General features: G+C 72.7%; 55 protein-coding genes, 1 tRNA gene and 2 riboswitches (1 of these 58 running past the window's edge). Of the genes, 13 read left to right on the top strand and 43 right to left on the bottom strand.

The features are described 5' to 3' along the window. Positions 1-517 carry the 3' portion of a LysR family transcriptional regulator gene (locus AC2YHB_RS19385; protein ID WP_179648989.1) on the top strand. The gene continues 371 nt to the left of window position 1, outside the view, so only the last 517 of its 888 coding nucleotides appear in the window; its start codon lies beyond the left edge, outside the window; it ends in the stop codon at positions 515-517. Between the two features lie 12 nt (positions 518-529). Here AC2YHB_RS19385 and AC2YHB_RS19380 read toward each other — a convergent pair whose 3' ends face one another. The 5 genes from AC2YHB_RS19380 to AC2YHB_RS19360 form a co-directional block, all read right to left on the bottom strand. Beyond that, on the bottom strand, positions 530-1,900 hold the full coding sequence (locus tag AC2YHB_RS19380; RefSeq protein ID WP_179648988.1) for an L-serine ammonia-lyase: 1,371 nt from the start codon (positions 1,898-1,900) through the stop codon (positions 530-532). A 24-nt stretch (positions 1,901-1,924) separates the two neighbouring features. Next, on the bottom strand, positions 1,925-2,296 hold the full coding sequence (gene gcvH, locus AC2YHB_RS19375; RefSeq protein ID WP_179648987.1) for a glycine cleavage system protein GcvH: 372 nt from the start codon (positions 2,294-2,296) through the stop codon (positions 1,925-1,927). Between the two features lie 20 nt (positions 2,297-2,316). Continuing rightward, positions 2,317-3,447 (bottom strand): glycine cleavage system aminomethyltransferase GcvT, encoded by a 1,131-nt coding sequence (gene gcvT / locus AC2YHB_RS19370; RefSeq protein WP_179648986.1) that lies wholly within the window; start codon positions 3,445-3,447, stop codon positions 2,317-2,319. Positions 3,448-3,492: 45 nt separating this feature from the next. Beyond that, a riboswitch (glycine riboswitch) is annotated at positions 3,493-3,585 on the bottom strand. Then, positions 3,586-3,692, bottom strand: a riboswitch (glycine riboswitch). It lies immediately after the preceding riboswitch. 88 nt (positions 3,693-3,780) lie between these two features. Continuing rightward, positions 3,781-4,548 (bottom strand): SDR family NAD(P)-dependent oxidoreductase, encoded by a 768-nt coding sequence (locus AC2YHB_RS19365; protein WP_179648985.1) that lies wholly within the window; start codon positions 4,546-4,548, stop codon positions 3,781-3,783. A 45-nt stretch (positions 4,549-4,593) separates the two neighbouring features. Further along, positions 4,594-5,625, bottom strand: a complete 1,032-nt coding sequence (locus AC2YHB_RS19360; protein WP_179648984.1) for an NADP-dependent oxidoreductase — start codon at positions 5,623-5,625, stop codon at positions 4,594-4,596. Positions 5,626-5,684: 59 nt separating this feature from the next. Here AC2YHB_RS19360 and AC2YHB_RS19355 point away from each other — a divergent pair, with 59 nt between their 5' ends. The 3 genes from AC2YHB_RS19355 to AC2YHB_RS19345 are packed head-to-tail and all read left to right on the top strand — an operon-like array spanning position 5,685 to position 7,313. After that, on the top strand, positions 5,685-6,665 hold the full coding sequence (locus tag AC2YHB_RS19355) for a zinc-binding dehydrogenase (protein WP_179648983.1): 981 nt from the start codon (positions 5,685-5,687) through the stop codon (positions 6,663-6,665). Beyond that, the gene (locus tag AC2YHB_RS19350; protein WP_179648982.1) at positions 6,655-7,038 is read left to right on the top strand and encodes a YidH family protein; all 384 of its coding nucleotides are present in this window, start codon (positions 6,655-6,657) and stop codon (positions 7,036-7,038) included. Before AC2YHB_RS19355 ends, AC2YHB_RS19350 begins: the two co-directional genes overlap by 11 nt. Next, a complete protein-coding gene (locus AC2YHB_RS19345; protein WP_179648981.1) occupies positions 7,035-7,313 on the top strand; it encodes a DUF202 domain-containing protein in 279 nt (92 codons plus the stop codon). The genes AC2YHB_RS19350 and AC2YHB_RS19345 overlap by 4 nt, the downstream gene beginning before the upstream one ends. A 6-nt stretch (positions 7,314-7,319) precedes the next feature. On the opposite strand, the gene AC2YHB_RS19340 is transcribed toward AC2YHB_RS19345, so the two are convergent. The 5 genes from AC2YHB_RS19340 to AC2YHB_RS19320 all read right to left on the bottom strand — a co-directional run bounded on the left by AC2YHB_RS19340 (position 7,320) and on the right by AC2YHB_RS19320 (position 13,989). Then, on the bottom strand, positions 7,320-8,678 hold the full coding sequence (locus AC2YHB_RS19340) for a DUF1254 domain-containing protein (protein WP_179648980.1): 1,359 nt from the start codon (positions 8,676-8,678) through the stop codon (positions 7,320-7,322). After that, the gene (locus AC2YHB_RS19335) at positions 8,675-9,982 is read right to left on the bottom strand and encodes a DUF1214 domain-containing protein (protein ID WP_179648979.1); all 1,308 of its coding nucleotides are present in this window, start codon (positions 9,980-9,982) and stop codon (positions 8,675-8,677) included. Before AC2YHB_RS19335 ends, AC2YHB_RS19340 begins: the two co-directional genes overlap by 4 nt. A 2-nt stretch (positions 9,983-9,984) precedes the next feature. Beyond that, a complete protein-coding gene (locus AC2YHB_RS19330) occupies positions 9,985-11,109 on the bottom strand; it encodes an ABC transporter ATP-binding protein (protein WP_257026866.1) in 1,125 nt (374 codons plus the stop codon). A 43-nt stretch (positions 11,110-11,152) separates the two neighbouring features. Next, positions 11,153-12,847, bottom strand: coding sequence for an ABC transporter permease (locus tag AC2YHB_RS19325; protein WP_179648977.1), 1,695 nt, complete (start codon positions 12,845-12,847; stop codon positions 11,153-11,155). 89 nt (positions 12,848-12,936) lie between these two features. After that, a complete protein-coding gene (locus AC2YHB_RS19320; protein ID WP_179648976.1) occupies positions 12,937-13,989 on the bottom strand; it encodes an extracellular solute-binding protein in 1,053 nt (350 codons plus the stop codon). 138 nt (positions 13,990-14,127) lie between these two features. On the opposite strand from AC2YHB_RS19320, the gene AC2YHB_RS19315 reads away from it, so the two are divergent. Both AC2YHB_RS19315 and AC2YHB_RS19310 read left to right on the top strand, forming a co-directional pair. Then, a complete protein-coding gene (locus tag AC2YHB_RS19315) occupies positions 14,128-14,604 on the top strand; it encodes a MaoC family dehydratase (RefSeq protein ID WP_179648975.1) in 477 nt (158 codons plus the stop codon). 32 nt (positions 14,605-14,636) lie between these two features. Continuing rightward, a complete protein-coding gene (locus AC2YHB_RS19310) occupies positions 14,637-15,386 on the top strand; it encodes an SDR family NAD(P)-dependent oxidoreductase (protein ID WP_179648974.1) in 750 nt (249 codons plus the stop codon). A 14-nt stretch (positions 15,387-15,400) separates the two neighbouring features. Here the strand turns inward: AC2YHB_RS19310 and AC2YHB_RS19305 are convergent, their stop codons facing one another. The 15 genes from AC2YHB_RS19305 to AC2YHB_RS19235 form a co-directional block, all read right to left on the bottom strand. Beyond that, positions 15,401-15,727 (bottom strand): EthD domain-containing protein, encoded by a 327-nt coding sequence (locus AC2YHB_RS19305; protein ID WP_179648973.1) that lies wholly within the window; start codon positions 15,725-15,727, stop codon positions 15,401-15,403. Positions 15,728-15,806: 79 nt separating this feature from the next. Beyond that, positions 15,807-16,427: a TetR/AcrR family transcriptional regulator gene (locus AC2YHB_RS19300; RefSeq protein ID WP_179648972.1), complete on the bottom strand. Its 621-nt coding sequence runs from the start codon at positions 16,425-16,427 to the stop codon at positions 15,807-15,809. 56 nt (positions 16,428-16,483) lie between these two features. Then, entirely contained in the window at positions 16,484-17,998 is a 1,515-nt protein-coding gene (locus AC2YHB_RS19295) for a class I adenylate-forming enzyme family protein (RefSeq protein ID WP_179648971.1), read from the bottom strand. Continuing rightward, complete coding sequence (locus tag AC2YHB_RS19290; protein WP_487354495.1) at positions 17,995-19,077, bottom strand: alcohol dehydrogenase catalytic domain-containing protein; 1,083 nt, start codon at positions 19,075-19,077, stop codon at positions 17,995-17,997. The genes AC2YHB_RS19295 and AC2YHB_RS19290 overlap by 4 nt, the downstream gene beginning before the upstream one ends. Next, on the bottom strand, positions 19,074-19,841 hold the full coding sequence (locus AC2YHB_RS19285) for an SDR family NAD(P)-dependent oxidoreductase (protein WP_179648970.1): 768 nt from the start codon (positions 19,839-19,841) through the stop codon (positions 19,074-19,076). Before AC2YHB_RS19285 ends, AC2YHB_RS19290 begins: the two co-directional genes overlap by 4 nt. Next, positions 19,841-20,596: an SDR family NAD(P)-dependent oxidoreductase gene (locus AC2YHB_RS19280; protein ID WP_179648969.1), complete on the bottom strand. Its 756-nt coding sequence runs from the start codon at positions 20,594-20,596 to the stop codon at positions 19,841-19,843. The genes AC2YHB_RS19285 and AC2YHB_RS19280 overlap by 1 nt, the downstream gene beginning before the upstream one ends. Beyond that, entirely contained in the window at positions 20,593-21,816 is a 1,224-nt protein-coding gene (locus AC2YHB_RS19275) for an acyl-CoA dehydrogenase family protein (protein WP_179648968.1), read from the bottom strand. Before AC2YHB_RS19275 ends, AC2YHB_RS19280 begins: the two co-directional genes overlap by 4 nt. 43 nt (positions 21,817-21,859) lie before the next feature. Continuing rightward, the gene (locus AC2YHB_RS19270) at positions 21,860-22,852 is read right to left on the bottom strand and encodes a phosphotransferase family protein (RefSeq protein WP_487354494.1); all 993 of its coding nucleotides are present in this window, start codon (positions 22,850-22,852) and stop codon (positions 21,860-21,862) included. Next, positions 22,852-24,045, bottom strand: coding sequence for an acyl-CoA dehydrogenase family protein (locus AC2YHB_RS19265; RefSeq protein ID WP_487354493.1), 1,194 nt, complete (start codon positions 24,043-24,045; stop codon positions 22,852-22,854). Before AC2YHB_RS19265 ends, AC2YHB_RS19270 begins: the two co-directional genes overlap by 1 nt. Continuing rightward, on the bottom strand, positions 24,042-25,196 hold the full coding sequence (locus AC2YHB_RS19260; protein WP_487354492.1) for a thiolase family protein: 1,155 nt from the start codon (positions 25,194-25,196) through the stop codon (positions 24,042-24,044). The genes AC2YHB_RS19265 and AC2YHB_RS19260 overlap by 4 nt, the downstream gene beginning before the upstream one ends. Then, entirely contained in the window at positions 25,193-25,609 is a 417-nt protein-coding gene (locus AC2YHB_RS19255; RefSeq protein ID WP_179648964.1) for a Zn-ribbon domain-containing OB-fold protein, read from the bottom strand. Before AC2YHB_RS19255 ends, AC2YHB_RS19260 begins: the two co-directional genes overlap by 4 nt. 66 nt (positions 25,610-25,675) lie before the next feature. After that, positions 25,676-26,464, bottom strand: a complete 789-nt coding sequence (locus AC2YHB_RS19250; RefSeq protein ID WP_179648963.1) for an enoyl-CoA hydratase/isomerase family protein — start codon at positions 26,462-26,464, stop codon at positions 25,676-25,678. A 107-nt stretch (positions 26,465-26,571) separates the two neighbouring features. Continuing rightward, a complete protein-coding gene (locus AC2YHB_RS19245) occupies positions 26,572-28,563 on the bottom strand; it encodes an oxidoreductase (protein WP_308645549.1) in 1,992 nt (663 codons plus the stop codon). Continuing rightward, a complete protein-coding gene (locus tag AC2YHB_RS19240; RefSeq protein WP_179648962.1) occupies positions 28,560-29,360 on the bottom strand; it encodes an SDR family NAD(P)-dependent oxidoreductase in 801 nt (266 codons plus the stop codon). Before AC2YHB_RS19240 ends, AC2YHB_RS19245 begins: the two co-directional genes overlap by 4 nt. Then, complete coding sequence (locus AC2YHB_RS19235; RefSeq protein WP_179648961.1) at positions 29,357-30,991, bottom strand: MFS transporter; 1,635 nt, start codon at positions 30,989-30,991, stop codon at positions 29,357-29,359. Before AC2YHB_RS19235 ends, AC2YHB_RS19240 begins: the two co-directional genes overlap by 4 nt. 71 nt (positions 30,992-31,062) lie before the next feature. Between AC2YHB_RS19235 and AC2YHB_RS19230 the strand changes: the two genes are divergently transcribed. Continuing rightward, positions 31,063-32,391 carry an FAD-dependent oxidoreductase gene (locus AC2YHB_RS19230; protein ID WP_179648960.1) on the top strand — a complete coding sequence of 443 codons (1,329 nt, stop codon included), beginning with the start codon at positions 31,063-31,065 and terminating at the stop codon, positions 32,389-32,391. A gap of 46 nt (positions 32,392-32,437) precedes the next feature. Here AC2YHB_RS19230 and AC2YHB_RS19225 read toward each other — a convergent pair whose 3' ends face one another. After that, complete coding sequence (locus AC2YHB_RS19225) at positions 32,438-33,550, bottom strand: acyl-CoA dehydrogenase family protein (RefSeq protein WP_218864685.1); 1,113 nt, start codon at positions 33,548-33,550, stop codon at positions 32,438-32,440. A 103-nt stretch (positions 33,551-33,653) separates the two neighbouring features. On the opposite strand from AC2YHB_RS19225, the gene AC2YHB_RS19220 reads away from it, so the two are divergent. Together AC2YHB_RS19220 and AC2YHB_RS19215 are read left to right on the top strand one after the other, a co-directional pair. Further along, a complete protein-coding gene (locus AC2YHB_RS19220; RefSeq protein WP_179648959.1) occupies positions 33,654-34,016 on the top strand; it encodes a nuclear transport factor 2 family protein in 363 nt (120 codons plus the stop codon). A gap of 32 nt (positions 34,017-34,048) precedes the next feature. After that, entirely contained in the window at positions 34,049-34,417 is a 369-nt protein-coding gene (locus AC2YHB_RS19215; protein ID WP_179648958.1) for a hypothetical protein, read from the top strand. Positions 34,418-34,426: 9 nt separating this feature from the next. Here the strand turns inward: AC2YHB_RS19215 and AC2YHB_RS19210 are convergent, their stop codons facing one another. After that, on the bottom strand, positions 34,427-34,996 hold the full coding sequence (locus tag AC2YHB_RS19210; protein ID WP_179648957.1) for a TetR/AcrR family transcriptional regulator: 570 nt from the start codon (positions 34,994-34,996) through the stop codon (positions 34,427-34,429). Between the two features lie 124 nt (positions 34,997-35,120). Between AC2YHB_RS19210 and AC2YHB_RS19205 the strand changes: the two genes are divergently transcribed. Then, complete coding sequence (locus AC2YHB_RS19205; protein ID WP_257026865.1) at positions 35,121-35,708, top strand: hypothetical protein; 588 nt, start codon at positions 35,121-35,123, stop codon at positions 35,706-35,708. A gap of 34 nt (positions 35,709-35,742) precedes the next feature. Here AC2YHB_RS19205 and AC2YHB_RS19200 read toward each other — a convergent pair. Further along, a tRNA-Thr gene (locus AC2YHB_RS19200) sits at positions 35,743-35,815 on the bottom strand. A 68-nt stretch (positions 35,816-35,883) separates the two neighbouring features. Next, positions 35,884-36,099 (bottom strand): hypothetical protein, encoded by a 216-nt coding sequence (locus AC2YHB_RS19195; RefSeq protein ID WP_036543448.1) that lies wholly within the window; start codon positions 36,097-36,099, stop codon positions 35,884-35,886. 140 nt (positions 36,100-36,239) lie between these two features. On the opposite strand from AC2YHB_RS19195, the gene AC2YHB_RS19190 reads away from it, so the two are divergent. Beyond that, complete coding sequence (locus AC2YHB_RS19190) at positions 36,240-37,157, top strand: LysR family transcriptional regulator (protein ID WP_179648956.1); 918 nt, start codon at positions 36,240-36,242, stop codon at positions 37,155-37,157. Between the two features lie 57 nt (positions 37,158-37,214). Here the strand turns inward: AC2YHB_RS19190 and AC2YHB_RS19185 are convergent, their stop codons facing one another. The 9 genes from AC2YHB_RS19185 to AC2YHB_RS19145 form a co-directional block, all read right to left on the bottom strand. Further along, positions 37,215-38,771, bottom strand: a complete 1,557-nt coding sequence (locus tag AC2YHB_RS19185; protein ID WP_179648955.1) for an alpha/beta hydrolase — start codon at positions 38,769-38,771, stop codon at positions 37,215-37,217. 35 nt (positions 38,772-38,806) lie between these two features. Then, on the bottom strand, positions 38,807-39,964 hold the full coding sequence (locus AC2YHB_RS19180; protein ID WP_036543453.1) for a DNA polymerase III subunit delta': 1,158 nt from the start codon (positions 39,962-39,964) through the stop codon (positions 38,807-38,809). Further along, positions 39,961-40,623 (bottom strand): dTMP kinase, encoded by a 663-nt coding sequence (tmk, locus tag AC2YHB_RS19175; RefSeq protein WP_179648954.1) that lies wholly within the window; start codon positions 40,621-40,623, stop codon positions 39,961-39,963. Before tmk ends, AC2YHB_RS19180 begins: the two co-directional genes overlap by 4 nt. Then, positions 40,620-41,696 carry an SLAC1 family transporter gene (locus tag AC2YHB_RS19170; protein WP_308645547.1) on the bottom strand — a complete coding sequence of 359 codons (1,077 nt, stop codon included), beginning with the start codon at positions 41,694-41,696 and terminating at the stop codon, positions 40,620-40,622. The genes tmk and AC2YHB_RS19170 overlap by 4 nt, the downstream gene beginning before the upstream one ends. A 203-nt stretch (positions 41,697-41,899) precedes the next feature. Continuing rightward, positions 41,900-44,602 (bottom strand): type I DNA topoisomerase, encoded by a 2,703-nt coding sequence (gene topA, locus AC2YHB_RS19165; protein WP_179648952.1) that lies wholly within the window; start codon positions 44,600-44,602, stop codon positions 41,900-41,902. A gap of 284 nt (positions 44,603-44,886) precedes the next feature. Further along, positions 44,887-45,966 (bottom strand): DUF2510 domain-containing protein, encoded by a 1,080-nt coding sequence (locus AC2YHB_RS19160; protein WP_218864684.1) that lies wholly within the window; start codon positions 45,964-45,966, stop codon positions 44,887-44,889. Positions 45,967-45,997: 31 nt separating this feature from the next. After that, on the bottom strand, positions 45,998-47,491 hold the full coding sequence (locus tag AC2YHB_RS19155; protein WP_487354491.1) for a DUF7059 domain-containing protein: 1,494 nt from the start codon (positions 47,489-47,491) through the stop codon (positions 45,998-46,000). A gap of 34 nt (positions 47,492-47,525) precedes the next feature. Continuing rightward, positions 47,526-49,865 (bottom strand): sodium-translocating pyrophosphatase, encoded by a 2,340-nt coding sequence (locus AC2YHB_RS19150; protein WP_179648950.1) that lies wholly within the window; start codon positions 49,863-49,865, stop codon positions 47,526-47,528. A gap of 198 nt (positions 49,866-50,063) precedes the next feature. Further along, a complete protein-coding gene (locus AC2YHB_RS19145) occupies positions 50,064-50,405 on the bottom strand; it encodes an STAS domain-containing protein (RefSeq protein WP_277987687.1) in 342 nt (113 codons plus the stop codon). A gap of 146 nt (positions 50,406-50,551) precedes the next feature. Here AC2YHB_RS19145 and AC2YHB_RS19140 point away from each other — a divergent pair, with 146 nt between their 5' ends. Both AC2YHB_RS19140 and AC2YHB_RS19135 read left to right on the top strand, forming a co-directional pair. Further along, positions 50,552-52,936: a DEAD/DEAH box helicase gene (locus AC2YHB_RS19140; protein ID WP_373366951.1), complete on the top strand. Its 2,385-nt coding sequence runs from the start codon at positions 50,552-50,554 to the stop codon at positions 52,934-52,936. 172 nt (positions 52,937-53,108) lie between these two features. Continuing rightward, a complete protein-coding gene (locus tag AC2YHB_RS19135) occupies positions 53,109-53,435 on the top strand; it encodes a hypothetical protein (protein ID WP_179648949.1) in 327 nt (108 codons plus the stop codon). A 16-nt stretch (positions 53,436-53,451) separates the two neighbouring features. On the opposite strand, the gene AC2YHB_RS19130 is transcribed toward AC2YHB_RS19135, so the two are convergent. The 5 genes from AC2YHB_RS19130 to AC2YHB_RS19110 form a co-directional block, all read right to left on the bottom strand. Next, the gene (locus tag AC2YHB_RS19130; RefSeq protein ID WP_308645546.1) at positions 53,452-53,814 is read right to left on the bottom strand and encodes an Rv3654c family TadE-like protein; all 363 of its coding nucleotides are present in this window, start codon (positions 53,812-53,814) and stop codon (positions 53,452-53,454) included. Then, the gene (locus AC2YHB_RS19125; RefSeq protein ID WP_179648948.1) at positions 53,811-54,194 is read right to left on the bottom strand and encodes a TadE family type IV pilus minor pilin; all 384 of its coding nucleotides are present in this window, start codon (positions 54,192-54,194) and stop codon (positions 53,811-53,813) included. The genes AC2YHB_RS19130 and AC2YHB_RS19125 overlap by 4 nt, the downstream gene beginning before the upstream one ends. Beyond that, positions 54,191-54,367 (bottom strand): DUF4244 domain-containing protein, encoded by a 177-nt coding sequence (locus tag AC2YHB_RS19120; RefSeq protein ID WP_179648947.1) that lies wholly within the window; start codon positions 54,365-54,367, stop codon positions 54,191-54,193. The genes AC2YHB_RS19125 and AC2YHB_RS19120 overlap by 4 nt, the downstream gene beginning before the upstream one ends. Before the next feature lie 170 nt (positions 54,368-54,537). Then, positions 54,538-55,263 carry a type II secretion system F family protein gene (locus AC2YHB_RS19115; protein ID WP_179648946.1) on the bottom strand — a complete coding sequence of 242 codons (726 nt, stop codon included), beginning with the start codon at positions 55,261-55,263 and terminating at the stop codon, positions 54,538-54,540. A gap of 3 nt (positions 55,264-55,266) precedes the next feature. Then, positions 55,267-55,577, bottom strand: a 311-nt coding sequence (locus AC2YHB_RS19110; RefSeq protein WP_487354490.1) for a type II secretion system F family protein, incomplete at its 5' end; no start/stop codon positions are given.

Raw genomic sequence — 55,577 nt, 5'->3', positions numbered from 1 at the left:
GGCCAACGCCGCCGACGCGATCGACGGGCTCGGCGACGACCTCGACCTCGCCGTCCTCACCGTGCCGCCGCCGCGGCACCTGAGCAGCGCGCCGGTCGCCCGGCTGCCCGTGTGGGCCTACGTCCGCGCCGACCACCCGTACGCCGGCCGGTCCGCCGTACCCGTCGCCGAGCTCGCCGACGAGCGGCTGATCACGCTCGAGCCCGGTGCCCGACCGCGCACCCTGCTCGACGAGGCGCTCGCCCGCGCCGGTGCGGCGGCCTCCGAGGTGATCGCCTGCAGCAACCCCCAGGTCGCGCAGGCCCTGGCCGCCGCCGGCCGCGGCATCGCCGTCGTCTCCGACGACCCGCGCTTCGACCTCGAGCGCACCCTCGTCCTCGACGACGCGGGCGCGCCACTGACCCTCACCCTCGTCGCGGCCTGGGATCCCCGGCACCACGCGGCGACCGTGCTGGCCGGGCTGGCCGAGCGGCTGGAGGCGTTCTGCAGCGAGCGGTACCCGCCGCTGGCCGGGTAGTGCCTCGCCTCGTCAGCACTCGATGACATTGACGGCGAGACCTCCGCGCGAGGTCTCCTTGTACTTCACGTGCATGTCGCGACCGGTGTCGCGCATGGTCCTGATCGCCTTGTCCAGCGACACCTTGTGGTGGCCGGTCCCGTTGATCGCCAACCGGGCGGCGTTGATCGCCTTCACCGAGGCGATCGCGTTGCGCTCGATGCAGGGGATCTGCACCAGCCCGCCGATCGGGTCGCAGGTCAACCCGAGGTTGTGCTCGATGCCCACCTCGGCGGCGTTCTCGACCTGGGTCGGCGTCCCGCCGAGCACCTCGCACAGCGCACCGGCGGCCATCGCGCAGGCCGACCCGACCTCGCCCTGGCAGCCGACCTCGGCGCCCGAGATCGAGGCGTTCTCCTTGAACAGGATCCCGACGGCGGCGGCGGTGAGCAGGAAGCGCACCACCCCGTCGTCGTCCGCGCCCCGGACGAAGCGCACGTAGTAGTGCAGCACCGCCGGGATGATCCCCGCCGCGCCGTTGGTGGGCGCGGTGACGACGCGACCACCCGAGGCGTTCTCCTCGTTCACCGCGAGCGCGAACAGGTTGACCCAGTCGATGACGTCGAGCGGGTCGCCGCCCTCGGCCCGGGCGCAGAGGTCGGCGTGCAGGCCCGGCGCGCGGCGCGGCACCTTCAGCCCGCCGGGGAGCAGGCCCTCGGCGCTGCAGCCGGCGCGGACGCACTCCTGCATGACCGCCCAGATCTCCAGCAGCCCGGCGCGCACCTCGTCCTCGCTGCGCCACGACAGCTCGTTGGCGAGCATCACGTCGCTGACCCGCAGCCCGGTCTCCTCGCAGATGGCGAGCAGCTGGGCGCCGGTGGTGAAGGGGTACCGGACCTCCGTCCGGTCCACCACCACGCGGTCGGCACCGACCGCGTCCTCGTCGACGACGAACCCACCGCCGACCGAGTAGTAGGTCCGCTCGCGGAAGGCACCCTCGATGCCGTACGCCGTGAAGGTCATCCCGTTCGGGTGCGCGGGCAGCGAGCGGCGCCGGTGCAGCACGAGGTCCTCGGCGGCGTCGAAGCGGACGGTCCGCCTGCCGGCGAGGTCGATCGCCCCGTCGCGTCGTACGACGTCGAGCCGGCCGCGCGCGGCGGCGACGTCCACGGTCGCCGGCAGCTCCCCCTCGAGCCCGAGCACGACGGCGCCCTCCGAGCCGTGGCCGTGCCCGGTCGCCCCCAGCGACCCGAACAGCTCGGCCTTCACCCGTACGGTCGCATCGAGGAGCCTGTCGTGGACGAGGCCGTCGACGAAGGTCTTCGCGGCGCGCATCGGCCCCACCGTGTGTGACGACGACGGACCGATGCCGATGGAGTAGAGGTCGAAGGTGCTCAGGGGCACGACGCGACCTCCCGCTCGAGCACCTCAGGCCTCGAGCAGCGCGTCGTACGCGGCAGCGTCGAGCAGGTCGACGGTGGCGGTCACCTTGACGACGAGGAGCCAGCCGCGGCCGAAGGGGTCGCTGTTGACCAGGCTCGGGTCGCCGTCGACGTCCTCGTTGACCTCGACGACCTCGCCGGTCACCGGCGAGTAGAGGTCGCTGACGGACTTGGTGGACTCGAGCTCGCCGCAGGTCTGGCCCGCGGTGACGGTGTCGCCGACGGCCGGCAGGTCGACGTACACGATGTCGCCGAGAGCGTCGGCGGCGTAGGCCGTCACGCCGACACGCGCGGTGTCGCCGTCGAGGGCGACCCACTCGTGCTCGGCGGAGTACTGGAGGTTCGTGGGGTTGCTCATCGTCTTCTCCTCGAGGTGGGTCAGCGGTTGCGGGTGTAGAAGGGGAGCTCGACGACGTCGGCGTCCTCGAGGGAGCCGCGCAGCAAGACGGAGACCCGGGTGCCGGGCGCCGCGAGGTGCGGCGGCACGTAGGCCATCGCGACCGGCTTCTCCAGCGTCGGCGACGGCGCGCCGCTGGTGACCTCGCCGACCTCGGCGCCGGTGGCCGGGTCGACGACCGGGTAGCCCGCGCGCGGCGAGCGGCGGCCGGTGGAGACCAGCCCGACGAGCACGCGCTCCGGGCCCTGCTCCTTGCGCTTCGCGAGCGCCTCGTGCCCGACGAAGCCGTCCGGCTTGTCGAGGACGACGACCCGGCCCAGGTTGGCCTCGTACGGCGTCGTGTCGCGGCTCAGCTCGTGGCCGTAGAGCGGCATCCCCGCCTCCAGGCGCAGCGTGTCGCGGCAGGCGAGGCCCGCGGGGACGAGGCCGTGCGGCTCCCCCGCCTGCTGCAGCGCGGCCCAGACGGCCTCCGCGTCGGACGGCCGGCAGTAGACCTCGAAGCCGTCCTCGCCGGTGTAGCCCGTCCGCGCGAGCAGCACCTCGACTGCGCCGTCAGGGGCAGCGACCGTGCCGGCGTCGATGGCGTAGTACCTCAGCGACGGCACGTCGAGCTCGGTCAGCTCCGCGACGATCGCGGCCGACGCCGGGCCCTGGACCGCCAGCAGCGCCCACTCCTCCGACGTGTCGCGGACCTCGACGTCGTACCCGTCGGCGCCGGCGGCCACCTCGGGGGCGACGACGGCGACATTGCTGGCGTTCGCGACGACGAGGTAGTGCTCCTCGGCGAGGCGGTAGACGACGAGGTCGTCGATGATCCCGCCGTCCTCGGCGCAGATCATCGAGTAGCGGGCGCGGCCGACGCCGATCGCCGACGGACGACCGACGAGGGCGTGGTCGAGCGCGGCGCCGGCACCCGGGCCGGTCAGCTCGATCTCGCCCATGTGGGTGAGGTCGAAGAGGCCCGCCGTCGTGCGCACGGCCCGGTGCTCGGCGAGCTCCGAGCTGTAGCGGACCGGCATCTGCCAGCCGGCGAAGTCCGTGAAGTTGGCGCCCAGTGCGGTGTGGACCGCGTGCAGCGGGGTGGTGCGCGGGGTGGGGTCGTTCGTTGCCATGCGGAGGCTCCCGGGGTCGAGGGTGCACGGCACCCTGCTGGTCTGCCTCCCCGCTCTGTCATGGGTGCCTGAGAGCTTCACCGCGACGAGCGGCTTGCACCGTGGGCGCAGGACATGGGTCCTGTCTTTCCAGAGTTGCCTCGCCGCGCAGTGATGGGGCCTGAGAGTTTCTCGGGGAGAGTTGCTCCTACGGCGCCCCGTCGCGACCCATCGGGTCAGGCGGGGTCTCTCCTGCTGCGGCTTCGAACGGCCGGTGTGGAGTTGTGTGCGGCGAGGCTACAGGTCGTGGCCGCCCGGGTCCCATTCCCCTCCGGCGCGGACGGCACGCCTGCGTCAGCCGATGCTGGCGCCGCCGTCGACGTAGAGCGTCTGGCCAGTGACGTACGACGACTCGTCGGCCGACAGGAAGGTGACCGCGGCCGCGATGTCGTCCGGCTGACCGACCCGCCTGACCGGGACGGCGTCGGCGTTGAGGCGGCGGAACTCGTCGACGTCCATCTTCAGCCGGGCCGCGGTGGCGTCGGTCATCTCGGTCGCGATGAAGCCCGGCGCGACCGCGTTGACGTTGATCCCGAACGGGCCCAGCTCGATGCCCAGGGTGCGGGTGAAGCCCTGCACGCCCATCTTCGCGGCCGAGTAGTTGGCCTGCCCCCGGTTGCCCAGCGCCGAGATCGAGGAGATGTTCACGACCTTGCCGTACTTCTGCTCCACGAAGTGCTTCTGCGCGGCCTTGGTCATCAAGAACGCACCCTTGAGGTGCACCCCCATCACCAGGTCCCAGTCCTCCTCGGTCATCTTGAACAGGAGGTTGTCGCGGGTGATGCCCGCGTTGTTCACCAGGACGTGGATCCCACCGAGCTCGGTGACGACCCGCTCGATGGCGGCGTCGACCGACGCGCCGTCGGAGACGTTGGCGCCCACGCCGATGGCCTTCGCGCCCTCGGTGAGCGGCAGCTTCGCGGCGGCCTCGGCGGCCGCGGTCTCGTCGAGGTCGACGATCGCGACCGACGCGCCCTCCTCGGCGAACCGGGTGGCGGTGCCGAACCCGATCCCGCGCGCTGCTCCGGTGATGACGGCGACTCGCCCGTCGAAACGACCCATGGTGGTGCTTCCTCTCGTTGGTGGTGGCGGCCGGTCGAGGTCGACTCAGCCGAGGCGGACCAGCGTCTTGCCGGTCGTGCGGCCCGCGAGCATGTCCGCCATCGCGCGCGGGGCCTGCTCGAGGCCGTCGTAGACGGTCTCGGGTGCGACCAGCCGGCCGTCGCGGATCCAGCCGGCCATCCGTTGCTGCATCTCCTCGAGCAGGTCGAGGTGCAGGCTGCCGCGGAAGCCGGACAGCGTCAGGTGCTTGGCGGTCGCGAGGAAGATGTTGCGCGGACCGGTGGGCTCCGACTCGTAGTCCGAGATCGAGCCGCACAGGGCGATGCGCCCGTGCATGGTCATCGCGTCGAGCGCCGCCTCGAGGTGCTCGCCGCCGACGTTGTCGAAGTACAGGTCGATGCCCTCGGGGGCCAGGCGTGCCAGCGCCTCCCCCAACGGCTCGGACCGGTGGTTGAACGCCGCGACGCCCAGGTCGTCGCGCAGCCAGGCGACCTTCTCGTCCGATCCGGCGCTCGCGACCACCCGGTGGCCGAGGTTGCGGGCGATCTGGACGACCAGGGAGCCGACGGCTCCGGCGGCCGCCGACACCCACAGGACCCGCCCGCCGCTGAGGCCGTCGACGACCGCGAGGCCGGCGTACGCCGTCAGGCCCATCGGCCCGAGCGGCCCGAGGAAGTGCTGGTGCGGCGCGTCGCCCGGGTCGAGCACGCGCAGCGTCCCGACGCCGTTCATGGCGCTCTCGCCCGCGCGCACCACGGCGTGCTCCCGCCAGCCCAGGGAGTGCCAGACGACGTCGCCCGGCTCGAACCCGTCGGCCCGGGACGCGACGACCTCACCGATCGTGAGGACGCCGTCCATCGGCGCGTGCAGGTCGAAGGCGGTGAAGTAGCCGTCGGGTGCCGCGGGACGCAGCCGGAGCCTCATCCCGGGGTCGACGGAGGTCCAGGTGTTGCGGACCAGCACCGAGCCTGCGGCGAGCTGGTCGGGGTCGGGGAGCTCGACGGGGACGACCTCGAAGTGCTCGGGCCCGACCTCGCCCCGCGGGTGGGCAGCGACCTGCAGCGCACGGCTCTTCATGTCTCTCCTCGGCACTCGGTGTGTGGACACCCGCGACTGTACTGAACTAAATTCAGTTTATGAAGACTCCGATGATGTCGGCTTGGCGCTGGACCGGGACCGGACGTCCGCTCCAGCTCCACGAGGTCCCGGTGCCCGCTCCCGGTCCCGACGAGGTGTTGGTGCGCGTGCGCGCTGCTGGCATGTGCCACTCGGACGTGGGCGAGCTCGACGAGCCCTCATGGGCCGTGAACATCACGCGCAACCCGATCACCCTCGGGCACGAGATCGCCGGCGAGGTCGTCGCCGTCGGCACGGATGTCACCGGCTGGACGACGGGCCAGCGGGTCGGCGTCCATCCGCAGGGCAGCACCGTTCCCGGCTACAGCCGCGACGGCGGCTACGCGAGCCACCACCTGGCCCCGGCCGGTGACCTCGTCGCGGTGCCCGACGGGCTGAGCGACGAGCTCGCCGCCACCGGCACCGACGCCGGCATGACGTCGTACCACGCGGTCGCGGTGGTCGGCGGCGTCCGCGCGGGCAGCCGCGTCGGCGTCATCGGCCTCGGGGGCCTCGGCCAGCTCGGCGCCCAGCTCGCCGTCCACCTCGGCGCCGAGGTCCACGGAGCCGACACGAGTACGGCGGCACGCTCCCTCGCGGCCGGATGGGGCCTCGCCGGGCTCCACGAGCGGGCCGAGGACCTGCGCGGCCTCGGCCTCGACGTCGTCATCGACTTCGCGGGCTTCGGCACGACCACCGAGGCGGCCGTGCAGGCGATCCGCGTCGGCGGCGACGTCGTGATGGTCGGCCTGGGCGCCGAGCACACCACGCTGACCACCGCCGACGTCATCCACCAGAAGGCACGGATCCACGGCTCGTCGGGCGGCACCCGCGACGACATCGCCGCGGTCTACCAGCACCTGGCCAGCGGCGCGCTGGCACCGACCGTCGAGCGGATCGGCTTCGACGACGTCCCGCGCGGGATCGAGCGCCTGCGCGCCGGCGACGTACGGGGGCGGCTGGTCGTCGTGTTCGAGGGCGGGCAGCACGATGGGCGCTGAGTCCGGGCCGGCACGACGACAGCGGTGGCCCGCCCGCGTCTACGGCACCGGCGCCGAGCCCGACTACCGATTCTCCCTCGCGAACGAGCGGACGTTCCTCGCGTGGCTGCGGACGTCGATGGCCCTGGTGGCCGGTGCCGTCGCGCTCGACGCCTTCGCGACGGGCTATCCCCGGCCGGTCGTCCAGGCAGTCGCCGGGGCTCTGGTGGCGCTGGGCGGAGCGGGCGCAGTCCTGGCGTGGGCACGCTGGAGTGCGGGCGAACGTGCCATTCGGAGAGGCGAGCCGCTCCCCGGGTTCCGGGCCGGGGCCGCCGCCTGCGCCGTCCTGGTGGCCGTGGCCACGACCGCCGCGTTCCTGGTGCTGGTGCGGTGAGCGACCCTCCACGGGATCCGGGCCTCCAGGCGGAGCGCACCCGCCTCGCCGGCACGCGGACGATGCTCAGCACCGGCGCCGCAACGCTGGCTCTGCTCCACCTGACCGCCCCCTCCGCGCCCATCGGGCCGGTCCTGCTGGCGGCCGTCGCACTGGCGGCCTCGACCGGAGCCGCTCCCCTGCTGCGGGACTCGACCGGGGTGCGCCTGGCGGCCCAGTCACTCACCGCCGTCATGATCGCCGCCTGCGCGTTGGTCACCGTCGTTCGCGGCTGATAGCCCTCACGCCACGGGACGCACCGGACCGGGCAGCCAGGCGCCACTGAGCGCGTCCGCGAGCGGCTCGTAGATGCGCAGCACCAGGAAGAAGCGCCCGCGTGGCGCCGGGAGCCAGTTCGCCCCGACACCGGGGTCCTCGGCGCTGATGGAGACGGTGACCGAGCCGTCGACGTCCAGCAGGAGGCCCGGCGTGGCGCTGCCGACCGAGGAGCGATCGATGGCGCTCGGCACGAGGAATCCGCTGTCGTCGTACAGGGTGACGCTCCAGAACGCCCCCGCCGGCGGCGGACGCTCCATCGTCAGCAGGTAGCCGCCCGCCGCCCCGCCGAGGGGCCGTCCCTCGCCGTCCACGTAGGTGTTGAACGAGGTGTTCTCCTCGACGACGTTGGCGGCGAGACCGACGTGGTTCATGACCGCCCGGCTGAGGAAGTTGGCGCCGTGGGCGCCCTTGTCGCAGACCTTCGTCCAGCCGGTCGGCACCGGTTCTCCGAGCTGCGGCCGGCAGGCGTCGATGACACCCATGGCCGCGGCGAACCCGCTCGCGGCCCCCGCCCGCGTCTCCTCGTCCAGGAGCCCGGGTCGGAACGCAGCGGTCCCCGCCAACCCCAGCACCGCGAAGCGACGGACGAGCGCCGTCTCGTCCGCGGGCACCCCGCCGAGACGGAGGGCACCGTCCATCGCGTGGAAGAAGGCCTCCCAGTCGGTGACGACGGCGTCGGGGTCGACGACCTCCCCGACCACGCTCGTCGCACCCGCGGCGACGCCACGGCCGCCCCGGACCGGACGCAGGAGCACCGAGTCCTGGAGCCGGTGGATCTCGGCAAGGTCGTCCCCCCGGACCTGGATCCGCATCAGCACCCACATCAGGCGGGAGGCGACACGGAGCCGGACGGCGTCGTCCGGCACGCCGGCGTCGTCACCCGGCGCGACCAACCAGACCTCGCGTGCCGGTCCGACGGTCCGCCGGCTGATGTTGGAGGCGTTGCCGAACGCGTCGAGCAGGTTCAGCGTGAAGTAGCGATCCCCGAAGTCGGGCAGGTCGATCGCCACGGGCCCCTCCCGCAGGTCGAGCCACGCGTTCGAGTACAGGGTGTCCACGTTCGGCACCCGGAAGGCGGCGAACCCGGGAGCGGCGAGGCGCCGCTCGTGGACGAACTGGCCGGTGGGGACACCGGTCTCGGCGTACTGCCGGCACATCTGGGCGTACTGGTAGGCGGCCGGGAGCCCGTAGACCACCGCATCGAAGGCTGCCGCGTGGGCCACGGAACGCCGCGCTGTGCCGTCCCTCGGCACGAGGTCCGCACGCGTGGAGACCTGCCGCTGGTCGACGTCTCCGACGTCGAGGGCGGCGTACCCCGTCACGCCGGCACCCGCATCACCGCCGGAGGACGCCACGACGCCTCGAGCGGCCAGTACAGGCGCAGCATGAGCCGGAACGGGCCCTCTGGCGCCGGAAGCCAGTTGCTCACCCCTCGCGGCGGCGGGCCAGCACTGATGTCGACCTCCAGCGATCCGTCGTCGGACCGCACCAGGCCGGGGGTGCGATCTCCGACGGCGTACCGCCCGAGGTCGTTGGCAACGAGATTTCCCGCGGCGTGGTACATCGTCAGGGACCAGAAGGCCGCGGCCGGCGGGGAACCGGCGGGGAGCCGGACCCGATACCGGGCGACACTGCCGTCGAGCTGCCGTCCCTCGGCGTCGACCTCGCACACCGGATAGCTCGCCTCCTCGGGTGGATTCACGTAGATCTGGGCGTGCGCCACCGCCGCACGGAGCAGGTGGTCGTCGCCGAAGGAGGCCACGGTCTCGTTGGTCGCCCAGCCGGCGGCGGTCCGGCCGAGAGTGCGAACCCGTTGCTCGATCGCCCGATGGCCGTCCCGGAGGCCGTCGGCGACAGCGGACACGACAGCCGGCGCGGCACGATTCCGGGCGAGCTCGTCGATCCCCACGTCCGCGAGCAGTCGCTCCAGTCCGCGGCTCTCGATCGACTCACCCCCGGTGTCGAGCACCCGGAGCACGGCGGAGGCGAAGGCGCCGGGCTCGAAGACCTCACGTTCCCGGGCGACGGCGGCGAGCCGGACGTCGACGTCGTCCACGACCGTCCCCGCATGCGGACTGCCTTGGCTCGAGACCACCAGGCGGTCCTGCACGGCGTGCGCGGCACGGAGGTCCTCGTCGCTGTCCGGATCGACCGCCGTCCGACCGACGAGCGTCAGCCACCGGTCCCGCGTCGCCACCCGCACCAGGTCACCGTGGTCCACCACCTCCGGCTCCCCGGGTTCCACCACGACGTGCGGCGGCTGCCCGGGGTGGGTCCGGCCGCTGATGACGACCGGGCTCGTGGTGTCGGACTTGCCCACCTGGAGGCTGAAGTACCGATCGCCCACGGTCGGCAGCTGGACCGCGTGCGGCCCGCGGGCGAGGTCCAGCCACGCCACGGAGTAGAGGGTGTCGACGTTCGGCGCCACCCCGACCCGGAGATCGGGGTCGGCGAGGGCCCGCGCGTGCCCGAACCGGCCGATTGGAGCGCCGGCCGACACGGCGGGCCGCGGCGCGAGGGGATCGCCGGGGAGGGTGAAGTTGAACCGCAGCCGCTGCGCGAGCACCAGCGGGTAGGCCCACACCTGAAGCCGGGCTGCGGACCGTCGTACGTCGTCCGGGGCCACGCTCACGAGGCAGCGATCAGCTCGCGCGACCCGGTCGCCGCTCCGCCCGGGTACACCTGCATCGCCTCGGGCCGGAAGCTGATGACGACGGGCTCGCCCTCGTGCGCGCTGCGCAGCCACGCCCCGTGGGAGGCCGCGTCAGCACGCAGCCGGAACTGCTCGGCTCCGGCGGCCACCGTGACGTCGTAGTGGCGGCCACCGAACTCGGAGGCGAGCAGTGTGGCCTCGAGCCGCACGGCATCGGCCGGCGCCTCGGTGGCCGACCGGTGCAGGCGGACGTCGTCCGGCCAGATCCGTGCGATCAGCGCGGGAGAGTCGGGAAGGCTGCGCTGGATGGACATCTCCACGCCGTCGGCGCTCTGCCAGCCCGTCGCGGTCCGGACGAGCTCCAGCCGGTTCGACATGCCGATGAACTCCGCGACGTAGTCGGTGGCCGGGTTGTCGAAGACCTCGACCGGCGTCCCGAGCTGCTCGATCCGGCCGGCCCGCATGATGGCGATCTTGTCGCCGAGCGCGAAGGCCTCGGACTGGTCGTGGGTCACGAAGACGGCACCGAAGCCCAGGCTCTCGTGCAGGCGGTGGATCTCGGTGCGGACCTGGTCACGGAGGCGCGCGTCGAGGTTGCTCAACGGCTCGTCGAAGAGGACCAGGTCCGGCTGGGCCGCGAGCCCGCGGGCGACCGCGATCCGCTGCTGCTGGCCGCCGCTCAGCTGGGAGGGATAGCGGTCGAGGAGGTGGCCGCAGTCGACCATGCCGGCCGCCTCCTCGACGCGGCCCGCCGCCAGCGCCTCCTTCATCCTGCGCACCTTGAGCGGGTAGGCGATGTTCTTGCGGACCGTCATGTTGGGCCACAGTGCATACGACTGGAACACCATGCCGATGCTGCGCTTGTGCGCCGGCACGTTGATCCGCTCTGCCGCGTCGAAGACCGCCTTGCCCTTGAACTCGATGCGCCCCTGTTCGGGCGTCTCGAGGCCTGCGAGGCAGCGCAGGGTGGTCGTCTTGCCGCAGCCGCTGGGGCCGAGCAGGACGAGGAACTCACCCTCCTCGATCTCGAGGTCCAGGTCGTCGACGATGACGTTGGAGCCGTAGGACTTGGTGAGACCGGAGATTCGGAAGCTGGCCATCATGCACCTCTCGCGTAGTTCGGCCGGGTCGGGGATGGGGACATCAGAGGTTGTCGAGCACGTTGCGTCCGCCGACGATCATCGCGATCGCGACGCCCGCCGTCGTGACAGCCGACATCAGGATCGCCATGGCGGCGACGAGGGTGTAGGAGCCGTTGCTCCAGTGGTCGTAGAGGAGCGTGCCCATCACCTGGGTGGTGGCCGAGCGGACCATCAGTGACGCCGCGAACTCGTGGGTCAGCAGGATGAACATCAGCGCCACCGCACTCAGCACGGCAGGCTTCAGCATCGGCAGGGTCACGCGCAGTGCGGTCACCAGGGGGCTCGCGCCACTGACCGCCGACGCCTCCGCGTAGGTGTCGCCCATCGAGATCAGCGCGGTCATCTGCATCCGGGTCGCGAAGGGGATCATCAGCACGATGTAGACGAGGATGATCACCCACTTCGTCCCGTAGAGGATGAACGGCGGCTGGGTGTAGGTGAGGAGGAACCCGACGCCGAAGATCACGGACGGGATGCCCAGCGGCAGCGCACTGATGACGTCCCCCAGCAGGCGGATCACCTTGAGATGGCGGTTGCGGACCACCAGCATCGCCGTGGCGAGCCCGACCGGCACGCAGACCGCGACGGCGGCGAGCGAGGTGACCACGCTCGTGGTCACGGACTCGGTGATGCCGGGGGTGCTGAACAGCTCGCGGTAGTTGTCGAGCGTCAGGAAGTCCCAGCTGAGATTCTCCGACCAGAACGGCGACAGCGACACGATGAGGACGCCGACGAGCGGCAGCACAAGGGCCACCAGGCCGTAGCCCGCCACGAAGGCCGCGGCCCAGTACGAGCGGCCACCCACCGGGGCGAACGACTTGCCTCCGTGGGTGACGAACCGGCTCTGGTTGCCGAGCAGGAAACGCTGGCCGAAGACGACGAGCAGCCCGAGGATGACGAGCGGCGACGCCGCCGCCGCAGCCGCGGCGTAGTTCACCGGGGATTCGGCCGTACGGCGGTACATCTCCGTCGTGAGCACCTTCATCCCCTCGTTCTGCCCGAGCAGGAGGGGACCGGTGAACTGGCCCAGGCCCAGGAGCAGCGCGACGCCGCCGCCGTACACGAGCGAGGGCCGGAGCAACGGGAGCACGACCTTGAAGAAGACACCGAGCTGCGAGGAGCCGGCCGACTGCGCCGCCTCGAGGTGCTCGGAGCTGATGTTCTGCATGCCGGCGCTGACGAAGAGGTAGACGAAGGACGTCAGGCCGAAGCCGGTGATGATGATGACCCAGGTCGATGAGTAGACGTTCACGGGCCCGGAATCGAGGTCGTTCCACCACGGCAGCTGGCGCATCAACGCGTTCAGGTAGCCGGGGCCCGGCGAGAGGAGGAAGGCCCAGCCGACCACGTTGGCCACGGACGGCATCACGATGGGCAGCACCGGGATGACGCGGAGGAATCCGGCGCGGTGGGGAAGTCGGGTGACGGCGAAGGCCAGCAGCGTTCCGAGCACCATGGCGATCACCAGCGAGGCCAGGGCCAGCTGCACGGTCGTGCGCAACGTGTCCCCGATGTCGGAGCGGCCGTACTGCGACTCGTAACCCGCTCCGCCGTTCTCGAACGCCAGGGACTGCAGCCGCCAGACGGGGACGACGACCAGGTAGGCAAGGGCGGCGACGACGGCGCCGTAGAAGAGGCGCCCGCGCCACACGCGTGCGTCGACGTCGAGCAAGGGAAGTGCCCGGGTCACGGCCATCTCAGATCACCTCGGGGAATCGGGGGAGGCCGTGGTGGCAGGTCCCGGACCTGCCACCACGGTAGGACGTGGACGGGAGGTTGCGCTCCTCAGTCGAGGAACTGCTTCTCCCACTCCTCCTGATAAGCGGCGACCGAGTCCCCGGACAGCTCGTCGGGGTCGCCGAGGGGGATCTCCTGCGCGAGCAGGTCGGAGCCGGCAACGCCGGTGCCCTCGATGTCCGGCAGCGCCGGGACGAAATCGTGCGAGATCGCGGCCTGGCCCTCGGGCGTGACGAGGAAGTCGGCGAGGACCTGGGCAGCGTTGGGGTGCGGCGACGACGAGAGGACGTGGCTGTACCACGGGACGCCGAACGGCTTCTCCGGGATGATGAACTCGACGGGAGCTCCGTTGGCCTTCTCGGTCAGGATCGTGCTGCCGATCGTCGGCGATGCCCAGATCTCACCCGAGGCGATCGCCTGGCCGATGGCGACGGCGCTGTCGTAGACGCGCGGGTCCATCGCGGCGAGGCGGTCGACGTAGTCCGTACCGAAGTCCTCGTCGATGGTGCGGTACATGTCGACGTACGTCGGGATGCCGGCCGGGTTGGTGACGCCGAGCTTGCCCCCCTTGAGGTTCGCGGCCAGGAGGTCCTCGGGCGAGGTGACGCCGTTCGGCAGCTTCTGCGTGTTCCAGCCCAGTCCGAAGACGGTCGCACTGGTCAGGAACCACTGGTCGTCGATGACGCTGTTCGACCGGTCGTAGTCCTCGTTGTCGAAGGACGGACCGACGATGTCGACCGAGTAGCCGCCGTCGGCGCTCCGGTCGATCCAGCCGGCGTCGGTGGTCATGTGGACGTCGGCGGTGCCGCGGCCCGTCTGGTTCTCGATCTCGACCTTCGGCAGCAGGTCTGCGTCGGTGCCGCGCACGTAGGTCAGCTCGATGTCCGGGTACTTCTTCTCGAACGCCTTCTTCAGCAGCTCGAGGTTGTCCGGGGCGACAGTGCCGTAGATGACGACCTCGCCTTCCTTCTTCGCAGCCTCGACGATCCCGTCCCAGCTGCCCGCCAATTCTCCGCCGCCCGAGTCGCTGCCGCAGCCAGCGAGCGCAGCAACGGAGAAGAGACCGCCGGCCAGAGCAGCGGCAAGTCGCTTCGATGTCATGAACGTCTCCTAGGTGAGGTGGGCCAGCCACCGAATTGAAGTTGGTTCAGTTGGAACTGTATGACGTGCGTCACCAGAGGGCAAGAGATACCGGCCGGAAACTTGAACTGACTTCAATCCAGCAGCAAGGCTGGGGCCATGACCCACCTCTTCAACGGTGTCGGCGAGTTCGCGGCCGCCACCGGGCTCGATCTCGGCCACAGCCCCTGGTTCGAGATGACCCAGGCACGCATCGACCAGTTCGCCGATGTCACCGAGGACTGGCAGTGGATCCATGTGGACCAGGCTCGCGCAGCCCGCAGCGAGCTCGGCAGCACCATCGCCCACGGCTACCTGACCCTCGCCCTCGTCCCCCGCCTGAGCGCAGGACTGTTCGACTTCGACGGCATCGGACGCGCGGTCAACTACGGCGTCGAGAAGGTGCGCTTCCCTGCGCCGGTCAGGCCCGGCGACCGGATCCGTGCGCGGGGAGCGGTGGTCGACGTGACGCCCGCCGGACCCGATGGACGCGGCACACTCGGTCGGGTGCGCTACACGATCGAGATCGAGGACCGCGAGCGTCCCGCCTGCGTGCTCGAGGCACTGATGCTGGTCCTGCCGCCCGAGACCAGTTGAACTCAATTCAGTTTGGTGGCAGGGTGACCGGCATGGATCGCTACACCGACCGCCGCGTCCTCGTCACCGGCGCGACCGGAGGGCTCGGGGCCGAGATCTGCCGCCGGCTCACCGCCGAGGGCGCCGTGCTCGCCCTGGCCGACCTCCCCTCGCCCGCCCTCGAGGAGACACGCGCAGCCCTGCCCGGGAGCGGGCACGTCGCGCTCGACCTGGACGTCAGCGACGAGGAGCAGTGGCGCGCCGCGGTCGCCCGGGTCGACCAGAAGCTCGGCGGGCTCGACGTCCTCGTCAACAACGCGGCCATCGGCAGCATCGGGACGGTCGAGGACGAGGAGCGCGAGCACTGGGACCGGGTGATGTCGGTGGACGCCACCGGGGTGTGGCTCGGGATGAAGCACGCCGGCCCGCTCATCGAGCGCACGGGCGGCGGCGCGATCGTCAACGTCGCCTCGATCCTCGGGAGCACGGGCGGCCTCGGCAACAGCGTCGCCTACCACGCCGCGAAGGGCGCGGTGCGCACCATGACGAAGAACGCCGCGATCCACTGGGCCACCCGGGGCGTCCGCGTCAACTCGCTGCACCCCGGCTTCATCGAGACCCCGCAGCTGCTGGAGCGCTACGCCGGCTCAGAGCGCCACCGGGCGATGCTCGCGAACACCCCGATGGGCCGGCTCGGCCGGCCCGAGGAGATCGCGGGCGCCGTGGCCTTCCTGGGCAGCGACGACGCCGGCTACCTGACCGGCACCGAGCTGTACGCCGACGGCGGCTGGACCGCGCGCTAGCGCCTCGTGGTACCTCAGGCCTGGGGCACCATCACCCGCTCGTCGCCGGTGACGATGATGCTGCGGCCACCCATCGTGCCCACGTGGGCGACGGCGGCCTTCCACTCGTCGCTGGCGAGGGCCGCGTCGAGTGCCTCCTTGCTGTCGAAGCTGAGGACCGACATGCCGTCCCAGCCCGCCGAGCGCTTGTCGTCCATCCCCTCCAGGACCTCGGTGTGCAGCCACCGGCGCAGCCCGGGCAGCGGGTAGGTCACGTCGGCGTGCTCGCCGCGCCACCAGTCGATGAACTGCTCGTGGGTCCAGCCGCTCGGCTTCGACGCCAGCACGATCAGGTTGTACATCACACGCTCCTGAGTTGAATTTGGTTCATGGGTGGCGGACATGCCGGTCCGGCGCTCCCGCCCGGGAGTCGGGGTTCGGTCAGTGGACCAGGCGCACGCAGGCCGCGACGACCTGGTCGGAGATCTCGGCGAGGGTGTGGGCGCCCTTCGGGCGGTACCAACGCCACACGCCGTTGATCAGGCCGAGCATCAGCCGGGCGAGGACGACCTCGTCCTGCTTCGCGAACACGCCGGCGTCCATGCCGGCCTTCAGCAGCGCGGCCCACTCGTGCTCGATCTCGCGCACCAGCTCGCGCGCCCGCTGGCGCTCGGCCTCCTCGCGCTGAGACGAGCGCTCGCCGACCAGCAGGTCCTGGTGGCTCATCAGGATCCGCTCCTGGAGCGCCTCGCGCGCGGTGACGTCGAAGGCCGCCGCCACGGCGACGCGGATCTTGTCGTCCGGCTCGCTCACCTCGGCGGTGACCGCGCGGGTCCGCTCGAGGGAGCGCTCCAGCTCGTTGCTCATGATGGTCAGCAGGCAGTGCACCTTCGACTCGAAGTAGTGGTAGAGGGCGGTCTGCCCGATCCCCACCTCGTCGGCGATGGTCGCCCACTTAGTGTGCTCGAAGCCCACCCCGCCGAAGTTGTCGATGGCGGCGTCGAGGATCCTGCGCCGCTTGGAGCGCGGGCCTTCGGTACGGGTCTGCTCGTCAACTGTCATGGGAGCCGTCCTTGTCGCCAAGTGAATTCAGATCAGCGTAGCGCCGGAACCGTGGTTCATCGGGCTTCCGCGGCCGCATCGCCGCCCACGAGCGACGACGCGAGCGACACGGCACCGGACCGGTCGAGCTTGCCCACCCGGTTCTGTGGCAGGTGCGGGACCGGGTAGACGAACTCGGGCCACTTGAACTTGGGGAAGTCGGCGGCGGCGAGCTCCCGTCGTACCCCGTCGATGTCCAGGGGGTCGCCCGACCAGACCACGAGCGCCGCCGCCCGCTCACCGAGCAGGTCGTCGGAGACCGGTACGACGCACACCTGGGCCACGCCCGGGATGGCGGCGACGGCGGCCTCGACCTCGTTGATGTCGATGTTGCGGCCTCCCCGGATGATGACCTGCTTCTCACGGCCGAGGATGTTGAGGGTGCCGTCGTCGTTGATGCGGGCCCGGTCGCCGGTCGGCAGGAAGCCGTCGGGCGTGAGCTCCGGCGGGACCGGCGCGCCGTTGCGGGCGTAGCCGACGAACAGCGAGGGGCCGCGCACCTGGACGTTGCCGACCTCCCCGAGGGGCAGGGCGGCGCCGTCGTCGCCGACCACGCGCAGCTCCGTGCCGGGGAAGGGACGTCCGTCGCGGCCGAGGCGGACCTCGGGCGGCTCGGAGGGCAGCGGGGTGGTGTGGCCCAGGCACTCGGACATGCCGAACACCCGCAGGAAGCGGGTCCCGAGATGACGCTCGGCGGACTCCAGCGAGCGGGCGTTCATGGGTCCACCGCCGACCGTCATCGCGCGCAGCGACGTGAGCGCTCCCGACGACCCGGGCACCAGCGAGAGCTGCATGGCCATCGTCGGCACCAGCATCGTCCAGGCGACCTTCTCGTCGCGCAGCAGCACGACCGCGTCCTCGGGGCTCCACTTGTCCAGGCACACCACCGGGCCGCCCAGGAGCGCCGGGAGGTAGAGCCCGAAGCAGAACGCGGCGACGCTCGAGAACGGGACGAAGGCGCCGACCGGGTCCCCCGGCCGGAGGCCGACGGCGGCGATCGTGGCCTCGCCGGCGTACCGGATCGACTCCTCGGACTGCACGACGCACTTCGGACGACCCGTCGACCCCGAGGTCATCGCGATGGCCACGCCGCCGCGCCACCGCTCGACACCGCGGGTACGACGGGAGGCGGCCGCGCGCAGCGACCAGCCCGGGAAGGCCTCCCCCACCACCGGCAGCCCGGCGTCGTCGACCTGCCAGGTCTCGACCGCGTGGGGCGAGGCGATGACGGCGTCCGGCTGGATGTCCTCGAGGGCGAGGTCGTACTCCGAGCGGGCGGCGTGCCCGCTGATGACCGCGACCAGCCCGCCCCGCAGCCCGACCGCGATCGCGGCGGCGAGGGTGCGCCAGGTGTTGTCGGCCTGGACGAGCACCGTGGGCGCGCCCGCCAGCGACCGGTCCAGGAGGTCCGCGATCTCGCCGGCCCGGGCGACGACCTCACCGAGGGTGTGGGCTCCCTCCGCGTCGATGACGGCGACGTCGTCGGGGCTCTGCCCGGCCCGCTCGACCAGCTCCTGTGCCAGCTTCCTCATGCCTTCGTCTCCTCCACGTCGATTGTCCTCGCGGTCGGCACCGCGACGGCCCTGCCCTGGACCAGGCCGCGGCGCAGCCGGTCGTAGGCGGTCAGCGCGTCCGACAGCGCATGGGTCTCGGTGCGGGCGTGGACACCCGCGCCCGCGAGGCCGACCACGTCGGCGAGGTCGCCGGCCGAGCCCCAGAACGGCGCGGCGACTCCCCAGCCGCGCGGCAGGTCACCGCCCTTGGCGACCTCGAGGCGACCGCCGGCGGACCCGACGACGGCGATGCGGCCGCCGGGCGCGAGCACCTGCGTGGCCGCGTCCATGGTGTCCTGCGAGCCGACGAAGTCGAGGACCACGTCGGCCCCGGACCCGTGGTGGCCGCCCTCGAGCCACTCGGCGGCGTCGATCGTGCTCGCCACGACCGCGTCGGCGCCGAGCCGGAGCCCGAGGGCGCGCGCCTCGGCACGCGGGTCGACCGCGACCACGCACACGGGGTCGTGGCGCGCGAGCAGCTGCAGCGCGAGGTGGCCCAGGCCGCCGATCCCGATGACGAGGACCGTGGCCCCCGCCAGGTCGGCGCCGACGGTCCGCAGCGCGTGCTGCGCGGTCAGGCCGGCGTCGGTCAGCGGCGCGAGCGCCACCGGGTCCACGCCGTCGGCCGGCACGAGCTGGCGCACGCCGGGGACGAGCATGTAGTCGGCCAGCCCGCCGTCGTACCCGATGCCGTTGCCGATGGGCCCGGTGAGCTCGAAGCAGTAGTTGTCCCGGCCTCGCCGGCACTGCCGGCAGCGCCCGCACGACCAGATGCCGTGCACGGCGGCCCGGCGCCCGAGCCACGCCGGGTCGACGGCGTCGCCCGCCGCGACGACCGTGCCGACGACCTCGTGGCCGAGGGTGAACGGGAGCTCGTAGGGCAGCTGCCCCGGAGCGGCATCCATGATGTGGAGGTCCGAGTGGCACAGGCCGGCCGCCTCGACGCGGACCAGGAGCTGGGCACCGACCGGCACCGGGACCGGCACCTCGACCAGCTCCGGAGCGGCGCCCCAGGCGTGGAGGCGCAGCGCGCGCATCGTCTCCGGCAGCGCGCTCACCGTGCGGTCCATCCGCCGTCGACAGCCAGGACGTGCCCGGTCACGTAGCTCGCGGCGTCCGAGGCGAGGAAGAGCAGCGCGCCGTCGACCTCGCCGGTCCGGCCGCCGCGTCCGAGCATGGTGTTGCGGCGCACCCAGCCGGCCGACTTCTCGTTGGTGAACAGGCCGTCGGTCATCTCGGTATCGAACCAGCCCGGCACCAGCGCGTTGACACGAACCCCGCGCCGTCCCCACTGGCCCGCCAGCTCCCGGGTGACGCCGATGACCGCGGCCTTCGACGCGGCGTACCCCGCGCCGCCGATCGGGGCGGTGGAGACCAGGCCGACCACGGAGGAGATGTTGATGATCGAGGCACCGCGGTCCTCGGGGAGGGCGCGCACGGTCTCGACCGCCAGCCGGATGCCGGCCGTGAGGTTGAGGGCGAGGATCGCGTCCAGCTCCTCGGGCGTCTCGGTCAGCGCGTCCGGCGGTCCGGGCATGCCGGCGTTGTTGACGAGGACGTCGATCCCGCCGTTGATCGAGGCGGCCGTCGCCACCAGGCGCTCGCGGTCGCCGGCATCGGTGACGTCGCAGGCCACCGGCACCAGACCCGGTACGTCGGCGGCCAGCGCCTCGAGGCGCTCGACCCGCCGGGCGGCGGCGACGACGGTGGCACCGGCCGCGGCCAACGCCCGCGCGAAGCCGTCGCCCAGGCCCGAGGAGGCGCCGGTGACGACGGCGACCCGCCCGCTCAGGTCGAACATGGACAGGGGCGAGGTGGCCATCAGTAGACCGCCGTCCGGCCACCGTCCACCGGGATCAGCGCGCCGGTCGTGTAGCCCGCGACGTCCGAGGCGAGGTGCACGACCATGCCGGCGAGCTCCCTCGGGTCGCCGAGGCGCTCCGCCGGGAGCCGGTCGGTGACCAGGCCGATGAACTCGTCGTCCCAGTCGCCGGCCATGTCGGTCGCGAACGCGCCGGGCATCACGCAGTTGACCCGCACGTGCGGTGCGTACTCCTGGGCGAAGGCACGGGTGAGTGCGTTGAGCCCGTTCTTCGAGGCGGCGTACGTCGCCTCGGGCGGGCTGGGACGCTCCGCGCCGATGCTCGAGATGTTGATGATCGAGCCGCGACCCGCGGCGTACATGTGGGCACCGGCCACCGCCATCAGGCGGAAGGGGCCCTTGAGGTTGACGTCGATCGTCTTGTCGAAGAGCGCCTCGGTCACGTCCTTCGCCGACGGGGCGAGCGGGGCGATGCCGGCGTTGTTGACGAGGACGTCGATCCGGCCGTGCTCGGCCACGACGGCGTCGACGGCGGGCTCGATCGCGTCCCAGTCGCCGACGTGCAGCGGCAGGGGGAAGGCCTTGACGCCGGTCGACGCGGTGATCTCGGCGGCGACCCGCTCGCACGCGTCGGCCTTGCGGCTGGACACGACCACGGTCGCCCCGGCCACCGCCATCGCCTCGGCGATCGCGCGGCCGAGGCCGCGGGTGGCTCCGGTGACCAGCGCGACCCTGCCGTCGAGCTGCCCGCTCACGCGCGCGCCTCCTTCGGTGCGTCGTACTTCTTGAGCTCCTGCAGCGCGATGCTGCGCAGGTGCACCTCGGTCGGACCGTCGGCGACCTGCAGGGCCCGGGTGAGGGCGTAGAGGCGGGCGAGCACGGTGTCGTCGCTGACCCCGGCGGCGCCCCAGGTCTGGACGGCGCGGTTGACGACCTGGTGGGCGACCTCCATCGCGGCGACCTTGATGGCCGCGGCCTCGGTCCGGGCGGCGGCGTTGCCACGGGTGTCCATCAGCCAGGCGGCCTTGAAGGTGTGCAGGCGGATCTGGTCGATCTCCATCCGGCTGCGCCCGATCCACTCCCGCACGACGCCCTGCTCGGCGAGCGGCCCGCCGAAGGCCTCCCGGCTCGCGGCCCGCTGGCACATCAGCTGCAGCGCGCGCTCGGCCATCCCGATCGCGCGCATGGCGTAGTGCATCCGGCCCGGGCCCAGCCGGCCCTGGGCGATGGCGAAGCCGCCGCCCTCCTCGCCGAGGATGTTCTCGGCGGGCACCCGCACGTCGGTGAAGGTGACCTCGCCGTGGCCGAGGCGGTCGTGGTAGCCGAACATCGGGAGGTCGCGGACCACCTCGACGCCGTCGGCGTCGGCCGGGACCAGGATCATGCTCTGCTGGCGGTACGTCGGCGCCTCGGGGTCGGACTTGCCCATGAAGATGATGAGCCGGCAGTCCGGGTCGAGGATGCCGGAGGTGTACCACTTGCGGCCGTTGATGACGTAGTGGTCGCCGTCGCGGCGGATCGTGGAGGTGATGTTGCGGGCGTCCGAGCTCGCGACCGCCGGCTCGGTCATCGCGAAGGCGGAGCGGATCTCGCAGGCGAGCAGCGGGTCCAGCCACTCCTTCTGCTGCTGCTCGGTGCCGTACATGGCGAGGATCTCCATGTTGCCGGTGTCGGGCGCCGAGCAGTTGATCGCCTCGTTGCCGATGATCGAGCGTCCGACGATCTCGGCGAGCGGCGCGTACTCGAGGTTGGTGAGCCCCGCGCCGCGGTCGCCGTGGGTCATGAAGAGGTTCCACAGGCCCTGCTCGCGCGCCACCCGCTGCAGGTCGCGCATGACCTGCGGCTGCTCGTGGGGGTTGGCGTTCGCGGCGACCTGGGCGTCGTACACGGCCTCGGCGGGGAGCACGTGCTCGGCCATGAACGTCTCGAGCCTCGCCGCGAGGTCGGCGGTGCGGGCGGTGAATTCGAAGTCCACAGGGGGTTCCTTCTCGCGTCGTTGCGGTGGAGTCGATCGAGGCTCAGCCGAGCCGGGCGGTGCCGGTCTCGATGAGCCGGGCGATGGTGGCCGGCAGCCTCTCCTGGTCCGGGTCGTGGTGCCGGCCCTCGCGGTGGCGACGCAGGTTGTGGCCCATGATCGCCGCCATCTTGAAGCGGCCCAGTGCGTCGAACCAGGTGAGCTCGCGCGGCGCGGGTCCCCCGGCGGCGTACCGGCTCACCAGCTCCTCGACGGAGGGCAGGCCGGGGACGTGGCGGCCGACGCCCGGGAAGTTGTCGCCGTCGGCGAAGACCAGGAACCAGCCCAGCTCGACCCGCGGGTCGCCGGGGCTCCAGATCTCCCAATCGATCAGCGCCGCGGGCTCGGTGCCGCGGGACAGGATGTTGCCGAGGCGGTAGTCACCGTGCACCAGCACCGGCGCGACGGCCTCGGGGACCGACGCGGCGAGCAGCTGCTCGAGCTCGGCGGCACCCGGCACCAGCTCGGGCGGTACGGCGCCCATCGTGCGGCTCCAGCGGGCGAGCTCGTCACCCGGCGACAGCGGCTCCCCGTCGACGGGCAGCCCGTCGAGGGGCAGCCGGTGCAGCCGCGGCAGGATCTCCGCGGCGCGCAGCATCCGGGCCGCGGCGAGGGCGGGCTCGACCGCGGGGTCGTCCAGCACCGGCTCGAGGGACTCGCCGGCGACCAGCTCCATCGCGAACCACGCCGGCTCGACCTCGTCGGTGGCGCAGATCCGCGGAACCGGGACGTCGGTGCCGGCGAGCGCGGCCATGATCCGCGCCTGCCGGAGCATGTCATGGCGACCGATCGAGCGCTGGCCGGGTGGCACCGCCTTCACGACGAACCACTGGTCGTCGACGGCGAGCTTGTAGGTGAGGCCCGAGTGCCCACCGAGCATCGGCTCCAGCGGGGTCGGTACGCCGTCGTACCCGCTGGCCCTGAGGCCGGCGACGACCCGCTCCTGGAGGTCGAGGGCGTGCAGCTCGGCCGGGGTGGGCCGCGTGTCGGTGGCCATCAGCGGGGCTCCCTCGGGAGGCCGAGCACGCGCTCGGCGAGGATGTTGTGCTGGATCTCGTCGGTGCCGCCGGCGATCCGGTAGCCCGGCGCGCCGAGCACGTGCTCGGTCCACGCCCAGGTGCCCCAGCGGTCGCCCTGGACGGTGAGGTCCGGGCCGAGCAGCAGGCGCACGACCTCGGAGGTGCGCGCCATCGTGTCGGTGGCGAGCAGCTTGCCGACGGAGGCCTCCGGCCCGGCGTCGGCGCCGGCGACGACCGCGGCGGCCACGCGCATGCCGGTGAGCCGCTGGACGTAGCTGCGGGTGACCAGGTCGGCGACCGCGTCCCGCTCGAGCTCGGTCAGCGGCCGGCCGAGGTGGCGAGCGAGCTCGACGGCCTGGTCCGCGTTCTCGAGGCCCAGGCTGCCGGAGTCCAGGCGCTCGGACGCGAGCACGGTCAGCGCGACCTTCCAGCCCGCGCCCAAGGGACCGAGCCGTTGCGCGTCGTCGAGGTGCACGCCGTCGAGGTAGACCTCGTTGAACGAGCTGCCCCCGGTCATCTGGCGGATCGGGCGGACCGTCACGCCCGGCGCGTCCATCGGGACGATGAAGGCCGTCAGGCCGGCGTGCTTCGCACTCCCCGGGTCGGTGCGGGTGATGGCGACGCCGTGGTCGGCGACGCGGGCGCCCGACGTCCAGACCTTGTGGCCGTCGAGGCGCCAGCCGTCACCGTCGCGGACGGCACGGGTACGGACCGCCGCGAGGTCGGAGCCGGCCTCCGTCTCGGAGAACAGCTGGCAGGCGATCACGTCGGTGCGCAGCATCGCCCGGACGTACGTCGAGCGCTGCTGCTCGGTCCCCCACTGCGCGATCGTCGGCGCGATCAGCTGCTGGGTGACGGGGAACATCTCGGTGCGCCGCGGGACGTCGTACTCGGCCTCGGCGCGCCGGAAGGCCAGCAGGTACGACACCGGGAGGCCTCGGCCGCCGTACTCCGGGCCCCAGGTGATGGCCCCGAAGCCGGCGTCGTACTTGGCCTGCTCGTAGGCGCGGATGCGGTCGGTCTCCGCGCGCTCCTCGTCCTCGGTCCAGTTCTCGAAGACCGCGACCGCGTCGCTGCCCTCGCCCCAGGGGCGCTGGGTGCGGGGAGCCGCGACGGAGGAGAGCCACGCGCGGGCGTCGGCGACGAACGCGTCGAGCTCGGGGGTGGTCATGACGCCTCCAGGACCGCGCAGGCGCTGATGCCCGGCGCGCCGTAGACGTGGGTGAAGCCGAGGCGCGGGTCGCCGGGGACCTGGCGGGCCCCGGCCTCCCCGCGGAGCTGGGTGACGATCTCGTGGACCTGCCGCAGGCCGGAGGCACCGATGGGCTCGCCGTTGGCGATGCAGCCGCCATCGGTGTTGACCGGGAGCCGGCCGCCGATCTCGGTGTCGCCGTTGGCGATCCACTTCTCCTGCTCGCCGTGGGCGCAGAAGCCGGTCTCGGCCAGGTGCATGAGCTCGGCACCCGCCTCGGTGTCCTGGAGCTGGGCGACGTCGATGTCCTCGGGCCCGACGCCGGCCATCTCGAACGCGGCCTGCGCGGCGACGGTGCTGACGCTCGTCGGCACGCCCTCGCCCTGGATCGCCGGGCTGAAGACCTCGAAGGTGCCGAAGCCGCGGGTGCGGGGAGCGACCGCGAGCAGCTTCACCGCCCGCGCGCCGAGCCGCTTCGCGACCGCGGGCGTCGCGACGACGATCGCCGCCCCGCCCTCGCCCGGGGAGCAGAACATGTACTGCGTGAGCGGGTCGTTGACCATCGCGGCGCCGGCCACCTGCTCCTCGGTCATCGGCTCGCGGCGCCACGCGTTGGGGTTGAGCGCCCCGTTGCGGTAGGCCTTGGCCGCGATCGACGCGAGCAGGCTCTCCGGCAGGTCGTGCTGCCGGAGGTAGCGCGCGATCTTCACGGCGAAGAACTGGGTGGTGACCATCAGGCCGGCCTCGCCGTAGCCCACGGGCAGGCCCCAGTCCTCGGGGCGGGGGTCGAAGGCGCCCCGGGGGTGCTTGTCGAAGCCGACGGCGAGCGCGATCTCCGCTGCGCCGGATCGGATCGCGTTGACGGCGGCGACGAGTGCGCTGCCGCCGGTGGCGCACCCGTTCTTGACGTTGGTGAACGGGATGCCGGTGAGGCCGAGCTCCGCCACCAGGGTGTCGGCGAGCCCGGCGCCGTCGCTGCCGCCGAAGGCGACCTGCACGTCGGGCCAGGCGATGCCGGCGTCGGCCAGGGCGGCGTGGACGGCCTGGACCGCCATCTGGCGGCCGGTGACACCGGGCTGGCGACCGAACCTGGAGAGGCCGGCCCCGATGATGGAGACCTCGCCGCTCATCGGCCGGCCCCCTCGGCCGTGCGCCCCGAGCTCCGCAGCCACGGGTCGGTGGCGAAGCGCGGGACGGGGTCGACCGCGACGAGGGTGACCTCGGCCCCGGCGAGCTCGGCCGGGTCGTCGACCGTGGTGGCCTCGAGGACGGCTTCGACCTTCACGCCGTCCGGCAGCTCGACGTACCCGACGGCGAAGGGCGTGAAGCCCTCCGCCGGCGGCACGTACGGAGGAGACTTGGGCGCGAACCGCTGGACGGTGTGGGCCCAGACGGTGCCGCGCCCGGCCAGGTCGACGGAGGACAGTCGGGTCCCTCCGCACCGCTGGCAGCCCGTCGCCTCGGGGAAGGCGACGTTGCCGCACTCGGTGCATCGGCTGCCCCTCAGCGTGGGTGCTTCGGGCACGGTCGTGTCGACGGTCATGGCTACAGCTCCTCGCAGGATCCAGCGCAGTTGCCGGATCGGTCGATCCGGCGGACGGGCATCAGGTCAGCGACCGACCCACTTGGGCTCGCGCTTCTGGAGGAAGGCCTGGACGCCCTCCTTGCCGTCCTCGGACTGCAGCGCGTTGCCGACGGCGAGGTGCTCCATGATCATCAGCGACTTCACGTCGGCGTCGAGGCCCTGGTTGATGGCCATCTTCGTCAGCTTCATCATGAAGGGGGACTTGTCGGTGAGGGTGCCGATGAACTCGTCGACGCGCTGGTCGAGCTGGTCGGCCGGCGCCGAGTCGTTGATCAGGTCGAAGTCCTTGGCCTCCTGGCCGGACAGGAGCTTGCCGGTGAGCATGAGCTCCTTGGTCTTGCGCAGGCCGATCATCCGCGGCAGGCGGTAGATCGGGCCGGCGCCGCCGAAGAGCGCGCGGCGGATGTGGAAGTCGCCGATCTTCGCGTCGTCGGAGGCGATGGCGAAGTCGCACGAGATCATCAGCTCGAAGCCACCGGCGGTGACATAGCCCTCGAGCACCGCGACCGACGGGGTGTTCATCGAGTAGAGCCGGTCACAGACCTGCGCGCTCAGCACGGCGACGTCCATGGCGGTGGTGGTGCCGATGAAGTCGGAGAGCAGCTCGTCGAGGTCGAAGCCGGAGCAGAACTGGTTCTGCACGCCGCGCAGGACGAGGACCTTCAGGTCGGGGTCGGCGTCGACCTCCTTGATGATCTCGTCGAGGCGGTGCAGCAGCTCCACCGTGACGGCGTTCTTCTTGTGGGGGCGGTTGAGCCACACCCGGGCGACGTCGCCGTCCTTCTCGAGAAGAACGTGGTCGGTGTCCACCATGGTCGTTGTCCTTTCAGAACCGAACTGGATTCAGTTTAGTTTGAACTGAGTTCAGTACACCTGTCAAGGGATGTGCGGGAATCTCGTCCGGCACGCCGCCCGGGAGCTCAGATCTCGGCGCCGAGGCGGTAGCCCTCCGCGATGGCGTGGCCGGTCCGGCGCGGCGCCAGGCTGTCGCCGATCACGCTGACCGGTGCCGGCTCGCCCTCCGCCGCCGCAGGGTCGGTCAGGCCGCCGGGCAGGACCGGCACCCGCGGCTGGTGCCACACGACGAGGGCCGGCGCGATCTCCTCCGGCTCGCCGCCGAACGCGCCACTCAGGAGGAGGGGACCGTCCGGTGCCATGTGCAGCCGGTGCCCGACGACGAGGTCGACGTCCGCGGTCGCGAGCCGGCCGAGCAGCGGTCCGACGCTCTCGGCCGGGATCCGCGACGCGAGGGCCGTCAGGGGCGTGACCAGCCGGGTCCGCCAGCCCGCGCGGGCGAGTGCCTCGGCCGCGCTGTACGCCGGCCAGAAGCCGTCGTCCTCGTCGTACACGAGCGCGTGGCGGCCGGCGGGGTCGGGCAGGTCGGGCAGGCGGCCGAGCAGGACGTCGTCGACCGTCACGACCGTCGAGCCGGGCGAGGGCGAAGGCAGGTCGGCCGGTCGGGAGCCGGTCGCCACGACCACGTGGTCGGCCATCGTCCGGATCTCGGCGAGGTCCTCCGCATCGATGGACGCGCCGAGGTTGACGTCGACGCGCAGCCGCTTGAGCTCCCGCTCGAGGTGGTCGACCACGTCGATGAGGGTGGCGCGGTGGGGCGCCGCGGCCGCGACCCGGACCGCGCCGCCGAGCTGCCCCGCCCCCTCGAAGAGGGTCACGGCGTGCCCACGACCCGCGGCGACCCGCGCCGCCTCGAGCCCCGCCGGCCCGCCCCCGATCACGTAGACCTGCTTCGGGGTCGCCACCCGGACTCCCACGGCGGGGTGGCGTCCGCGGCCGATCTCGGCGTTGACCGCGCAGTGCAGGTGCGGGTCGAAGGCCCGGCAGTCCTGGTTGATGCCCAGGCAGCCGCGCACCTCGTCCAGGCGTCCCGTCGCCGACTTCAGCGGGAGCTCGGGGTCGGCGATCAGGGCCCGGGCCATGCCGACGAGGTCCGCGTGGCCCGCCCGTACGACGGCGTCGGCGGTGGCCACGTCACGGATCCGCTGGCCGACGAGCGTTGGCACCCCGGTCGCGGCCCGCACCCGTGCTGCCGACGGTACGGCGACCGCGTCGGCGTTGCTCGAGTCCTTGACGTACTTCCCGCGGGTCCCGTGGGTGATGCTGAAGTAGTCGACCCCGAGACCGGCGAGGTCCTCGGCGATCCGCACGCAGTCGTCGATCCCCATCCCCCCGGGGATCTCCTCCTCGCCGCTCAGCCTGACGCCGAGCACGAAGTCGTCGGGCATGACCGAGCGCATCGCCTCGACCACCAGGTGGGCGAAGCGCATCCGGTTGTCGAAGCTGCCGCCGAAGGCATCGGTGCGGTGGTTGGTCAGCGGCGAGAAGAACTGCGCGACGAGGTAGCCGTGGGCGGCGTGGATCTCGACACCGTCGAGCCCGGCCTTGACGAGGTTCGCCGTGGACACCCGCCAGCCCTCGACGATGTCGTCGATCTCGCGGACGGTGAGCTCGTGCGGCGGGTAGGCGTCCCGGGGCGTCTTGATCGCCGACGGCGCCACCGGGGGCCGGTCGGACTCGCCGCCGATGAACTCGCGCCCCAGGTGCACGAGCTGCCCGACGAACTTCGCGCCGTGGCGGTGGACCACCTCGACCTTGTCCCGGAGGGCGGGGACGACCTCGTCGGCGTACGCCTCGACGAGCTTGCGCGAACGGAGGGTCGTGGTCGGGTGGACCACGATCGCCCCGCCGACGATCATCCCGACGCCGCCGGCGGCGAGCCGCTCGAAGTGCTCCACGTCGCCGTGGGTCGGCACGCCGCGCTCGACCATGCTGGTGCCGGCCGGCAGGGCGACCAGCCGGTTGCGCACCGTCATCGGGCCGATGGTGAAGGGCGAGAAGGCGTACGGGAAGGTCTCGTTGCCGCTCAGCGCGTCGCGGCCCGCCTGCCCGGTCACGAGACCGTGAACCTTCCGCCATTGCTCAGCAGGACCGCGCCCACGACATTGCTCGCCCCCGGGGAGGCGAGGTAGCAGATGTTGTCGGCGAGCTCCTCGGGGCTGGCGTAGCCGACGGCGCCGGTCGCCTCCATCGCGGCCCGCACCGACGCCGGGGTGCGACCGGCCATCGGCGTGTCGACGGGTCCCGGCGCCACGGTGTTGACCCGGACCCCGTACGCGATCGCCTCCTTGGCCACCGACTGCGTCAGCGCGTGCACGCCGGCCTTCGAGGCGGCGTAGTGCGGGTAGCCCACGAGCGTGTCGAAGGACGCCGACGAACCGACGGTCACGATCGAGCCGCTCCCCTGCTGCTTCATCACCCGCACAGCGGCGCGCAGCACGTGGAAGGTGCCGTCGAGGTTGACCGCCACCACCCGGCGCCACTGGTCGTCGGCGAGCCGCGAGACGACATCCACGCGGGCGCCCGCCTCACGGGCCTCCTGGAGCCACCCCTTCGCCACGGGGTCGTCGACCCCGGCCGTGTGCACGACGACGTCCAGGCTCCCCGCGGTCGCGACCACCGCGTCGACGACCGCGTCGACGGCGGCCCCGTCCGTGACGTCGACCGGGTACGCCGCACCTCCGACGGACTCTGCGACACGGGTCGCGTTGTCGGCGACCACGTCCGCCACGTGCACGCGCGCACCCTCGGCCGCCAGGCGTCGTACGACGGCCGCTCCGATGCCGGAGCCGCCACCGGTGACGAGTGCCGTGCACCCGGCGAACCGGCGTGGGTCGGGGGCGTGGTGATTCATGCGCGTCCTCCTCTGCGCCGGCGTGACGCCGGCCTGCGGTGGGGCTCCGCGGGCGGCGCCAGGATCAGCGTCGGACCCGCGGATCGAGTGGTGGTGGACCGGACGGCGTCCCGCAGCCGCAGCTCGGGAACCGTCAGGCGCGAGGTCTCCTGCTCGCGCAGGAGGTCACGGTCGCGGACGAGGTAGGTCTCGAGCCAGGTGCCCGGGCGCTCCGGGTCGGGCACGACCTCCCACGAGCGGGCGCCCGTGCGCAGGCGCGAGAGCCGGAGGGCGTCGATCGCGCGCCGGAAGTCGTCGCGCGCGGCGGCGGCCACGACGTACTCGTGGCGGACGAGGAGCTCGCCCTCGCCGGCCTCGCCGACGAGGGCCTCGACCGCCGGGTCGGGGGTCGCGAGCAGCGGCTCGATGCCGGCGCTGGACCGCATCCCCACGCCGAGCAGGACGACGGAGTAGGCGGCCAGGACGGCGGCCGCCACGAGCAGGGCGGGTCCGACGCCGAGGACGTCGGCGACGGCGCCCCACAGGAGGGCGCCGACCGCCTGGGTGCCCTGGAAGAGCATCAGCAGGAGCGCGACGACCCGCGGGCGGACCCACTCGGGCAGCGCCTGGTGGGCGAGCATCATCCAGGTGCTCTGCACGGCGACCCAGCCGACGCCGCCGAGGACGAGGAAGGGCACCAGGACGCCCAGGGCGTCCAGGGAGCCGAGCGCAGCGAGGGTGAGCGCGTAGCCGCCGGCGAGGACCGCGACGAAGGTGTGGACGCGCACCCGCTCGCGGACCGGGCCGAGCGTCAGCGCCGCGGCGACCGATCCGGCACCGAGGACGGCCATCGTCGCGCCGAAGCCGGCGGAGCCGAGCTCCAGACGGTCGTGCACGGCGAGCGACACCAGCGCCCAGAGGGCGCTCGCCGGCAGGCCGAACGCGATCATCCGGACCAGCAGCCCGGTCGTCCACGGCGAGTGGCGGACGAACCAGAGGGCACCGCGCATCGCGGCCGGCACCGACTCCGTCCGTCCCGGTCGGGTCGCCGTCGGCGTCCCCGCGAGGAGGAGGAGGGCGACGCACGCGGCGAACATCGCGGAGATCGCCGCGAACAGCTGCAGCGGCCCGGCCAGCCCGAGCACGATGCCGGCCAGCAGCGGCCCGACGGCGCGGGCCATGTTGAAGACCGCCCCGTCGAGCAGGACGGCCGCCGGGACCAGCGCACGCTCCACCAGCTCCGGCACCATCGACTGCCAGGAGACGCCGACCACGACCAGGGCGCCGCCGACGACGAGCACGGTGAGGAGGAGCGGGACGGCACCGTCGGCGCCGGTCGCCACCAGTCCCGCAGCCGCGAGGGACGCGAGCGTCGAGGCGACCGCGGCCCGCACGAGGAGCCGCTCCCTCGCCGCATGGCTGACCACGACGCCGACGGGGAGGGCCAGCAGGATGAAGGGCAGCGCCATCGCGGCCGGGGCGAGCGCGACCACGGTCGCCGGCTCGCCGCGCTCGGTCAGCAGCCACTGGACGCCGACCACGTGGACCCAGACCGCGACCGCGTTGACCAGCTGCACCGACAGCAGCAGGCGGAAGGCGCGCACGCGCAGGGCGGCGCCCGCGCCCGGCCGGTCCGCACCTGCCTCGGCCACGCCATCTCCTTTGAACTGAAGTGAGTTTGGTTTAGGGTAACGCACATCACAGGACGACGGGAGAGGCGGACATGGTCGACACGGACCTGCTGGTGATCGGCGGAGGGATGGCCGGCCTGACCGCGGCCGCCCGAGCGGCGAAGGACGGCCTCCGGGTCGTCGTCGTGGAGATCGGCGACGACGTCGGCGGATCCGCCCGCTTCGCGGGCTATGCCTGGACGGCGCCCTCGCACGAGGTGATGGACGCCGTGAACCCCCGCGGCGACCGGGCGCTCCGGCACGCGCTGGTCGACCGGTTCGCCGACGGCATCGAGTGGATCCGCTCGCTCGGCGTGGAGGCGAAGGACCCCGTCCCGCTCCTCGGCTTCGGGCGCGGCCACCAGTTCGACACCAACCAGTACGTCGACCTGTGCCGCCAGCTCGTGGTCCGCTCCGGCGGCGAGGTCCGCCTGCGGACACAGACCTCCCGGCTGCTCACGCAGGACGGCCGGGTCGTCGGAGCGGAGCTGACCGGTCCGGACGGACCCGCGGAAGTGCGGGCGACGTGGACACTGCTGGCGACGGGCGGCCTCCAGGGCGACCCCGAGATGCTGCGCGAGAAGGTCCACCCCCGCGCCGGCGACCTGCAGCTGCGCGCCAACCCGCACAGCTCAGGTGCCGGCTACCGGCTGGCGACCGCGGTCGGTGCCGCCACGGGGCCGGAGGACGCCGGCTTCTACGGCCACCTCGTGCCGAGCGGTGTGCCGTTCGCGGACCCGTCCGACTTCGTGGACCTGTCGCTCTACTACAGCGAGCACGCCCTCCTGCTCAACGTCGAGGGCCGGCGCTTCACCGACGAGACCCTCGGCGACCACCTCACCACCATGGCCCTGCTCGAGCAGCCGGAGGCCCGCGGCCTGCTGGTCTGCGACGCCCGCGTGCACCGCGACTGGATCGTCGCGTCGTACGTCGAGGGCGCCGTCGCCGTCGACAAGTTCGCGATCGCCAGCCGCCGCGGCGGGCGCGTGGGCCTGGCCGAGACCCTCGACGAGCTCGAGTACCTGCCCGAGGAGTGGGGGTACGACGGCGCCGCGATCGCGAAGGCGATCGAGGAGTTCAACCGCGCGGCCGCCGCCGGCGAGCCCCTCGAGCCGGCCCGGCGCAACGACGCAGCGCCGATCGATGAGGGCCCGTGGTACGTCATCGAGTGCGAGCCGGCGGTGACCTTCACCTTCCACGGCATCCGGACCGACGACCGGGCCCGGGTCCTCGGCACCGACGGCCTTCCCCTCCTCGGGCTGCTCTGCGCCGGTTCCGACAGCGGCGGGCTCTACCACCGCGCCTACGCCGGCGGGCTCGCCCCCGCCCTCGTGTTCGGGCTGGCCGCCGCAGCGACCGCGGCCGCGCGGGTCACCGCCTGAGGCGTGGCCCGGCGCGGCCCGGCGTGGCCCGCGCGGCGGGTCCGGGTCAGACGCCGACGAGGTCGGCGACCCGCGCCCGCTGCCCGCGGCTGCCACCGAAGAGGCCCTCGTCCCCCAGGGCACGGCGGAGGTAGTAGTGCGCGCGGTGCTCCCAGGTGAACCCGATCCCCCCGTGCAGCTGCACGGTCTCGTGCGCCGTGCGCACGACCGCGTCGGCGCACACCGCGGAGGCGACCGCCACCGCGAGGGCGGCATCCGCGCCCCCTGCGTCGAGCGCTGCCATCGCGTACCGCGACGCGGAGCGCGCGCGCTCGCGATCGACCAGCACGTCGGCGAGGCGGTGCTTGATCGCCTGGAAGGAGCCGATGGGACGTCCGAACTGCTCGCGCTGGGTCACGTGGCCCACGACCTGGTCGAGGAGCTCCCCGACGATGCCGGCGTGCTCGGCCGCGACGGCCGCGTCGGCGACCAGGCGAAGTCGCTCGGCCACCTCCGCGAAGCGCGCGGGCCCGACCACGAGCCGGGCGGGGGCCGACGCGCTCCGGACGTCCGCCTGTCGGCGGGTCAGGTCCATCGTCGTACGGCTCGTCACCTCGAGGTCCTCGCGCCGGACCCCCAGGAGCAGGGGACCGTCCGCCGCCGCGGCGTCGATGACGAGGACGTCGGCCGCGGCGCCGTCCAGGACGCGGGTCCGCAGGCCCGAGACGGTCCAGCCGCCGTCGGCCGTCCGGTCCGCGACGACCTCCTCGCCGCCGACCGACACGGCGACGACGAGGTCACCTGCGAGCGCAGGCTCGCGGAGGTCCGCCACGGACGCGGGGTCGTCGGCGGCGGCGAGCGCCTGGCAGCCGAGCACCGCCGACCCCAGCACCGGCTCGGGCAGCAGCGCAGCGCCGCACTCCTCCAGGACGACGCCCAGCTCGGCGAACCCGTAGCCATGCCCGCCGAGGTCCTCCGGCACGGCGAGCCTGCCGATCTCGAGCTCTGCGTTCAGGCGCTGCCACAGGTCCGGCGACCAGCCTCCGGAGGAGTCCGCCGCCGCCCGGACGGCCTCGTGGCCGGCCTCCTTCTCGAGCAGGGCGCGGACGACCTGGCGCAGCTCCTCACGCTCCGCGACGGGCGCCATCAGTGCGGGATCGAGCTCGGGCCACGGGTTCACGGGGATCCTCCGAATCGTATTGAAGTGAGTTCAGTTTAAGTCCGTGGCCGCATCCGGGCAAGAACGCTGGACAGCCGTCTCTCAACTGAACTAAGTTCAACTCATGAGCAGCGTCACCCTCACCCGCTACTACGCAGCCGTCGACGCGGGCGACCTCGACGGCGCCATGGCCCTCCTCGCGCCCGACGTGCGCTCGGCCATCCTGCTGCCCGGCCGGGCCGTCCGCGGCGAGGACCGGCAGGCACTCCGCGACTACCTGACCGGGCGCGGCGACGTCGTACGCCGCCATGTCCCGCTGCGACAGACCACCGACGGCGATCTCGAGTTCGTATACGGCAAGGTCGTGGAGGACGAGGGCACCACGACCGGCTACTTCCTCGCCTCCGTGCGGATCGACGAGGCGGGCCTGATCGCTGCCTACCAGGTCGCCTTCGACACCGAGCTGTCCCTGCTGCCCGACGCATGAGCACGTCCGCCCACACCCCGGAGGCCCCTCAGATGACGACGACCCCCCTGCTGCAGGCCTGGTTCGAGATCATGGACTCGACGACGCCCGAGCGGGTGCTCGACCGGATCACCGACGACTTCCGGCTCTCGATCCTCTTCTCCACGGGCGACGGCGCCGCCGAGTTCGAGGGCGACCGCGCCGGGCTCGAGGTCTATCTCGCCCAGCGCGAGGTCAGCGTGCTCACCCACCACATCCTGAGCGGCGCCGCGGTCGACGGCACGGAGATCGTGCTCGGCGAGACACGTCGCGACGGCGCCTTCGAGGCGTCGTTCAACGCGAGCGCGCAGCTCACCGAGGACGGCGCGAAGGTGCGACGCCTCCTGATCTGCCGGAGCCCCAGGGTGCGCTTCACCGACTGACGCCCGCAGCTAGTCGTCGCCCATCCCGCTGCGATAGGTCAGCAGGCCCGCGACGCCGCGCAGGAAGGTCTCCCCGACGAGCACGGGGTCGGACAGGCAGCCGGCGGCCATCGCGCCGTCGCGCAGCATCACGAAGTGCCGTGCGGCCGGCTCGGCGTCCGGCTTGCCGGTCTCGGCGAACAGCTCAGCGGTCGTCGCGAAGAACCAGTCGCGGTGCCGGAGGACCGCTGCGTGCACCGGGTGGGCAGCATCGGGGTACTCCGCGGCGGCGTTGAGGAACGCGCACCCACGGAAGCCCGGTCGCCGGATGTCCTCCGCGATGGACTCGGCCAGCTCGCGCAGGACGTCGTCGGCCGCCCGCCCCCGCGCACGGGCCTCGTCGACACGCGCCCGGAGCGCGTCGTCCGCGACGCTCAGGTAGGTGACCACCAGGTCGTCCTTGCTGGGGAAGTGGCGGTACAGCGTCGCCTTCGTGACGCCCGCCTCGGCGATGACGCGGTCGATGCCGACGGCATGGAGACCCTCGGCGTAGAACAGCCGGCTCGCCGTGTCCACCAGCCGCTTGCGCGCTTCCGACATCCGTCCACCTCCTGCTCGTGGCGAACCTAGCAGGTAGACCGGTCTGTCTTGACAACACGACCCTCTCCGGGAGACCGTCGTACCCAAAGAGACAGACCTGTCTACCCACCAGAAGGAGATCTCCATGACCGCGGCGCCCACGACCACCTCCCCCACCATCGGAGCCGAGGCCGGCAGGGCCCGGCAGGCGCTGCGAGCGCTGTACGGCGTGCGCTTCGGCTTCGCACTCGCCTGGGCGGCCGCCCTCCTGCTGGCCACCCGGGACGGCTCCGACGTCACGACGACCGTCGCGGTGCTCCTCGTCGCCTACCCGCTGTTCGACCTCGCCGCCGCCGTCGTCGACCACCGCGCCTCGGGTGGCATCCGTGCGGGCGGCCTGCTGCGGGTCAACATGGCGCTCAGCGGGCTCGCCGCAGCCGGCCTCGCGGTGGCAGCGGCGTCCGGAGCGCCCGCCGTGCTCCGCACCTGGGGCGCCTGGGCCATCGCCGCGGGAGCCGTCCAGCTCGTCGTCGCGCTGCGTCGCCGCGGCCTGGGCGGACAGTGGCCGATGATCCTCAGTGGCGGCATCTCGGTCCTGGCCGGCGGGGGCTTCGTCGCCACGGCCGCGGGCAGCGATCCCGCGCTCGGCGGCCTCGGCGGCTACGCGCTGCTCGGCGGGATCTTCTTCCTCGCCTCCGCGGTCCGGCTGTCCCGGACGCGGCAGAGGCCCTGACCCGCGTGTGCGCAGGTCAGGGCCTCTGTGTCCGAGCCGCCTGTCGGAATCGAACCGACGACCTAATCATTACGAGTGATTCGCTCTACCGACTGAGCTAAGGCGGCGTACGACGACGCGTGCGTCGGCGACCGCGGAAGCATACCCAGCGGGGTGACCGCGGAGCGAATCCGGGTCAGGCAGCGGCGGGGGCGAGGGCCGGCTCGACAGCGGCCTCGGCGGCGGGGGCGACGGGCTGGGTCGCCTTCAGGCCGGTGACGATCGTCTGCTCGGCGTCGCACCAGCAGGTGAACGTGACGACGATGCCGTGGTCGGTGTTCTCCATGCCGGTGACCTGGCTGGGGAAGATCAGCTCGCGCCGGTGGCAGGCGGAGCAGGTGTGCGTGAACATGGCGGGCCTCCTTCGAACCGGCGGATCCATCGGGGAGCCATCGGGTTGCTTCCATGGTGCGCCGGCCACGGATCAAGGGGTAGCCTCTCTTTCCAGTTGGATCCCTAGGGAAGACCTATGGCTGTGACGGAGGTCTCGCGATGCTCTCGCTCCACCAGCTGACCTGCTTCCTCGCGACCTACGAGCACCGCTCGCTGACCCGGGCCGCCGACGAGCTCGGCTACGCACAGCCGTCGGTCTCGGAGCAGATCCGCAACCTGGAGAGGTCGCTCGGGGTGCAGCTGTTCCGCCGGGTCGGGCGCGGCGTCGTACCCACCACGGCGGCCGACACCTTCCGGCCCCATGCCGAGAAGGTGCTGGCCGCGGCCGACGACGCGCAGCAGGCGGTCACCCGGATCAAGTCCTTCGAGACCGGCACCATCCGGTTCGGGATGTTCGGCGTCGCGCGTCTGTACGGCGGCGCGGAGCTCGTCGCCGACGTGCTCGCCCGCTACCCCGGGGTCCGGGTCGAGCTCGTCGGGCGGCATTCGCGCGACGTCCAGGAGGACCTGCGGCGCGGGCGGCTCGAGGCCGCGATGATCGCCGTCGCCGGGCTCTCCAGCGAGGGCATGGCGATCACGCCGATCGCCCGCGACGAGCTGGTGTACCTCTCCGCCGACCCCGACCGGCTGCGGTCCCCCGTGACCGCGAGGCGGCTCGCCGAGGCGCGGCTGGTGATGCCCGAGAGCACCTACCGCGACGCCGACTCAGCGCGGATCGTGCTGCGACGGATGCTGCACGAGGCCGGCTACAACCCGACCACGCGGATCGAGGTCGAGGACGTCGAGACGGCCGTCGAGCTCGTGGGCCGCGGGCTCGCCGACACGGTCACCAACAAGGGCGCGGCGGTGCAGCTGCTCCCCCGGCTGGCACCGAACGCCGGCTGGGTGCCGCTGCGGCCCCGCGTCTACGACACGATGGCGATCGTGCACCGCGCCGGCGCGACGCTCTCACCGGCGGCGCGGCTCATGATCGAGCTGGCGACGCAGCGGATCCAGGTGATCCTCGAGCCGGTGTGACTCAGGGCCCGGGGTCTCGTGACGGTCGCTGCGCGACCTCCTCGACCACCGGGGGAGTCAGCACTTCAGGCCGTCCTCCGGCACCTTCCCGTCGATCAGGTAGCCGTGGACCGCGTCGTCGACGCAGTCGTTGCCCTTGTTGTAGGCGGTGTGACCGTCACCGTCGCGGCTGACCAGGACGCCCGACTCGAGCTGTTCGGCCATCGCCACGGCCTCCTCGTACGGCGTCGCGGGGTCGCGCGTCGTACCGAGGACCACGATCGGGGCGGCGCCCGAGCCGTCGATCTTCAGGTCGGGCTCGTCTGTCGAGGTGAACGGGATGCCGTGGCAGGTGGTCAGGCCCCACGCGAAGACCTTGCCGAAGGTCGGGGACGCCTTCTCGAAGTCGGCGAACTGGTCCGGCACCTCGTCGGTCGTGATCGACCACGGGTCGTCGAGGCAGTTGATGACGGAGATCGCCTCGAGGCTGTTGTCGACGTACTTGCCGCCCTCGCGGGAGCCGTAGAAGTCCGAGAGCTGGAGCAGCGTGCTCCCGTCGCCGTCGAGGGCCTTCTTCAGGCCGTCGTCGAGGTAGGTCCAGTTGTCCTCGCTGTAGAGCGGGGTGATCAGGCCGTAGAACGCGAGCCCGACGGTGAGCTCGCGGCCCTCCGGGTCCTTCGTGGGGAGCGGCTTCTTGTCGATCGAGTCGATCAGGTCCTTGATCGTGGCGATGCCCGCGTCGACGCTGTCGCCGAGGAAGCAGCCGCCGCCGTCGACGCAGTCCTTCACGTACGAGCGCAACGCGGTCTCGAAGCCGCCGGCCTGGCTGAGCGAGCCCTCGCGCGCCGACAGCGACGGGTCGATGGCGCCGTCGAGGACCAGCCGTCCGGTCTTGTCGGGGTAGAGCTCGGCGTAGGTGGCGCCCAGGCGGGTGCCGTAGGAGAAGCCGAGATAGTCGAGCTTGTCCTCGCCGAGCGCGGCGCGCAGCACGTCCATGTCGCGCGCGGCCTCGACCGTGCTCACGTGGCCGGCGACATCGGCGGACTTCGCCTCGCAGCCGCTCCAGAACTCCTCGGAGTTCTCCTTGCCCTCCTCGACCTCCTCCGGGGTGTCGGGGTCGGGGTCGGCGGCGACCCACGCGTCCAGCTCGTCGTCGGTCAGGCAGTCGACCGGCGAGGAGTCGCCGGTGCCGCGCGGGTCGAAGCCGACGATGTCGTACGCCGCCAGCAGCGGCTCGGCGAAGTAGCCGTCGGCCTGCTCGGCGAGGTAGGTGCCGCCGGCGCCGGGTCCGCCCGGGTTGACGACGAGGGAGCCGATCCGGTCGCCGCTCGCCTTGCGGCGCTCGACGGCCAGCTGGATCGAGCCGGCGCCCGGGTCCTGGTAGTCGATGGGCACCTCGATCGTGCCGCACTCGTCCTCGCCGCACGCCTTCCAGGAGATGTCCTGGTCGTAGAAGTCCTCGAGCGTGCGGTTGTCGGGCTCGCGGGACGCCCCGTCGGTGGCGGAGGTGTCGCGGTCCGCCTTGTCGTCACCGCCGTCGTCGTCCCCCGTGAGGACGATGACGCCGATCCCGATGGCGCCGGCCACGACCAGCGCCCAGATCACGGCCACCGACACGATCAGCTTCTTGCTCACCCGAGCACTCCCCTTCGTCGAACCCTCGGCCTCGATCAGCGCTGCGGCGCCTTGAGTGCCACCATCATGGACTCCAGCGCCAAGGCCACGGGGACGTTGAACTCCAGCATCTGCTCGCGCGCCGCGAAGATCCACCCGATCCGGCGCAGGTTGAGCTCCGGCGAGGTGGTCGAGGCGATCTCCTCGACCTGGTCGCGGATCTCCTCGTTGACCAGCGCGCCCGGCGCCCCCGTGGCGACGGCGATCACGTCGCGGTAGACCGACACCAGGTCGGTCAGGCCACGGTCGACGACGTCGAGGTGGCGGCGCTTCGCGCGGGTGCGCTGCCCTTTCTCGAGCGCGGCCAGCGCGGGGGCGTACTCCCGCGGCCGGCGCCCGCGCTCGACCACCCCGTAGGCGGTGTCGAGGTCCGACTTCTCGCGGGCGTCGAGCTCGGCCGTGATCGCGTCGGCCTCCTCCTTGGCCGTCGTCGCCAGCCGGGTCGCGGCATCCATGCACCGGCCCAGGTTGGTCAGCCGGGCAGGCATGGCGACGACCTCCTGCCGGCGGGTGCGCACCGCCTCGTCGAAGGCCAGCGCCCGGGCCCGGCCGATGTGGCCCTGGCTCGCGCGGGCGGCGTACGACGCCAGCCGCTCCTCGACGCCGCGGGAGACGAGGAAGCCGGCGACCTCCGGGGTGGTCGGCGTCGAGAGGGTGACCAGCCGGCAGCGGGACCTGATCGTGGGCAGCACGTCCTCGACGGTCGGGGCGCAGAGCATCCACACGGTGCGGCCGTTGGGCTCCTCGATCGCCTTGAGCAGCGCGTTGCACGCCTGCTCGGTCAGCCGGTCGGCGTCCTCCACGATCATGATCTGCCAGCGGTCGCCCATCGGGCTCAGGGACGCACGGCGGACCAGGTCGCGGACCTCGTCGACGCCGATCGAGAGCTTCTCGGTGCGGATGACGGAGACGTCGGCGTGCGAGCCGGCGAGCACGGTGTGGCAGGCGTGGCAGCCGTCCGGGCAGTCGGGGCCGACGCCCTGCTGCGGGCACTGGAGCGCGGCCGCGAAGGCGATCGCGGCGTTGCTGCGACCGGAGCCGGGCGGGCCGGTGAACAGCCAGGCGTGGGTCATCCCGTGGCCGGACACGGCCCGCTGGAGCAGGTCGATGGTCGGCCGCTGGCCGACGAGCGTGCCCCAGACGCCAGCGGTCATCCGCGCACCGCCCGGTCGAGCAGCGGGGCGACGCGGGCGCCGATCGCGGCCGCGATCTCCTCGATCGAGTCGCGCGCGTCGAGGACGAGGTAGTGCTCGGGGTCGCGGGCCGCGAGGTCGAGGAAGGACTGCCGAACCCGCTGGTGGAACTCCAGCGACTCGCCCTCGATCCGGTCGCGCCCCTCGAAGCGGCCCAGGCCGGCCTCCGGCTCGAGGTCGAGGACGACGGTCAGGTGCGGGCGCAGGCCGCCGGTGGCCCAGGCCGCGACCTCCTCGAGCTCGCCGGCGTCGAGCGCGCGGCCGGCACCCTGGTAGGCCAGCGTCGAGTCGACGTAGCGGTCGGTGATCACGACCTCGCCGCGGTCGAGCGCGGGTCGCACGAGCGTCTCGACGTGCTCGGACTTGTCGGCGAGGTAGAGCAGGAACTCCGTCTTGTGCGCCAGCGCGCCCGTCTCGGGGCTGAGCACGATCCGCCGCATCTCCTTGCCGACGGGGGTGTCGCCGGGCTCGAAGGTGAGCAGTACCCGGTAGCCCTCGGCGGCCAGCGCGTCGCGCAGCAGGCGCGACTGCGTCGACTTGCCGCCACCCTCGCCGCCCTCGAAGCAGATGAAGACGCCGGTGTCGGTGAACAGGCCGGGCCGGCTGGAGGCGGAGGTCACGGGGACGAACCTACGAGACGGGACCGACCGTTGTCGCGGGCGGGTCGCGTGACGGGACCGGCCGGCAGGAACGCGCGGGCGGTCGCCACCGCGACGACGGTCCACGCGACCACGAGCAGCGCCAGCAGGACACCCGTGGCGGCGGCGAGGAGGACCAGCCCGGTCGCGTGGGCCAGCGCCGTCGTACCGGTGACGAGGGTGCCGACCGGGAAGGTGAACGACCACCAGGTCGGGGCGAACGGCAGCCCGGCCCGCACCTGGCGCAGGGTGAGCGCACCGGCGAGGGCCAGCCAGAGCAGCGCGAAGCCCCAGACCGGCAACCCGAAGGCGAGGAAGAGCATCCGGAGGACCGTCGGGTCTTGGCCGGGCAGCGCGAGGGGTGCCGCCCCGGTCAGGTGGTACGCCGCCGTCACCGACTGGCCGAGCGGCCCCAGCACGATCCACAGCGTCGGCACCAGGGCCGGCGCGCCGGGACCGTGGCGCAGCACCCGCTGCCAGATCGCGGGCAGCACCAGGAAGGTCCCGATGAGCGCGATCCCGAAGCCCGCGCACAGGAGCACGAACAGCGTGGCCCGCGGCTCGCCCGCCGGCAGGTGGTCGAGCAGGGCGGTGCCGGTCGCGGCACTCACCATCGGCGGGACCACGGGCATCAGCCACCCACCGAAGGCGCTGTCGTCACGGACCTCGTGGCGCGTGATCGCGCAGTAGGGCACGACGACCGCCGTGGCCAGGCCGAGCAGGGTGCCGGTGACCCACAGCCCGGTCTCCAGCGGCAGCGCCAGCGGACCCAGCCATCGGCCACCGACGGCCCCGGTGGCCGCGCCGGCCGTCATCAGGCCCATGGCGGTCGCGCCGTAGAAGTGCGCCAGCACCGGGTCCCCGAGGTGGCTGAACGGGCGTCCGGATCGTGCGCCGACCACGGTGATCGCGACCAGCAGGGCCAGCGCGAGCAGCCATACCGCCGTGGCGGCGTACGACGCCCCGGGCAGGTCGAAGGGGAGGTCGGTCAGGACGACGGCGAGGATGCCGGTGCCCATGACGGCGGCGTACCAGTTGGGTCCGTGGGGGATCACGTCCTCCACGGTGCCGGTTGGGCGCCGTCGGCGGAACGAGGTCGTCGCTGGGGTCTCACAAGGTTGGGTTGTGAGAGGGGCCCCGGGCGTCTCGTGACGGTCGCTGCGCGACCTCCTCGACGACCGCGCTGCGCGACCTCCTCAACGACCGGGCTGCGCGACCTCCTCGACGACCGGGCTGCGCGACCTCCTCGACGACCTGGTCAGCTCTTCTTGGCGGCGGCCTTCTTCGCCGGCGCCTTCTTGGCAGCGCTCTTCTTGGCCGTGGTCTTCTTCGCGGCGGTCTTCTTCGCGCCCTTCTTGGCGGCCTTCTTCGCCGGGCCCTTCGCGCGCCGCTCGGCGAGCAGCTCGGCCGCCCGCTCGATGGTGATCGACTCGACCGAGTCGTCCTTGCGGAGGGTGGCGTTGTACTCGCCGTCGGTGACGTACTCGCCGAAGCGGCCGGCCTTCACGACCACCGGCTGCCCGGAGACCGGGTCGTTGCCGAGCTCCTTGAGCGGCGGCGCCGCGGCGGCGCGGCCACGCTGCTTGGGCTGGCTGTAGATCTTCAGCGCCTCGTCGAGGGTGATGCCGAAGATCTGGTCCTCGCTGGTGAGCGAGCGGGAGTCGGTGCCCTTCTTGAGGTAGGGACCGTAGCGGCCGTTCTGCGCGGTGATCTCCTCGCCGTCCTCACCGACGCCGACGATCCGCGGCAGCGAGATCAGCTTGACCGCGTCGTCGAGGGTGACCGTGTCGAGGGACATCGACTTGAACAACGAGCCGGTGCGGGCCTTGGCTCCCTTGGGCGCGTCCTCCGGGAGGACCTCGGTGACATAGGGGCCGAAGCGGCCGTTCTTCGCGACGACCTGCAGGCCCGTCTCCGGGTGCACGCCGAGGTCGATCTCCTCGCCGGCCGGGTTGGCGAGCAGCTCCTTCGCCTTCTCGACGGTGAGCTCGTCGGGCGGCAGGTCGTCGGGCACGTTGGCGCGCACGCGCGTGCCGGAGCCGTCGTCGGGGCCCTCGAGGTAGGGGCCGTACTTGCCGACCCGCAGGTCGATCCCGGACTCGGCGCCGTCGTCGTCGAGCACCGGGAAGGTCGCCAGCTCCTTGGCGTCGATGTCGCCGAGCTCGGTCACCAGCCGCTGCAGGCCGGCGAGCCGCTCGGAGCCGTAGTAGAACTCGCTGAGCTCGCTGACCCGGTCCTTCTCACCGCGGGCGATGTCGTCGAGGACGGTCTCCATCAGCGCCGTGAAGTCGTAGTCGATGAGCCGGGTGAAGTGCTCGGTCAGCAGCCGGACCACGGAGAACGCGATCCACGCCGGCACCAGGGCGGTGCCCTTCTTGTAGACGTAGCCGCGGTTGAGGATCGTGCCGATGATCGAGGCGTACGTCGAGGGGCGGCCGATCTCGCGGTCCTCGAGCTCCTTGATCAGCGTGGCCTCGGTGTAGCGGGCCGGCGGCTTGGTCTCGTGGCCGTTGGCCGACAGGGAGGCGGCCGAGACGGGGTCCCCCTCCTGCAGGTTGGGCAGCCGGGTCTCCTGGTCGTCCTTCGCGGCGTTGTCGTCGGTGCCCTCGACGTAGGCCTTGAGGAAGCCGTGGAAGGTGATCACGCGACCCGACGCGGAGAAGACGACGTCCTCGCCCGTGCCGGCCGCGCCGCCGAGCCGGATCGTGACCGACTGGCCGACGGCGTCCTTCATCTGCGAGGCGACGGTGCGCATCCAGATCAGCTCGTAGAGGCGGAACTGGTCGCCGGTGAGCCCGGTCTGCGCCGGCGTGCGGAACGAGTCGCCCGCCGGGCGGATCGCCTCGTGCGCCTCCTGGGCGTTCTTGACCTTGCTGGCGTAGGTGCGGGGGGCGTCGGGGAGGTACTCGGCGCCGTACAGCTCCTGGACCTGGGCGCGGGCCGCCGCGACCGCGTTGCCGGACAGCGTCGTGCTGTCGGTACGCATGTAGGTGATGAAACCGTTCTCGTAGAGGCGTTGGGCGACGCTCATCGTCACCGACGCGCTCATGCCGAGCTTGCGGCTCGCCTCCTGCTGCAGCGTGGTCGTGCGGAAGGGGGCGTACGGCGAGCGGCGGTAGGGCTTCGCCTCGACCGACCGGACGTCGTACGACGTGTCGGCGAGGGCCGCGACGAGGTCCTCGGCCCGGCGCTTGTCCAGGTGGACGACGTCGGCCTTGGCCTTGAGCTGGCCGTCCTGGCCGAAGTTGGAGCCCGACGCGACGCGGGTGCCGTCGATCGAGTGCAGCTTGGCCGGGAACATCCGCTGGTCGTGCTTCGAGCCGGCGTCGAAGGTGCCCTCGAGGTCCCAGTAGGAGGCGACCTTGAAGGCCATCCGCTCCTTCTCGCGGTCGACCACGAGCCGGGTCGCCACCGACTGCACGCGGCCGGCGGACAGCCCGGACATCACCTTGCGCCACAGCACCGGCGAGACCTCGTAGCCGTAGAGGCGGTCGAGGATCCGGCGGGTCTCCTGGGCCTCGACGAGGTCCATGTCGAGCTCGCGCGGGTTGGCGGCGGCCTCCTGGATGGCGGCCTTGGTGATCTCGTGGAAGACCATCCGGTGGACCGGGATGCCCTTCGGCTTCAGCTCGTCGAGCAGGTGCCAGGCGATGGCCTCCCCCTCGCGGTCCTCATCGGTGGCGAGGTAGAGCTCGTCGGCGTCCTTGAGCAGCTGCTTGAGCTTGGAGATGTGGCTCTTCTTGTCGCGCGGGACGACGTAGTAGGGCTCGAAGCCGTTGTCCACGTCGATCGCGAGCCGGCCCCACGGCTTGTCCTTGATCTTCGCCGGGGTGTCCGCGGCGTTGTTCGGGAGGTCACGGATGTGGCCGATGGAGGACTCGACGACATAGCCGCTGCCGAGGTAGCCGCCGATGGTGCGGGCCTTGGCCGGCGACTCGACGATCACCAACTTGTGTGCCACTTCTGGACCTTCTTGCTGGACGAGCTTGTGGATGAACCGGGCTTACGGCCGATCACGGTAGCGCGTGCTGTCCAGCGCCGTCGCGAGCGGCGTCCAGAGTGGTCGGCCCGCAAGGCGGAGGAGGGAGGCGGGACGGAGTCCCGACGACCGACGACAACGCCGCGGACGGACGCTCTGGGCGTCGCGCAGCAGGCGCTGGGCAGTACGCGCTGCCGGGAGGTAGCGCGTGCTGTCCAGTCCCTTGCTGTCCGGAGTCCAGCGTGGGCGGTCCGGTGAGGTGTGCCTCAGCCGACCTCGATGCCCGAGATGGTGCTCTCGAGCTGGGCCTCGTAGGACGACTCACCGAGCGGTACGACGCCCAGGAACATGCCGTAGCTGTCGGCGTCACCGGTGTCGACGACGATCACCGTGGTCTGGTCGCCGCCGTAGGTGACCTCCGGGTCGGAGACCCGCAGCTCGGCGGTGATCCGGTAGCCGGTCTTGCCGTCGACGGTCACCTCCTCGCGCTTGAGGTCCTTGCGGCCGGTGAAGCCCTCGTAGAACTGGTCGCTCGCGGTCAGGCACTGCATGACGATCTCGGCGGCCTGCTCCGGGCTGGTGAAGTCGTTGGCCTTGGCGAGCCCGCCGACGGCGTACTCGGAGATCCACTTGTCGGGGATGACCTCCTTGTACTCGACCTGGACGCTGTCGGCGAAGGAGTGCGCCGCGGCCGAGCGCGGCTCCACCGTGTAGCCGCTCAGCACCGGGATGGTCAGGCCGCCGCCGGTGAGGGACGTCGCGCTCGTGGCAGGCGGCTTCGCCGGCTCGGGGCTGCCGCCGGTGCACTGGATGCCGGTCGGGCGGACCGTGCTGGAGGTGCCGTCGGTCGGCTCGTCGGTGGCGTCGGTGGAGCCGGACTCGTCGGTGCTCTGCGACGTGTCGTCGTCGGCCTTCTTGTCCTTGTCGTCGTCGCCGGTGAGGGCGCGGATGCCGAAGAAGCCGCCGACGCCGATCAGGACGAGCACGAGCACGGCCGCGATGACGATCCCGACGACCTTGCCCTTGCCGCCGCCGCCCTGCTGCGGGGCCGGGCTCCACGGCTGCTGCCCGTAGCCGCCGGGCTGGGGCTGGCCGTAGCCGCCCGGGGGCTGGCCGTAGCCACCGGCCGGCGGCTGCGCGACGGGCGGTACGGCGCCGTACACGGTCTGCGGCTGGGCCGGCGGCTGCTGGGGCGGCTGGGCCGGCTGCTGGGGCTGCTGCGGGGCCTGGGGGGCGTTGCCGACCGGCGGCGTGGTCGTGGTCATCTGGCTCCACGCCTGACCGTCCCAGTACCGGTAGGTGTCCGGCGCGCCAGCGGGGTCGGGGTACCAGCCTGCGTTCGTCACGGGGACAGTCTGCCCGAACGACCCGAGTGGTCTAGGGCGCTGGTGCGTCGACGGGGGCGAGGAAGCCCTCGGCAACCATCTCGGCGAGCTCGGGCAGGTAGACCTCGCGCAGGCTCGCGGCGTCCCGCTCCAGCAGCTGCCCGACCGCGTCGACGAGCGGCCCGAGCGGCAGCTCGCCGTCGCAGGCGCCCACGACGGCCGCGCTCACCGTGTCGACCTGACGCGCGCGGCGGAAGCCACGCTGCTGGCGCAGCACGATGGCCGCCGGGTCCTCCGCACCGACCGGGCCGGTGGTCTCCTGCACGACGTCCTCTCGGAGCACCAGGTGCGTGTCCGGCCCGACGGCGCGGGCGGCCGCCGCAGACTCCGCCCAGCCGGCGATCGCCGGCGCGATCGGCTGCTCGACGTCGTAGGGCCACTCGAGGAGGTCGTGGGTGGAGCCACCCGTGCGGTGCAGGTTGATCCAGCCGAAGCCGATCCCGCCGACGCCCTGCTCCTCCAGCCACGACAGCCAGGTGTCGTAGCGCTGGACGTAGGCGGCGGGGTCGCCGCCGGTGGCGGGGTGGTGGCCGGCGTCCTTGAGCCAGAGCTCGACGTACGACGCCGGGTCGAGCACCTCGCGCTGGACGACCAGCGCGTCGCAGTCGTCGGGCAGCCAGGTGGCGAGGCGCTCGTCCCAAGGGCGGTCACGGTCGATGACCCAGTTGGCGAGGACCTGGCACCAGCCGCCGTCGGTCAGGTGGTCGGGGGCCGTGCGGACGATGTGCTCGACGACCTGGTCGCCGGGCAGCCCGGAGTCGCGGTAGACGAGGCGCTCTCCCGTCGCGGGCGAGATGACGAACGGCGGGTTGGTGGCGATCAGGTCGAACCGCTCGCCCGCGACCGGCGCGAAGAAGGACCCGTCGCGCACGTCGACCTTGTCGTCGACGTCGTTGAGGGCCGCGTTGAAGCGGGCGATCGCCAGCGCCCGCTGGTTGACGTCGGTCGCGACGACCCGGTCGCTGTGGGTGGCCAGGTGCAGCGCCTGCACGCCGCAGCCGGTGCCGAGGTCGAGCGACGTCCCGACGTCGTGGCGCAGGGTCAGCTGGGCGAGGGAGGACGAGGCCGGGCTGATGCCCAGCACGTAGTCGCCGGTGACGCTGGTGGCGATCCCGTTGAGGCCGGGCGTCAGGTCGCTGACCACCCAGAGGTCGCCCTCCTCGGTGGCGTAGGGCCGCACGTCGAGCCGGGCCGCGACCTCGCCGATGCTCTGCACCAGCGCGCCGGCGTTGACCAGCCGGTCGACCAGCCCGCCCGGCAGGGCTCGCTCGGCGTCCGTGGCCGGGACAGCGGTCTGGAGGAGGAACAGCCGGGCCAGCGTCGCCAAGGGGCTCCCGTCCGTCGTACGACGGACGCCGGGGGTGGTCTCGTTGCGCGACAGCGCCTCGTGCGCCTGCGGGCCGAGCAGCGCGCTGACGGCGTCGTAGGTGAAGTCCGCGGTCAGCAGGGCTTCGCGGAGGGGGGCGGCGAGGGCGACGGGCAGCACGGGTCAACGGTAGTGGTGCTGCCCGTCGCCAGGATCAGCCCTTGTCGACGGCCACCGGCTCGGGCGCCTCGTCGGAGATCGACGACGAGCGCTGCTTGGAGATGAAGACCGCGGCGAAGATGCCCGTGGCCGCCGCGAGGGCGATCAGGATCCGCACCAGGTCGTTCTCGCTCTCCCCGTAGGACAGGCTGATCACCGCGCCGACGATGAGCAGCGAGACGAGGTTCATCACCTTGAGCAGCGGGTTGATCGCCGGTCCGGCGGTGTCCTTGAACGGGTCGCCGACGGTGTCGCCGATGACCGTGGCCGCGTGGGCCTCGGAGCCCTTGCCGCCGTGGTGGCCGTCCTCGACGAGCTTCTTGGCGTTGTCCCAGGCACCACCGGCGTTCGCGAGGAACACCGCCATCAGGGTGCCGGTCGCGATCGCGCCGACCAGGAAGCCGGCCAGCGGGCCGACGCCGAGGCCGAAGCCGACCGCGATCGGGCTCAGGATCGCGAGGATGCCGGGCGTGGCCAGCTCGCGCAGCGAGTCGCGGGTCACGATGTCGACGACGCGGCCGTACTCCGGGCGCGCCGTGCCCTCCATGATCCCGGGGATGTCGCGGAACTGGCGGCGTACCTCCATCACCACGGCACCGGCCGCGCGGCCGACGGCGTTGATCGCCAGGCCCGAGAAGAGGAACACCACGCCGGCGCCGAGCAGCGCGCCGACGATCAGCTTGGCGTCGTACACGATGAAGTCGCCGAGCAGGTCGAGCGAGCCGAGGCCCGACTCGTCGTCGGTGGCGTCGGCGAAGGACTCGAAGGCCGACTGCGTGTACGACGCGAACAGGGCGCTCGCCGCGAGGACGGCGGTCGCGATCGCGATGCCCTTGGTGATCGCCTTGGTCGTGTTGCCGACGGCGTCGAGCTCGGTCAGGATCTGCGCCCCCTCCTCGCTCACGTCGCCGGACATCTCCGCGATGCCCTGGGCGTTGTCGGAGACCGGGCCGAAGGTGTCCATCGCGACGATGACGCCGACGGTGGTGAGCAGGCCGCAACCCGCGAGGGCCACCGCGAACAGCGCCAGCGTGGTCGCGCCGCCCGCGAGCAGGGCCGCACCGTAGACGGCGGCGCCGATCACGATGGCGGTGTAGACGGCCGACTCGAAGCCGACCGAGAGGCCGGACAGGATGACGGTCGCCGCGCCGGTCAGCGAGGTCTTGCCGACGTCCTTGACCGGGCGGTGCTCGGTGCCGGTGAAGTAGCCGGTCAGCGCGAGGATCGCCGCCGCGAGGACGATGCCGATCACGACGGCGCCCGCCGCGAACGCGGCCGGGCCGAGGTCGGCCGTGTCGCCGCTGGCGTTGGAGAGGTCGCTCCAGTCGTTGGGCAGGTAGACGAAGGCGGCGATCGCGCTGGCGACCGCGCCGACCGCGGCCGAGAGGTAGAACGACCGGTTGATCGTCTTCAGGCCGCTCTCGCCGGCCCGCGGCTTGGTGAGGTAGACGCCGGCGATCGCGGAGAGCGCACCGATGGCCGGCACGATCAGCGGGAAGACCAGGCCCTGGTCACCGAACGCCTGCGAGCCGAGGATCAGCGCCGCGACGAGGGTGACGGCGTACGACTCGAACAGGTCGGCCGCCATGCCGGCGCAGTCACCGACGTTGTCGCCGACGTTGTCCGCGATGGTCGCGGCGTTGCGCGGGTCGTCCTCGGGGATGTTCTGCTCGACCTTGCCGACCAGGTCGGCGCCGACGTCGGCCGCCTTGGTGAAGATGCCGCCGCCGACACGCATGAACATCGCGAGCAGCGCCGCGCCGAAGCCGAAGCCCTCGAGGACCTTCGGGGAGGCGTCCTGGAAGACGAGCACGACCACGCTGGCGCCGAGCAGGCCGAGGCCGACCGTCGCCATGCCGACGAACGCACCCGTGCGGAAGCCGATGTTCATCGCGGGGTCACGCCCCTGCTCGTTGGCCGCCGCCGCCACCCGAAGGTTCGCCCGCACGGCGAGCGACATGCCCAGGTAGCCGATCGCCGCCGAGAAGGCCGCGCCGACGAGGAAGAAGACCGAGCGGAAGATCCGCACGGCCCACTCCGACTGGAGCCCGCTCGCGCCGTCGGCCGCGTCGGCCGGGAGGGCCAGCAGGACGACGAAGGCGATGGCCGCGAAGATCGAGAGGGTGCGGAACTGCCGGGTCAGGTAGGCGCTCGCACCCTCCTGCACGGCCTGCGCGATGCGCTGCATGTTCGGGGTGCCCTCGCCGGCACGCAGCACCTCCGCTCTGAACATCGTGGCCATGGCGAGGGAGACGAGGGCGATGGCGGCGACGACGACCACGAGGGCGAGGTCGCCCCCGGAGACTTCGATGTCGGCAAGCAACGGACGGGGCATGCAAGTGCCTCCTGGGGGAGTTCAGGTACGGGTCGAGGGACCCAGGTCTGAGTTCGTGGCCCGGAGTCTACGCAGCCTGTGATGCAGAACACACGGAGGTTGTGACGCGAGTCACAGGGCAATCCGGCGAAGGGTCGCCGAAGGAGCGCGGTCGCGCCAGGGACCGCGGGTACGGCGCGCCGCGCGCGCCGCGGAACGTCAGGCCAGCGCCGCTTCTGGGGTCTCGTGGATGACGAAGACCTTGGCGAGGCCGGTGATCTTGAAGATCTTCAGCAGCCGGTCGGCGTTGCAGACGAGCTCGAGGGAGCCGTCGTGGGCGCGGACCTTCTTGAGTCCGCCCACGAGGACACCGAGGCCCGTGGAGTCGAGGAACTCCACGCCCTGCATGTCGATGACGAGCTGGTAGGTGCCGGCGGCGACGAGCTCGGTGATGGTGTCGCGCAGCTTGGGCGCGGTGTAGACGTCGATCTCGCCACCCACGGCAACGACGGTGCGACCACCGACCTCGCGCGTCGACAGTGTCAGATTCAACGAACTCACCCCGGGATGTCATACCTACGTCTGCGGAGCCCATCAAACCATGCCGACCCCGGCCGCGCACGAAGACTGGTGGAGAGGGCTCTCCGGCGTCATCGGAACCGGTGCCGCGCATCGCTCGTGTCGGGCCCCCTTGCGACAATCGTGGGGTGAGTGTCGAGTCCCGCCCCGCACCGTCGGCCGTGCCGTCGGCCGCCCGTGCGCGGCGCGACCCCGCGGCGGTCCTGGGCCGGCTCACCGCGCTGCCCGGCCGGGCCGACCGGCTGACCCACCTCGAGCAGCTGCCGGCCCGCCCCGCGGTCACCGCGGACTGGCCGGCCTGGACGGACCCGACCCTGCTGGCGTCGTACACGGGGAAGGGGGTGGTGCGCCCCTGGGCGCACCAGGTCGCGGTCGCCGAGGCGGCCCACCGTGGAGAGCACGTCGTCGTCTCCACCGGTACGGCGTCCGGCAAGTCGCTCGCCTACCTGCTGCCCACGCTGTCGGCGATCAGGGCGGCGCGCGGCCCGCGGGGACAGCGGGGCGCGTTGGTGCTCTACCTCGCGCCCACCAAGGCGCTGGCGCACGACCAGTGGGCGGCGATCCATGCGCTCGGGCTCGACGTGCGCACCTCCACCCACGACGGCGACAGCACGACCGAGGAGCGGGAGTGGACCCGCGACCACGCGGAGTACGTGCTCACCAACCCCGACATGCTGCACCGCTCGCTGCTGCCCGGCCACGAGCGGTGGACCCAGTTCTTCCGGTCGCTGCGGTTCGTGGTCGTCGACGAGTGCCACCACTACCGCGGGGTGTTCGGCGCCCACGTGGCCCAGGTGCTGCGACGGCTGCGCCGGATCTGCGCCGCATACGGCGCGTCCCCGACGTTCATCCTCGCGTCCGCGACGGTCGCCGACCCCGACGTCACCGCGCGCCGGATGACCGGGCTCGACGTGACCACGGTGACGGCCGACGGCTCGCCCCGCGGCGACGTCGCGGTCGCGATGTGGGAGCCGCCGCTGACGTCGTACACGGGGGAGAACGGGGCCCCGGTGCGCCGGCCCGCGACCGCGGAGACCGCCGACCTGCTGGCCGACCTCGTGGTCGAGGACGTGCGGACGCTCGCGTTCGTCCGCTCCCGCACCGGCGTCGAGACGGTCGCCCGGCGGGCGGGCGAGCTGGTGGCGGAGGTCGACCCGTCGCTGGCCGGGCGGATCGACTCCTACCGCGGCGGCTACCTGCCGGAGGAGCGGCGCGACCTCGAGGACGCGCTGCGCAGCGGCCGGCTGCTCGGCATGGCCGCCACCAACGCGCTCGAGCTCGGCATCGACGTGAGCGGCCTCGACGCCGTGCTGGTGACCGGCTACCCCGGCACCCGCGCCGCGTTCTGGCAGCAGGTCGGCCGGGCGGGGCGCGACGGCGGTGGCGCGCTGGGGATGTTCGTGGCGCGTGACGACCCGCTCGACACCTATCTCGTGCACCACCCGGACGCGCTGCTCGGCCGCCCGGTCGAGGGCACCGTCTTCGACACCGACAACCCCTACGTCCTCGGTCCGCACCTGTGCGCCGCCGCGCAGGAGCTGCCGATCACGGCCGCGGACTTCGCGATGTTCGGCCCGCGGACCCGCGAGGTGCTCGCCTCGCTCGTCGAGCGCGGGCTGCTGCGGCGACGGCCGGCCGGCTGGTTCTGGACCGACCGCTCCCGCGCGGCCGACCTCGCCGACATCCGCTCGACCGGTGACCGGCAGGTGGCCCTGGTCGAGGCCGGCACCGGCCGTGTCGTCGGCACCGTCGACGGCGGCCGCGCCCACGGCACGGCCCACACCGGCGCGATCTACCTGCACCGCGGGGAGACCTGGCTCGTCGAGGAGCTCGACCTCGACGAGCACGTCGCGACCCTGCGCCGGACCGAGGTCGACCACACGACGTCGGCCCGCGAGGTCACCGACATCACCATCGTCGCCGAGGAGGAGTACGCCGACTGGGGGCCCTGCCGGGTCTCGCTCGGCCGGGTCGAGGTGACCAGCCAGGTGACGTCGTACCTCCGGCGGCGGGCACGCACCGGCGAGGTCATCGACGAGACGCCGCTCGACCTGCCACCCCGGACCCTCGCCACCACCGCCGTCTGGTGGACGGTGCCGGACGCCGTGCTGGCCCCGATGCTCGCGTCCGCCGCGCTGGAGGTGGCGGACCTGCCGGGCGCGGCGCACGCCGCCGAGCACTGCTCGATCGGCCTGCTGCCGCTCTTCGCGACCTGCGACCGCTGGGACATCGGCGGCGTCTCCACCGCCCGCCACCCCGACACCGGCGTGCTCACCGTCTTCGTCCACGACGGCCACCCCGGCGGCGCCGGCTTCGCCGAGCGCGGCTACCGCACGGCTGCCGCCTGGCTGCGCGCCACCCGGGCGACGATCGCTGCCTGCGAGTGCGCGTCCGGGTGCCCGTCCTGCATCCAGTCCCCCAAGTGCGGCAACGGCAACGACCCGCTCGACAAGCGCGGGGCGGTCGCCCTGCTCGACGCGTTGCTCGCCGGGGCGCCCGTCGATCCGGGCTAAGCCTCAATCCACCGAGTTGCCGCGTCGCGAGCGGCACCAGATGGGTGCGATGGCAAGGCGCCCGGCGCGAAGCCAGACTGGACGTCTGTCGAGCGTCGGCAACGCAGCCAGCGTGCCCATATGGGGCCCGCGCAGCAGCGGGAAGTCGGTGGATTGAGGCTAAGGTGCCGACATGGTGATCATCGGGCTCATCCTGCTCCTCGTCGGCGTGCTGGCCATCCTCGCGGGTGTCTTCGGCAGCGACTACGACGTCGATGGCAAGGACCGCCGCACGACCGAGATCATCGGCATCAACGTCGACCCCGAGGTGCTCTTCCTGATCGGCGTCGTCTCGGGCCTGCTGGTCATCGCGGGCCTGTGGTTCATGAAGGCCGGCGCCAAGCAGGGCTGGAAGCGGCGCAAGGAGCAGAAGCGGCTCAACGAGCTCTCCCAGAAGCTCGACGAGGTCGAGGCGGAGCGGCGGCGCGAGGACCTGTCCGGCCGCGACGACGACAGCTGATCCCGCCCCTGCCCGTTCACCCGACCGGTCCGGCCCGGGCCTGAGCCGACAGGTCCTGGTCCTGGCCGAGCCAGCGGGGCCCGCCGACCGTCACCTCCACGACCACGTCCGAGCCCTCCACGGTGCAGCTCGCCAAGGTGGCGCCGTTGGCGACGGCGACCTTGCCAGCGGCTGCACAGGGGTCGCGCCCGGCGTGGTCGGCGAGCGTCGCAGCACCGGCGAGCGCCGTGAGGTCGGCGGCGGACTGGGCGGCACGGTGGGCCGCGACGATCGCGCCGACCACGCCCGCGGCGGCACCGACGAGCATCAGCAGGCCGGCCATCGCGACGACCAGCACCGTCGCCGCTCCCCGCTCGCCCGCCGCGCCCGCCGCGGTCACGGCGGCGGCCCCTCACCCTCGGCCAAGGCGACCGCCTCGGCGTCCAGGCGGGCGCCCGGGATCACCGAGAACAACCCGCCCGGACCATCCATCCGGCCGCTGGCGTGCACGACCACGCGATCGCCGTCACGGCGGACCACGAGCGCGACGCCCTCGGGCGCGACCCGGCGGCCCACGGCGAGGGCAGCCGCCTCGTCGTCGCCGCGGGCCAGCGCCCGGGCGGTCTCGCGGGCGGCGTCGACCGTGCGGACCTGCCCGATCGCGACCGCGAGGAGCCAGGCCAGGCCGGCGGTCACGGCGAGCAGGACGGGGAGGGCCACGGCCAGCTCCGCGGTGACCGCGCCCCGCTCGCCGCGCCGCGACCTGCGCAGGCCCGTCATCGGAGCCCGAGCAGACCCAGCACGTGGTCGAACAGGGTCTTGATCAGGTGGTCGCCGAACCCGCCGCTGAGCAGCTTGAACAGCAACCCCGCGAAGCCGGCACCGGCAGCCGTGGCGACGGCGTACTCGGCAGTCGTGACCCCGCGCTCGGAACGGGTCGTCGGTCGGGACATGGAGTCTCCCTTCATCGGTGGCCACCGGGTGCGGCCGCTGCGAGGAGCCTGCGCCCGGCCCACGACGTCCCGGCCCCGCGCAGGTCGTGCCTGTGGACGGGCACCCGTCGTCCACAGGGACCCGCGCGGCAGGTGGCCGGCGCGGTGAACCGTGGGACACGACCCGACCCTCATCCGGTGATCGTCGTCGCCAGCGAGACCGCCAGCGGGACGATGCCCAGCACCAGGAAGGAGGGCAGCAGGCACAGCCCCAGGGGCACGGCCGCACGCACGCCGATCGCCCGGGCGCGGTCCTCGACCTCCGCGCGCCCCCGCCGGGCGAGCTCCTCGCCGAGGCGCTCGACCGCGCCGACGATCGGGGCACCGGTGCGCTGCGCGCGGGCAAGGGTGCGGCCCAGCGGGGCGAGCTCCGGGTCGCCGCCGAGGGCGGTCCAGATCGCGACCGGGTCGCCACCGAGCCGGAGCCGGGCGGCGACCGGGACCAACCGCTCGGCAGCCGCCCCGGGAAGGGACCGGCAGACCAGGTCGACGGCGTCGGCCGGCGCCGCCCCGGACCGCAGGGCGGCGGCGAGCAGGGTGACGACATGGGGCAGGTCGCGGCGTACCTCCTCCCGTCGCGCGCGTACGACGGCGGGCTCGATCCGCTGCGCGACCACGAGGACGACGGTGCCGGTCACCAGCCCTGCCGGCAGCGCGAGCGGACCGCCGACGAAGGCGGCCGCACCGGCACCGGCGAGCAGGGCCCACCACCATCGCCCGCGACGCAGCAGTCCCTCCGGCTCCGGCGTGGTCGGACCCGGCACGGCGACCGGCGCAGAGGGAGGCACGACCTGCGACCGGGCGGGGACGACGAGCTCCGCGACCCCGGCGGCGAGGAGCACGACCAGCAGCGTCACGGCCTAGCCCCCGTCGACGCCGCGGGCGAGCGCCTCGACCCAGGCGAGTCCCGCGTAGGCGAGGCCGAGCCCCGTCGCCAGGCAGGCGAGGCCGGCCGGCTCGCCGAGCAGGAAGGCCCACGGTTCGGCCCCGGCGCCCGCCCCCATCGCCAGCGCGAGGAACGGGAGGCCGGCGAGGAGGCGGGCGGTGGCGCGGGCGGAGGCGAGCTCGCCGGCCACGATCCGGCGGGTCTGCTCGGCGGCCCGGAGGTCGTCCGCGACCCGTCCGAGGGCGTCGGCGAGTCCGTGACCGGTGCGGTGGGCGACCTGCCAGG

Source organism: Nocardioides sp. SRI_004 (assembly GCF_057586415.1).
Note: the sequence above shows the minus strand (reverse complement) of the source record. Positions and strands in the feature narration are given on the sequence as shown.

Bases quoted from the DNA above. Each gene is read 5' to 3' on its own strand.
- AC2YHB_RS19265 (WP_487354493.1), bottom strand. From the start codon at position 24,045: ATGACCACCCCCGAGCTCGACGCGTTCGTCGCCGACGCCCGCGCGTGG.
- AC2YHB_RS19210 (WP_179648957.1), bottom strand. From the start codon at position 34,996: ATGTCGGAAGCGCGCAAGCGGCTGGTGGACACGGCGAGCCGGCTGTTC.
- gcvH (WP_179648987.1), bottom strand. From the start codon at position 2,296: ATGAGCAACCCCACGAACCTCCAGTACTCCGCCGAGCACGAGTGGGTC.
- AC2YHB_RS19285 (WP_179648970.1), bottom strand. From the start codon at position 19,841: ATGGCCACCTCGCCCCTGTCCATGTTCGACCTGAGCGGGCGGGTCGCC.
- AC2YHB_RS19330 (WP_257026866.1), bottom strand. From the start codon at position 11,109: ATGGCCAGCTTCCGAATCTCCGGTCTCACCAAGTCCTACGGCTCCAAC.
- gcvT (WP_179648986.1), bottom strand. From the start codon at position 3,447: ATGGCAACGAACGACCCCACCCCGCGCACCACCCCGCTGCACGCGGTC.
- AC2YHB_RS19355 (WP_179648983.1), top strand. From the start codon at position 5,685: ATGAAGACTCCGATGATGTCGGCTTGGCGCTGGACCGGGACCGGACGT.
- AC2YHB_RS19190 (WP_179648956.1), top strand. From the start codon at position 36,240: ATGCTCTCGCTCCACCAGCTGACCTGCTTCCTCGCGACCTACGAGCAC.
- AC2YHB_RS19260 (WP_487354492.1), bottom strand. From the start codon at position 25,196: ATGAGCGGCGAGGTCTCCATCATCGGGGCCGGCCTCTCCAGGTTCGGT.
- AC2YHB_RS19270 (WP_487354494.1), bottom strand. From the start codon at position 22,852: ATGGCCACCGACACGCGGCCCACCCCGGCCGAGCTGCACGCCCTCGAC.
- AC2YHB_RS19350 (WP_179648982.1), top strand. From the start codon at position 6,655: ATGGGCGCTGAGTCCGGGCCGGCACGACGACAGCGGTGGCCCGCCCGC.
- AC2YHB_RS19325 (WP_179648977.1), bottom strand. From the start codon at position 12,847: ATGGCCGTGACCCGGGCACTTCCCTTGCTCGACGTCGACGCACGCGTG.
- AC2YHB_RS19310 (WP_179648974.1), top strand. From the start codon at position 14,637: ATGGATCGCTACACCGACCGCCGCGTCCTCGTCACCGGCGCGACCGGA.
- AC2YHB_RS19360 (WP_179648984.1), bottom strand. From the start codon at position 5,625: ATGAAGAGCCGTGCGCTGCAGGTCGCTGCCCACCCGCGGGGCGAGGTC.
- AC2YHB_RS19255 (WP_179648964.1), bottom strand. From the start codon at position 25,609: ATGACCGTCGACACGACCGTGCCCGAAGCACCCACGCTGAGGGGCAGC.
- AC2YHB_RS19120 (WP_179648947.1), bottom strand. From the start codon at position 54,367: ATGTCCCGACCGACGACCCGTTCCGAGCGCGGGGTCACGACTGCCGAG.
- AC2YHB_RS19240 (WP_179648962.1), bottom strand. From the start codon at position 29,360: ATGAATCACCACGCCCCCGACCCACGCCGGTTCGCCGGGTGCACGGCA.
- AC2YHB_RS19365 (WP_179648985.1), bottom strand. From the start codon at position 4,548: ATGGGTCGTTTCGACGGGCGAGTCGCCGTCATCACCGGAGCAGCGCGC.
- AC2YHB_RS19180 (WP_036543453.1), bottom strand. From the start codon at position 39,964: ATGACCGCTGGCGTCTGGGGCACGCTCGTCGGCCAGCGGCCGACCATC.
- AC2YHB_RS19295 (WP_179648971.1), bottom strand. From the start codon at position 17,998: ATGAGGAAGCTGGCACAGGAGCTGGTCGAGCGGGCCGGGCAGAGCCCC.
- AC2YHB_RS19250 (WP_179648963.1), bottom strand. From the start codon at position 26,464: ATGGTGGACACCGACCACGTTCTTCTCGAGAAGGACGGCGACGTCGCC.
- AC2YHB_RS19315 (WP_179648975.1), top strand. From the start codon at position 14,128: ATGACCCACCTCTTCAACGGTGTCGGCGAGTTCGCGGCCGCCACCGGG.
- AC2YHB_RS19300 (WP_179648972.1), bottom strand. From the start codon at position 16,427: ATGACAGTTGACGAGCAGACCCGTACCGAAGGCCCGCGCTCCAAGCGG.
- AC2YHB_RS19125 (WP_179648948.1), bottom strand. From the start codon at position 54,194: ATGACGGGCCTGCGCAGGTCGCGGCGCGGCGAGCGGGGCGCGGTCACC.
- AC2YHB_RS19220 (WP_179648959.1), top strand. From the start codon at position 33,654: ATGAGCAGCGTCACCCTCACCCGCTACTACGCAGCCGTCGACGCGGGC.
- AC2YHB_RS19205 (WP_257026865.1), top strand. From the start codon at position 35,121: ATGACCGCGGCGCCCACGACCACCTCCCCCACCATCGGAGCCGAGGCC.
- AC2YHB_RS19215 (WP_179648958.1), top strand. From the start codon at position 34,049: ATGACGACGACCCCCCTGCTGCAGGCCTGGTTCGAGATCATGGACTCG.
- AC2YHB_RS19305 (WP_179648973.1), bottom strand. From the start codon at position 15,727: ATGTACAACCTGATCGTGCTGGCGTCGAAGCCGAGCGGCTGGACCCAC.
- AC2YHB_RS19230 (WP_179648960.1), top strand. From the start codon at position 31,063: ATGGTCGACACGGACCTGCTGGTGATCGGCGGAGGGATGGCCGGCCTG.
- AC2YHB_RS19320 (WP_179648976.1), bottom strand. From the start codon at position 13,989: ATGACATCGAAGCGACTTGCCGCTGCTCTGGCCGGCGGTCTCTTCTCC.
- AC2YHB_RS19150 (WP_179648950.1), bottom strand. From the start codon at position 49,865: ATGCCCCGTCCGTTGCTTGCCGACATCGAAGTCTCCGGGGGCGACCTC.
- AC2YHB_RS19195 (WP_036543448.1), bottom strand. From the start codon at position 36,099: ATGTTCACGCACACCTGCTCCGCCTGCCACCGGCGCGAGCTGATCTTC.
- AC2YHB_RS19135 (WP_179648949.1), top strand. From the start codon at position 53,109: ATGGTGATCATCGGGCTCATCCTGCTCCTCGTCGGCGTGCTGGCCATC.